The 56240-nt window shown below is 63.8% G+C and carries 52 protein-coding genes, 2 pseudogenes and 1 CRISPR repeat array (2 of these 55 running past the window's edge); of the genes and pseudogenes, 30 read left to right on the top strand and 24 right to left on the bottom strand.

Annotation, left to right across the window (positions count from 1 at the left end; translation table 11 throughout):
• The 3 genes from N7640_RS10835 to N7640_RS10825 form a co-directional block, all read left to right on the top strand.
• Positions 1-605, top strand: the 3' portion of a protein-coding gene (locus tag N7640_RS10835) for a hypothetical protein (protein ID WP_019396930.1). The gene continues 73 nt to the left of window position 1, outside the view; 605 of the gene's 678 nt are visible here — the last part of the coding sequence; its start codon lies off the left edge, out of view; it ends in the stop codon at positions 603-605.
• A gap of 107 nt (positions 606-712) precedes the next feature.
• On the top strand, positions 713-1330 hold the full coding sequence (gene pcp / locus N7640_RS10830) for a pyroglutamyl-peptidase I (RefSeq protein ID WP_019396929.1): 618 nt from the start codon (positions 713-715) through the stop codon (positions 1328-1330).
• A 56-nt stretch (positions 1331-1386) separates the two neighbouring features.
• Positions 1387-2397: an amidohydrolase family protein gene (locus N7640_RS10825; RefSeq protein ID WP_033864839.1), complete on the top strand. Its 1011-nt coding sequence runs from the start codon at positions 1387-1389 to the stop codon at positions 2395-2397.
• Positions 2398-2418: 21 nt separating this feature from the next.
• Here N7640_RS10825 and N7640_RS10820 read toward each other — a convergent pair whose 3' ends face one another.
• The 3 genes from N7640_RS10820 to N7640_RS10810 form a co-directional block, all read right to left on the bottom strand.
• A complete protein-coding gene (locus tag N7640_RS10820) occupies positions 2419-3723 on the bottom strand; it encodes an MFS transporter (RefSeq protein ID WP_279902747.1) in 1305 nt (434 codons plus the stop codon).
• Between the two features lie 141 nt (positions 3724-3864).
• Complete coding sequence (locus tag N7640_RS10815) at positions 3865-5256, bottom strand: heavy metal sensor histidine kinase (protein ID WP_019396926.1); 1392 nt, start codon at positions 5254-5256, stop codon at positions 3865-3867.
• Positions 5253-5927 carry a heavy metal response regulator transcription factor gene (locus tag N7640_RS10810; protein ID WP_019396925.1) on the bottom strand — a complete coding sequence of 225 codons (675 nt, stop codon included), beginning with the start codon at positions 5925-5927 and terminating at the stop codon, positions 5253-5255. The genes N7640_RS10815 and N7640_RS10810 overlap by 4 nt, the downstream gene beginning before the upstream one ends.
• Before the next feature lie 477 nt (positions 5928-6404).
• Here N7640_RS10810 and N7640_RS10805 point away from each other — a divergent pair, with 477 nt between their 5' ends.
• The 6 genes from N7640_RS10805 to N7640_RS10780 all read left to right on the top strand — a co-directional run bounded on the left by N7640_RS10805 (position 6405) and on the right by N7640_RS10780 (position 14303).
• Positions 6405-7520, top strand: coding sequence for an efflux RND transporter periplasmic adaptor subunit (locus N7640_RS10805; protein WP_019396924.1), 1116 nt, complete (start codon positions 6405-6407; stop codon positions 7518-7520).
• Positions 7520-10603 carry a CusA/CzcA family heavy metal efflux RND transporter gene (locus N7640_RS10800; RefSeq protein ID WP_019396923.1) on the top strand — a complete coding sequence of 1028 codons (3084 nt, stop codon included), beginning with the start codon at positions 7520-7522 and terminating at the stop codon, positions 10601-10603. The genes N7640_RS10805 and N7640_RS10800 overlap by 1 nt, the downstream gene beginning before the upstream one ends.
• On the top strand, positions 10596-10898 hold the full coding sequence (locus N7640_RS10795) for a DUF3240 family protein (RefSeq protein WP_019396922.1): 303 nt from the start codon (positions 10596-10598) through the stop codon (positions 10896-10898). The genes N7640_RS10800 and N7640_RS10795 overlap by 8 nt, the downstream gene beginning before the upstream one ends.
• Positions 10898-12133, top strand: coding sequence for a TolC family protein (locus tag N7640_RS10790; RefSeq protein ID WP_025986921.1), 1236 nt, complete (start codon positions 10898-10900; stop codon positions 12131-12133). Before N7640_RS10795 ends, N7640_RS10790 begins: the two co-directional genes overlap by 1 nt.
• Before the next feature lie 188 nt (positions 12134-12321).
• Positions 12322-13644, top strand: coding sequence for an OprD family porin (locus tag N7640_RS10785; protein ID WP_019396920.1), 1323 nt, complete (start codon positions 12322-12324; stop codon positions 13642-13644).
• Positions 13645-13967: 323 nt separating this feature from the next.
• Positions 13968-14303, top strand: coding sequence for a DUF2790 domain-containing protein (locus N7640_RS10780; RefSeq protein WP_019396919.1), 336 nt, complete (start codon positions 13968-13970; stop codon positions 14301-14303).
• 690 nt (positions 14304-14993) lie between these two features.
• Here the strand turns inward: N7640_RS10780 and N7640_RS10775 are convergent.
• Positions 14994-15353: pseudogene (locus N7640_RS10775) on the bottom strand (transposase); the annotation flags it as partial.
• Between the two features lie 600 nt (positions 15354-15953).
• On the opposite strand from N7640_RS10775, the gene drt2 reads away from it, so the two are divergent.
• Both drt2 and N7640_RS10765 read left to right on the top strand, forming a co-directional pair.
• Complete coding sequence (gene drt2, locus N7640_RS10770) at positions 15954-17237, top strand: antiviral reverse transcriptase Drt2 (protein WP_019396856.1); 1284 nt, start codon at positions 15954-15956, stop codon at positions 17235-17237.
• Between the two features lie 134 nt (positions 17238-17371).
• Complete coding sequence (locus tag N7640_RS10765) at positions 17372-17650, top strand: BPSL0761 family protein (protein WP_079264212.1); 279 nt, start codon at positions 17372-17374, stop codon at positions 17648-17650.
• A 142-nt stretch (positions 17651-17792) separates the two neighbouring features.
• Here the strand turns inward: N7640_RS10765 and N7640_RS10760 are convergent.
• Positions 17793-18176 (bottom strand): annotated as a pseudogene (locus tag N7640_RS10760) (DEAD/DEAH box helicase); the annotation flags it as partial.
• Between the two features lie 136 nt (positions 18177-18312).
• Here N7640_RS10760 and N7640_RS10755 point away from each other — a divergent pair.
• Both N7640_RS10755 and N7640_RS10750 read left to right on the top strand, forming a co-directional pair.
• On the top strand, positions 18313-18729 hold the full coding sequence (locus tag N7640_RS10755) for a polyribonucleotide nucleotidyltransferase (RefSeq protein WP_220811999.1): 417 nt from the start codon (positions 18313-18315) through the stop codon (positions 18727-18729).
• Between the two features lie 40 nt (positions 18730-18769).
• A complete protein-coding gene (locus N7640_RS10750) occupies positions 18770-19642 on the top strand; it encodes a cation diffusion facilitator family transporter (protein ID WP_279902748.1) in 873 nt (290 codons plus the stop codon).
• Positions 19643-19798: 156 nt separating this feature from the next.
• On the opposite strand, the gene azu is transcribed toward N7640_RS10750, so the two are convergent.
• A complete protein-coding gene (azu, locus tag N7640_RS10745) occupies positions 19799-20248 on the bottom strand; it encodes an azurin (protein ID WP_220811995.1) in 450 nt (149 codons plus the stop codon).
• 260 nt (positions 20249-20508) lie between these two features.
• Between azu and N7640_RS10740 the strand changes: the two genes are divergently transcribed.
• On the top strand, positions 20509-20928 hold the full coding sequence (locus tag N7640_RS10740) for an MAPEG family protein (protein ID WP_279902749.1): 420 nt from the start codon (positions 20509-20511) through the stop codon (positions 20926-20928).
• Here N7640_RS10740 and N7640_RS10735 read toward each other — a convergent pair.
• Entirely contained in the window at positions 20854-21609 is a 756-nt protein-coding gene (locus tag N7640_RS10735; RefSeq protein ID WP_279902750.1) for a GDSL-type esterase/lipase family protein, read from the bottom strand. The two genes, N7640_RS10740 and N7640_RS10735, sit on opposite strands and share 75 nt — an antisense overlap.
• Positions 21610-22435: 826 nt before the next feature.
• Between N7640_RS10735 and N7640_RS10730 the strand changes: the two genes are divergently transcribed.
• The 3 genes from N7640_RS10730 (at position 22436) to N7640_RS10720 (ending at position 23704) form a co-directional block, all read left to right on the top strand.
• Positions 22436-22915: an Lrp/AsnC family transcriptional regulator gene (locus N7640_RS10730; RefSeq protein WP_220811989.1), complete on the top strand. Its 480-nt coding sequence runs from the start codon at positions 22436-22438 to the stop codon at positions 22913-22915.
• 81 nt (positions 22916-22996) lie between these two features.
• Entirely contained in the window at positions 22997-23215 is a 219-nt protein-coding gene (locus N7640_RS10725) for a DUF2788 domain-containing protein (protein ID WP_279902751.1), read from the top strand.
• Between the two features lie 96 nt (positions 23216-23311).
• Positions 23312-23704 carry a globin gene (locus tag N7640_RS10720; RefSeq protein ID WP_220811986.1) on the top strand — a complete coding sequence of 131 codons (393 nt, stop codon included), beginning with the start codon at positions 23312-23314 and terminating at the stop codon, positions 23702-23704.
• On the opposite strand, the gene N7640_RS10715 is transcribed toward N7640_RS10720, so the two are convergent.
• Positions 23705-24274 carry a pseudouridine synthase gene (locus N7640_RS10715; protein ID WP_279902810.1) on the bottom strand — a complete coding sequence of 190 codons (570 nt, stop codon included), beginning with the start codon at positions 24272-24274 and terminating at the stop codon, positions 23705-23707.
• A gap of 175 nt (positions 24275-24449) precedes the next feature.
• Between N7640_RS10715 and N7640_RS10710 the strand changes: the two genes are divergently transcribed.
• Positions 24450-25475 (top strand): NAD(P)-dependent alcohol dehydrogenase, encoded by a 1026-nt coding sequence (locus tag N7640_RS10710; protein ID WP_279902752.1) that lies wholly within the window; start codon positions 24450-24452, stop codon positions 25473-25475.
• 32 nt (positions 25476-25507) lie between these two features.
• On the top strand, positions 25508-25957 hold the full coding sequence (locus N7640_RS10705; RefSeq protein WP_279902753.1) for a GNAT family N-acetyltransferase: 450 nt from the start codon (positions 25508-25510) through the stop codon (positions 25955-25957).
• Between the two features lie 61 nt (positions 25958-26018).
• On the opposite strand, the gene amn is transcribed toward N7640_RS10705, so the two are convergent.
• Positions 26019-27485 (bottom strand): AMP nucleosidase, encoded by a 1467-nt coding sequence (amn, locus tag N7640_RS10700; RefSeq protein ID WP_279902811.1) that lies wholly within the window; start codon positions 27483-27485, stop codon positions 26019-26021.
• Between the two features lie 131 nt (positions 27486-27616).
• On the opposite strand from amn, the gene N7640_RS10695 reads away from it, so the two are divergent.
• Positions 27617-28330, top strand: coding sequence for a hypothetical protein (locus N7640_RS10695; RefSeq protein ID WP_279902754.1), 714 nt, complete (start codon positions 27617-27619; stop codon positions 28328-28330).
• 149 nt (positions 28331-28479) lie between these two features.
• Positions 28480-29964: direct repeats of the CRISPR family, unit length 32 nt; unit sequence GTTTCAATCCACGCACCCCTGCGGGGTGCGAC.
• Positions 29965-30145: 181 nt separating this feature from the next.
• Here the strand turns inward: N7640_RS10695 and cas2 are convergent.
• The 12 genes from cas2 to N7640_RS10635 form a co-directional block, all read right to left on the bottom strand.
• Entirely contained in the window at positions 30146-30436 is a 291-nt protein-coding gene (gene cas2, locus N7640_RS10690; RefSeq protein ID WP_279902755.1) for a CRISPR-associated endonuclease Cas2, read from the bottom strand.
• A 10-nt stretch (positions 30437-30446) separates the two neighbouring features.
• Entirely contained in the window at positions 30447-31487 is a 1041-nt protein-coding gene (gene cas1c, locus N7640_RS10685; protein ID WP_279902756.1) for a type I-C CRISPR-associated endonuclease Cas1c, read from the bottom strand.
• A 3-nt stretch (positions 31488-31490) separates the two neighbouring features.
• Positions 31491-32120, bottom strand: a complete 630-nt coding sequence (cas4, locus tag N7640_RS10680) for a CRISPR-associated protein Cas4 (protein WP_279902757.1) — start codon at positions 32118-32120, stop codon at positions 31491-31493.
• A gap of 18 nt (positions 32121-32138) precedes the next feature.
• A complete protein-coding gene (gene cas7c / locus N7640_RS10675; RefSeq protein ID WP_279902758.1) occupies positions 32139-33008 on the bottom strand; it encodes a type I-C CRISPR-associated protein Cas7/Csd2 in 870 nt (289 codons plus the stop codon).
• Positions 33005-34783, bottom strand: coding sequence for a type I-C CRISPR-associated protein Cas8c/Csd1 (gene cas8c, locus N7640_RS10670; protein ID WP_279902759.1), 1779 nt, complete (start codon positions 34781-34783; stop codon positions 33005-33007). The genes cas7c and cas8c overlap by 4 nt, the downstream gene beginning before the upstream one ends.
• Positions 34780-35454: a type I-C CRISPR-associated protein Cas5c gene (cas5c, locus tag N7640_RS10665; RefSeq protein WP_279902760.1), complete on the bottom strand. Its 675-nt coding sequence runs from the start codon at positions 35452-35454 to the stop codon at positions 34780-34782. Before cas5c ends, cas8c begins: the two co-directional genes overlap by 4 nt.
• Positions 35455-35504: 50 nt before the next feature.
• Positions 35505-37739, bottom strand: coding sequence for a CRISPR-associated endonuclease Cas3'' (locus N7640_RS10660; RefSeq protein WP_279902761.1), 2235 nt, complete (start codon positions 37737-37739; stop codon positions 35505-35507).
• A gap of 94 nt (positions 37740-37833) precedes the next feature.
• On the bottom strand, positions 37834-38256 hold the full coding sequence (locus N7640_RS10655) for a type II toxin-antitoxin system VapC family toxin (protein ID WP_279902762.1): 423 nt from the start codon (positions 38254-38256) through the stop codon (positions 37834-37836).
• Positions 38256-38507 carry a type II toxin-antitoxin system Phd/YefM family antitoxin gene (locus N7640_RS10650; protein ID WP_279902763.1) on the bottom strand — a complete coding sequence of 84 codons (252 nt, stop codon included), beginning with the start codon at positions 38505-38507 and terminating at the stop codon, positions 38256-38258. The genes N7640_RS10655 and N7640_RS10650 overlap by 1 nt, the downstream gene beginning before the upstream one ends.
• An 81-nt stretch (positions 38508-38588) precedes the next feature.
• The gene (locus tag N7640_RS10645) at positions 38589-40238 is read right to left on the bottom strand and encodes an acyl-CoA dehydrogenase family protein (protein WP_279902764.1); all 1650 of its coding nucleotides are present in this window, start codon (positions 40236-40238) and stop codon (positions 38589-38591) included.
• Positions 40239-40240: 2 nt separating this feature from the next.
• Positions 40241-40876 (bottom strand): TetR/AcrR family transcriptional regulator, encoded by a 636-nt coding sequence (locus N7640_RS10640; RefSeq protein ID WP_279902765.1) that lies wholly within the window; start codon positions 40874-40876, stop codon positions 40241-40243.
• A gap of 104 nt (positions 40877-40980) precedes the next feature.
• A complete protein-coding gene (locus tag N7640_RS10635) occupies positions 40981-43365 on the bottom strand; it encodes a hybrid sensor histidine kinase/response regulator (protein ID WP_279902766.1) in 2385 nt (794 codons plus the stop codon).
• Between the two features lie 321 nt (positions 43366-43686).
• Here N7640_RS10635 and N7640_RS10630 point away from each other — a divergent pair, with 321 nt between their 5' ends.
• The 4 genes from N7640_RS10630 to N7640_RS10615 all read left to right on the top strand — a co-directional run bounded on the left by N7640_RS10630 (position 43687) and on the right by N7640_RS10615 (position 47171).
• Positions 43687-44484, top strand: coding sequence for a hydroxymethylpyrimidine/phosphomethylpyrimidine kinase (locus N7640_RS10630; RefSeq protein ID WP_279902767.1), 798 nt, complete (start codon positions 43687-43689; stop codon positions 44482-44484).
• Between the two features lie 22 nt (positions 44485-44506).
• The gene (thiE, locus tag N7640_RS10625) at positions 44507-45130 is read left to right on the top strand and encodes a thiamine phosphate synthase (RefSeq protein WP_279902812.1); all 624 of its coding nucleotides are present in this window, start codon (positions 44507-44509) and stop codon (positions 45128-45130) included.
• A 31-nt stretch (positions 45131-45161) separates the two neighbouring features.
• Positions 45162-46445, top strand: coding sequence for a glutamate-1-semialdehyde 2,1-aminomutase (gene hemL, locus N7640_RS10620; protein WP_279902768.1), 1284 nt, complete (start codon positions 45162-45164; stop codon positions 46443-46445).
• A gap of 120 nt (positions 46446-46565) precedes the next feature.
• Entirely contained in the window at positions 46566-47171 is a 606-nt protein-coding gene (locus N7640_RS10615) for a tetratricopeptide repeat protein (RefSeq protein WP_220811954.1), read from the top strand.
• Between the two features lie 24 nt (positions 47172-47195).
• Here the strand turns inward: N7640_RS10615 and N7640_RS10610 are convergent, their stop codons facing one another.
• A complete protein-coding gene (locus N7640_RS10610; RefSeq protein WP_220811952.1) occupies positions 47196-47519 on the bottom strand; it encodes a DUF1820 family protein in 324 nt (107 codons plus the stop codon).
• A gap of 129 nt (positions 47520-47648) precedes the next feature.
• Between N7640_RS10610 and miaB the strand changes: the two genes are divergently transcribed.
• From miaB to lnt, 5 genes are all read left to right on the top strand, one after another.
• Complete coding sequence (gene miaB / locus N7640_RS10605) at positions 47649-48968, top strand: tRNA (N6-isopentenyl adenosine(37)-C2)-methylthiotransferase MiaB (RefSeq protein WP_279902769.1); 1320 nt, start codon at positions 47649-47651, stop codon at positions 48966-48968.
• A 106-nt stretch (positions 48969-49074) separates the two neighbouring features.
• A complete protein-coding gene (locus tag N7640_RS10600; RefSeq protein ID WP_220811948.1) occupies positions 49075-50067 on the top strand; it encodes a PhoH family protein in 993 nt (330 codons plus the stop codon).
• Entirely contained in the window at positions 50060-50518 is a 459-nt protein-coding gene (gene ybeY, locus N7640_RS10595) for an rRNA maturation RNase YbeY (protein WP_220811946.1), read from the top strand. The genes N7640_RS10600 and ybeY overlap by 8 nt, the downstream gene beginning before the upstream one ends.
• A 19-nt stretch (positions 50519-50537) precedes the next feature.
• The gene (locus N7640_RS10590) at positions 50538-51374 is read left to right on the top strand and encodes an HlyC/CorC family transporter (protein ID WP_279902770.1); all 837 of its coding nucleotides are present in this window, start codon (positions 50538-50540) and stop codon (positions 51372-51374) included.
• Positions 51375-51600: 226 nt separating this feature from the next.
• Entirely contained in the window at positions 51601-53112 is a 1512-nt protein-coding gene (gene lnt, locus N7640_RS10585; protein WP_279902771.1) for an apolipoprotein N-acyltransferase, read from the top strand.
• Positions 53113-53220: 108 nt separating this feature from the next.
• Here lnt and N7640_RS10580 read toward each other — a convergent pair whose 3' ends face one another.
• Together N7640_RS10580 and N7640_RS10575 are read right to left on the bottom strand one after the other, a co-directional pair.
• A complete protein-coding gene (locus tag N7640_RS10580; protein WP_279902772.1) occupies positions 53221-53988 on the bottom strand; it encodes a YdcF family protein in 768 nt (255 codons plus the stop codon).
• A 24-nt stretch (positions 53989-54012) separates the two neighbouring features.
• On the bottom strand, positions 54013-54462 hold the full coding sequence (locus N7640_RS10575) for a hypothetical protein (protein ID WP_220811933.1): 450 nt from the start codon (positions 54460-54462) through the stop codon (positions 54013-54015).
• 180 nt (positions 54463-54642) lie between these two features.
• Between N7640_RS10575 and leuS the strand changes: the two genes are divergently transcribed.
• On the top strand, positions 54643-56240 hold the 5' portion of the coding sequence (gene leuS / locus N7640_RS10570) for a leucine--tRNA ligase (protein ID WP_279902773.1). The gene runs 1015 nt beyond the window's last position; only the first 1598 of its 2613 coding nucleotides appear in the window; its start codon is at positions 54643-54645; its stop codon lies beyond the right edge, outside the window.

Below are 56240 nucleotides of genomic sequence, written 5' to 3'. Positions count from 1 at the left end.
CAGCAGTCGTCGCTTGCGGACTGCTGGTTACAGTGGTCATGCCTTCGGAATATGCGATGGATCCTACTGGGGTGGGTCGCGCTCTTGGCCTGACGCAGATGGGCGAAGTGAAAATACAGCTGGCTGAAGAGGCGCTAGCGGATGAGGCTGCGGCTCAGGCGGCTGCTTCGGCACCTGCGGCAGCTGCGCCCTCTGCACCTGTAGCTCCGGCAGTAGCCCCAACCCCCGCCCCGGTTGCAGTAGCTCCCGCCCAACCAGCGGCGACTGAAAAGCCTGCTGGTCTGCAGCATGAGATGACCGTCACTCTGAGCCCAAACCAGGGCGCCGAGATCAAGTTGGAGATGAAGCAAGGCGCCAAAGTGAACTACCAGTGGAGTGTTAACGGTGGCGTTGTTAACTACGACACCCATGGCGATCCTTATAACGCTCCGCGCGACTTCTACCATGGCTACGGGAAAGGCCGCTCCACGCCGGAGGATTCTGGTGTGCTGGAGGCTGCCTTCGACGGCAAACATGGCTGGTTCTGGCGTAACCGCTCCAGTAAGCCTGTGACTGTCACCCTGCGCACCGAGGGCGACTACATCAGCATCAAGCGTGTGATCTAACGCTGTAACCCTTCCTCGCCCAGAGGAAGGGAAACCCTGTTGAAAGCAACCCGCCGGCCATTCTTCGGACTGGCCGGCGCGGTGTTGTTCTGCCCAAGGAAAGCTAAATGCCTAAGACCATCTTGTTAACAGGATTTGAGCCTTTCGGTGGAGAAAGACTCAATGCATCCTGGGAAGTCGTGCGGGGGCTTGATGGCCAGAAAATTGGCTTGGGGCACCGCGTTGTCAGTGCGTTGCTCCCATGTACGTTTACAGACTCTCTTCTCCGTTTGGATCAACTCCTGGCGCTGCATCAACCTGACATCATCGTGGCAGTCGGACAGGCAGGTGGTCGTGCTGTGGTCTCACTAGAGCGAGTGGCTATCAACCTGCAGGACGCCAGCATCCCGGACAATGCCGGGAGGCAACCAACAGATCAGTTGATACTGGAGGGCGGGCCAGCGGCGTATTTCACAACCTTGCCCGTGAAGGCCATAGCAACGAGGTTGCGCGTTTACGGAATTCCGGTGGAGATATCGCTTAGTGCCGGGGCCTATGTGTGCAACAGCCTGTTCTACAGCCTTATGCACGCAGTCAGCACTTTTCCTCGTTCTGTCAGGGCTGGTTTTGTGCATATCCCCTATCTGCCTGGGCAGGCAGCCAATAAAGCGAATGCACCGAGCATGGCCGAGTCTGTCGTCACTCAAGCCCTTCGCCTTGCTCTCTCGGTCACTGCTGCTAGTTAGCGGTAAAACTCAATTTGCCGAGGCTGATGCCAAGCAGAGGCTTTTTCATGTTCCCCATGTCGTTTCTGTTGGCTGCAGTTGTCTGCCTTGTGGGCACTAGCGCCCAGGCCAACAATTATCGCTACAGCGATACACATCTGCACTACGTAGATTTTTTCCAAGCAAGTGCCGGAATTCGGCCACTGCTTGAGGAGGCTGCGGCGGCAAACATCGACCACGCCATGTTGTCGGGGATTTCAGTCGCGAAGGAGTGGGACGAGGATGAGCCGAAGCGCCCCCGCTACTATGCGGGGGATGATGCTAGGGCTTACTGGTACAGCGCGACCGATACGCTTATCGCGCATGCCTACAAGCAGCTACCGCCGGAGCAGAAAAAGCGGTTCCACCCATTCATATCGGGATTCAATCCGAACGATATGAATGCTGATGCCCAGATCCGGCGCCTGCTAGAGCTCGATCCTGGTTTGTGGCAAGGGATTGGAGAGGTGTTTACCCGTCATGACTATCTGACGGCACTGATCTATGGGAAAGCTCCGCGGGCAAACAGCAAGGCGATGGCCAAGGTTTATCGGGTGGCTGCCGAGTTCGACCTACCTGTTCTACTCCACTCCAACATCACCTCTAAACGGGAGCGGTATCCACTGTACCTTGAAGAGTTTGAGGAGGCACTTCGTTCCAATCCGGATGTTCGCTTCATCTGGGCTCATGCAGGCACAAGCATGGAAATCTATCGAACCCAGGGCAAGATGAGCTTCCTTCTACCGACGCTTGAGCAGCTGTTAGAGAGCTATCCCAATCTCTATATTGATATGTCGTGGACCGTGCTGCACCCATACCTCGTGGATGAACAGGGAAGAGCAGATGCGGACTGGGTAGACCTAGTAGCTAGATATCCCGACCGCTTCATGGTGGGCTCTGATGTCGTGGGGACGTTCGGCAGCCTGAGCAAGTACATGTTCGGCTTCAATCCATTCTTGGATGCATTGCCGCACGATGTGGCCCACCAGGTAGCCCTATCAAACTTTATTTCCGTGTTGCCGGCCGCCCGAAAGAAGGAGCTGCAATAGGCTCGATGCCAGAGCTGGCCCTCAGCTTCTGGGCCAGTGCTGGTGCTCGTCATCAATGACAAACGCATGAGCATGGATCTTGCCGTCGGCAATGTGCGGGTGGTCCTCCGGCAGGTCACTATGACGATGCTCAACAATCTCCTGGTCATGCTCGGGGCGCCAAATTTTCAGGCTGATCATGAGTGCTGCTATGGCTAGCAGGCTTAACCCGACGAAGGATGCCGTTAGGCTTAGGTTCGCACCGAGCCAGCCGGCTAGGGGGTATGTGATCAGCCAACAGGCATGGGACAGGGCAAATTGTGCGGCGAACAATGCAGGGCGATCTTGGGCGGCAGAGGATCTCCGCAGAATCCGACCAGATGGTGTTTGGGCCAGTGAGTAACCCGTACCGAGGAAGAACCACAGCCCCAAAAGACCTTGGTAGCTCGGCAGGAAAATTCCCATAAAGAGTCCTGCAACTAGGATCCCTCCACCGACTTGCATGATCTTTCGATCATCGAGCTTGTCCAGCAACGTGGGTAAGGCCAGCGCCACAATCATTGAGCCAGCGCCAAAAGCCATCAGTGCTGTGGCTGTCGCCTCTTGGGGCAAGCCAAATCTCGATTGCACTAGTACTACCGTGTTGACGATAACCATGGCGCTGGCTGCTGCAATGGTGAGATTTAGTGCGAGGAGTCCGCGCAGTCGAGGTGTCGCAAGGAAGATGCGTATGCCCCTGGTGGTTCTCTCGTAAATACTTCGCTGGGGAACAGGTGGTGCAACTGGCAAGCTCACGGTGGCCACCATTGCGGCCGAAACCAAGAAGCCCACGACTGTACCGCCGAACAGGCTGTGAAAGCTGACGACAGTGAGCAACAAGGCCGCCAGCATAGGGCTGATGACGCTTTCCAGGTCGTAGGCCAGACGGGAAAGGGACAAGGCGCGGGTGTAATCGCGCTCATCTGGCAGGATGTCTGGAATGGTGGCCTGGAAGGTCGGGGTGAAGGCCGCTGATGCGGACTGCAGGACAAAGATCAGTACATAGACTTGCCAGATCTCAGTTACGAACGGGAGCAAAATCGCCACTGCTGCCCGAGCTAAGTCCAGCATCACTAGCGTTGCCTTCCTCGGTAGGCGCTCGGCAAAGGCAGCGGCAATCGGAGCCACGCCAATGTAGGCGGTCATTTTTATCGCCAGTGCGGTACCCAGCACTGCACCGGCCTGTGCGCCCGCAAGGTCAAAGGCGAGTAACCCAAGAGCTACGGTAGCTAGGCCAGTTCCAGCTAGAGCGATTACTTGGGCCAGAAACAGATGCCGATAGGGACGGTTGGCCAGGACTGAAAGCATATGTGTTCCCTATGGCTGATCGAGTTGTTGCAGTGCATACGTACTGCACTCGCGTCGACTCAGTCCTAGAGCCAACAATCGCTAACCGTCTGGCGCAATTTACTTGGCTCATGGCTCTCTTGGGACTGGTTATGCGGGCGCTCAAGCTGCCACTGCAGGAAACTCTAGGTAAAAGCGAGTGTAGCCATCGGCATCCACTTCGACCCTGGCGTTGCCCTGATGCAGGCTCATGATAGACCGCACAATGGCTAGCCCCAGGCCGGTGCCGCCCTCACTACGTGCTCTGCTCTTGTCGACTCTATAAAACCGCTCGAACAGATGCGGCAAGTGTTCGGCACCAATCCCATGTCCTGGGTTACCGACAGAGAGACGGACAAGGCCTCCCTTCTGATCGATCCTCATTTGGACACTGGCGCCGGAGGGGCAGTAGCGGATGGCATTGGAAAGAAGGTTGGAGATTGCACGCTGGATCATCAAGCGATTGCCTCGAACCAGTCCGGCCCCGCAATACTCCAGATGCACCCCTTTCTCTTCACCACTAAGGCTGAACAGGTCACCTACTCGCTGTAGCTCATCATCGAGCGCTACCGTGTCGAATTGCACTTGTGAAGCGGGGTGACTGACATGCGCGAGAAACAGCATATCGGAGACGATGCGGGTCACACGATCTAGCTCCTCAGAGCAAGACTCCAGCACTTCACGATACTCCTGCGGTGGGCGTTCGCGCGAAAGGGTCACTTGGACCTTGCCCATCAGGTTGGTGATGGGGGCTCGAAGCTCATGGGCCAGGTCATCGGAAAACTGGGAGAGTTGCTGTACCCCATTGTCCAGCCGGTGGAGCATGAAGTTGATACCGTTCGCTAACTCGCGCAGCTCTGCCGGGAGCTTTTCCATCGGTAGTCGGTGCTCGAGGTTGTCGGTGGACACCTTGGAAGCAACTCGCAGAAAGCTGGTTAGCGGGCGTAGGCCGCGGCGAACTGTCCACCAGGCAACAGTCATTGTTAGCAGCAGCAGGAATGGAGAGGCGATCAGTGCCCATTTCAGCAGTGCGTCCAAGAGGGCAGCATCCGCTGATTGATCGATAGTGAGATAGACGCCCACTTCGGTGCCATCCTTCAGGCGCATGAGCTGCGAGGCGCTGAGCATCGGACGGCCAAGCGGGTCGAGCCATTCGTGAAAGCCAAGCACCTTCTCTGCAGGGAACCTGTGCAACTCAAAGGTTATCGATTTCGACCCAAGGGTAAGCACGGGCTGAGTGCTCTGAGCCGAGTCGAAAATGCTGACATAGAGGTTGTTGTGCCCCATGGCCAAGTCGACGAGCACATGAGTCTTGGAGCTGATGTCACCGACATTGATCGCTGTGGCCAGGCTGTGAGCAATGCCCTCCATCTTTGTACTAGCACTCGATTGGGCAATGCGCTCCAGCCCCTGATGAAGCATCAAGGCGCCAACTGCAGCGATGAGCGCAACGAGGGCAACGCTCATCAGACCAACCTTCAGCCCAAGTCGGGTTGCGAGGCTGTCTGTCCTCATGAACGGTCCTCAAGTACATAGCCGACTCCACGTAGTGTGTGGATTAACTTCACATCGAATGGGTCATCGATCTTGGCGCGCAGTCGCCGAATGGAAACATCGATGACGTTCGTGTCGCAGTCGAAATTCATGTCCCAAACAAGGGAGATGATCTGCGAGCGGGTCAGTACTTCACCTGTGCGACTCATGAGCAGGTGGAGTAGTGCAAATTCCTTGGTCGTCAGGTCTATGCGGTGTGTGCCGCGATAGGCCCGATGGCGACCTGGATCCATTTCGAGATCAGCCACACGAAGCGTGGACGATTCGGCAAGTTCATCACCCCGACGCAGCAGCGAGCGCACACGGGCTAGGAGCTCAGGAAACTCGAATGGCTTGACCATGTAATCGTCGGCCCCGCCTTCCAGGCCTTTGACCTTGTCGTTAAGGCGACCCCGCCCGGTCAGCATCATGATGCGTACACGACTTGTTTTTCGGATGTGCTCAAGAACGCCCCAGCCATCCAGGTTGGGCAGGTTCACATCAAGAATGACGAGGCTATATGTGTTGTGACTGAAAAGATGAAGAGCGTCGATCCCATTTGCCGCTCGATCTACTACATAGCCGCTTTCCGTTAAACCCTGTTGAAGATATTCGGCAGTTTTGGGTTCGTCTTCTACAACCAGTACACGCATATTGATTTGCTCTAATAATGTAAGAATTTATTAACTTGAAGATTATTAGAATTATTCTCTGGTGATTTTTAAGTTTGCTGAAAATTGCTGCTGCTCAGCGCCCCCGATCCTGCATTAATTCTGTCGCCCCACAACTCTGCGTCAGTTTGCCGCACTTAAAGAGACTGCCCTGAGAAATGCTTTCTCATGAGGCGAATCTCTTGTCCTGCGGGGTGCCTGGCGATTCTAGCGCGAAAAATATGCTTGCGGGCAAACCCTACAGATTTGTAATTCAAGCGCCACGTTCCTGACAGTCATGGGTACTTAGAATTTTCAGTGTAGAGAAACTCTACGGCATTAATTTATCGCGTGATGGGAAGTATAGATGAGTGGAGATGCCATTCGTCTTGATCGGCGCTGCTGAATATCTCCCCATCTTCTTTCTCAAGAAATAGGTCGAAATCATGTCTTTGCATGGTGCTGCATGGGAGTTCTCCGATGAAAGTGAATAGACACTTGGGCTATGTGAAAAGTTTGTCGCTTGCCTGTGCTTGTCTCCTGTCCGGAACTGCTCTCGGTGCCGAGAAGTTCACTGTCTCCGAGGAGCAGATGCGGGCTCTCGGAATCAAGTTGATCCCTGTGCAGAACGCCATGGGCGAGGTGCGTAGCCGCTACCCGGGGCAGGTGGTGGTACCGCCGAAATCGGAACAGGTCATCAGCTCTCCTCTGGAAGGGCTGGTAACGCAGCTACTAGTTGGAGAATTTCAGGCAGTGAAGCGCGGTGAAGCGCTGGCACGTCTTTCAAGTCCAGCCATGAGTCAGCTTCAACTGCAGCTCCTGCAGGCTTCCGCTCGGGTAACCCTGGCACGCCAAGCAAACGTACGTGAGCAGTCGCTGTTTGAAGAGGGGATCATCCCTCAGCGTCGTGCCCAGGAGTCCCACGCGGTACTGAAAGAAGCTGAGGCCACATTTGCTCAGGCGAAGTCTGAGCTGTCCTTGGCGGGGATGTCGAAAGAGGCGATGGAGCTGGTGATCCGCACTGGTGTTCCTTCTGACTCAATCACGCTGACTGCTGCACAGGACGGCATTGTCAGCGCAATTTCAGTGCGGCCTGGCCAGCGTGTTGACGCGGCCACAGCAATTCTCAATGTCACCCAAGTCGATACCTTGTGGCTCGATGTGCAGATTCCTGCGGCGGCGAGCCTGAGCGTCAAGGTCGGCGCCCGTGTTGAAGTGGCCGATAAGCAGGTCACTGGTCGGGTGCTGAGCCTGAGCCCGACTATTACTGCGGACAACCAGTTCGTTGTACTGCGTGCCGAAATCGATGGCGCGGCAGCAGGCTTCCTGCGACCTGGCGAGTTGGTGACGGTAGAAATCCCTGTCGAATCTTCAGGGCAGTCCTGGTCGCTTCCGCTCACTGCAGTTGCACGCAATAAAGACGACTCGGTGATTTTTGTCCGCACTCCCGATGGATTTGTTGCGAAGCCGGTAAAGGTGCAGGCCAGCGCTGGCCAGTTGGTGAGGGTGGAGGGGGATCTCGCTCCCCAGGACCAGGTTGCCGTGAGTGGCGTTGTTGCGCTCAAAGGTGCCTGGCTTGAGGAGGACGGTGAGTGATGCTTAGTCGCCTCGTCCAATTTTCGTTATCGCAGCGGCTGTTCATGCTGCTGGCGACAATCCTTATCGCGGCTGCGGGTTGGTATGCCTACCGCGGACTGCCTATTGATGCATTTCCAGACGTCGCCAGCACCCAGGTGAAGGTGATCATGAAGGCGCCTGGGATGACTCCGGAGGAAGTGGAAAGCCGGATTGCAGTACCCATCGAGGTCGAGATGCTTGGCATCCCGGACACCAAAATCCTGCGCTCTGTCACTAAGTACGGCCTGGTTGATGTGACCATCGATTTCAAGGATGGGACCGACATCTATTGGGCCCGGCAGCAGGTGGCGGAGCGGTTAGGCAATCTGACCGATAGCCTGCCAGAGGGAATTTCCGGAGGCATGGCGCCCATCACTACTCCGTTGGGCGAGATGTTCATGTTCACGGTTGATGGTGAATCGATGTCACTGGTGGAGCGCCGCAGCCTGCTGGACTGGGTCATCCGCCCGGCACTACGCACGGTACCCGGCGTTGCCGACGTCAACTCACTAGGTGGGCAGGTGCGTACCTTCGAGATCATGCCTGACCCGATACGGATGGCCGCCAATGGCGTGAGCCTGGAGCAGTTGTCCGAGGCCGTGAACGGCAACAACCGCAACGACGGTGCCGGTCGTCTGGGAGAGGGTGATGAGGTCCTGCTGGTCCGCAGCGAGGGCAGTATTCGCACCCTGGATGATCTTCGTGCGGTAGTAGTGAGCGCCAATGGCTCCTCGCCTGTGCGAGTGGCCGACCTCGCCGAGGTGGAGATCGGGACTCTGACGCGCTACGGCGTGGTCACACAGGACGGCAATGGCGAGGCGGTACAGGGCCTGGTGCTCGGTCTTGCCGGCGCTAACGCGAAAGAGGTTGTTAAGGGGGTGCAGCAGAAGCTCAAGGAGCTTGAAGCAACCCTGCCAGAGGGGATCAAGATCACCAGCTTCTACGACCGCTCCTCCCTAGTGGAGAAAGCCGTTGGTGCCGTATCCAAGGCGCTACTAGAAGCTACCGTTCTGGTAATCGTGCTCCTAGCACTATTCCTCGGCAACATTCGTGCGGCGCTAACCGTAGCACTGGTACTGCCCCTTGCTGCCTTGATCACCTTCATCCTCATGCGCTTCTTTGGCATGTCCGCGAACCTCATGAGTCTCGGAGGGTTGGCTATTGCCATCGGCATGCTTGTAGATGCTGCGGTGGTGGTGGTGGAAAACATAGTGCAGCGCCTTGCCACCGACACCTCTGAAGGCAAGCTGCCACGTCTGCACATCATCTATCGAGCGGTGCGGGAAGTTGCGGTGCCGGTGACCTCCGGCATTCTGATCATCATCACTGTGTTCCTCCCGCTGCTGACTCTGCAGGGACTAGAGGGCAAGTTCTTCGTACCTGTTGCTCTGACTATCGTCTTCGCTTTGGCCGGCTCGCTGTTGCTGTCTCTAACAGTTATCCCAGTGCTTTCGTCTTACCTGCTACGCGAGGTGAAACACGAGGACCCGTGGCTGGCCCGCAAGCTTCTGGCGATTTACAGCCCCGCGCTCGACTGGGGCCTGCGCCAACAGAAGCTAATCGGTGTAATGGCGGTTTCGCTGTTGGTCGTTGCAGGGCTCGTTTACACCCAGGTTGGTAAGACCTTCATGCCGACCATGGACGAAGGTGACCTGATTGTTGGCATCGAAAAGTTGCCTTCGGTGAGCCTGGAGCAGACTGCTGAGTTGGATAAGAAGATCCACAAGGCGCTGATGGGGGCCATACCGGAAATTCGCGGCATCGTCGCGCGAGCTGGCTCGGATGAGATTGGCTTGGACCCTATGGGTCTCAACCAGACTGACACCTACCTGCTGCTCAAACCGACCGATGAATGGCGGATGGATACCAAGGAAGAGCTGATGGACGAGATCCGTAAGGTTCTCGATCCAATGCCTGGTATCGATTACAGCTTCACCCAGCCCATCGAGATGCGCGTGTCCGAGATGATCATCGGTGTACGTGGGGACCTAGCGGTTAAGGTCTATGGCCCGGAGCTGGGCAAGCTCAACGAGCTCGGTGCTCAGATCGAAGGTCTGTTGAAAACTGTGCCTGGCAACCAGGACGTGTACACCGTGCAGAACGACGGTGTGCAGTACCTGCGAGTAGAGATCGATCGGCTTCAGGCTGGCCGCTTCGGTCTGTCTGTCGAGGCCATTCAAGATGCACTGCGCGCCCAGATCGAAGGTCAACGCGCCGGCACAGTTATCGAAGGCAATCAGCGTACGCCTATCCTCATTCGTGCGGATGCATCGGTGCGTGCGTCGCCCGCCGAGTTTGATGCAGTACGCATCACCACGCCGGATGGTCGTACCGTACCGCTGCGCAGTGTCGCCAAGCTGGAGCGTGCCGAGGGGCCGGTGAAGATCGACCGTGAGATGGGCAGCCGCTACAGCGTTGTAATCGCCAACGTTGCAGGTCGTGACCTGGTGGGCTTCGTCGAGGAGGCGAAGGCGTTGGTGGGCAAGAATGTCGAGCTGCCAAATGGTTATCGCATTAGCTGGGGTGGCCAGTTCGAAAACCAGCAGCGTGCCGCCGCGCGCTTGACCGTGGTTATCCCGGTCGCCTTGGGGCTGATCTTCGTACTGCTTTTCTCCACCTTCGGCTCTGTGCGACAGGCACTGCTCATCCTAAGCAATATCCCGTTCGCTCTGGTGGGCGGCATCGTCGCGTTGTGGCTCACAGGGGAATATCTGTCGGTACCTGCGTCGGTTGGGTTCATTGCATTACTTGGTATCGCAGTGCTCAACGGCATCGTGTTGGTGAGTTACTTCAACCAGCTATACGGCGAAGGCATGGCCTTGCGAGATGTGGTTGTGCAGGGCGCGAAGCGCCGGCTGCGCCCAGTAATGATGACTGCATCCATCACAGCCTTCGGCCTAGTGCCGCTCCTGTTTGCTACGGGCCCCGGCTCTGAGATCCAGCGCCCCTTGGCCATCGTTGTTATCGGCGGGCTGATCACCGTAACAGCGCTGACGCTAATGCTGTTGCCAATCCTCTATCTCCGATTTGCTCACCCCCAGAGGGAGACTGCTGATGTCTAACATTTGGCTGACCTTGCTGTGTCCACCCAGCCTTGAAGAAAAGCTGATCGATCAACTTCTTGTGACCGCCGGTACTCAGGTCTTCACCAGCACGCCGGTTGCGGCGCATGGTCTTTCTACGTCTGCTCTGGACCCAGTTGAGCAGGTGATGGGAAGAGCTCGGGCTGTGCAGATACAGCTTGTAGTGGACCAGGACCACGTCATGCACTTACTGGATATCTTGCGAGAGCAGTTCCCTCGGACAGGGCTGCGATTCTGGACCGCCCAGATCAATCTCATCGGAGAGCTCGCGTGATGGAACGATTAGCTCTTCTTGTATTGCTAATGGGGGCCAGTGGTTCTGCAGCCTCGCAGGCACTGCCCATTCAGGAGGCATTGCCAACACCCATCGCAACGTCCCTACTTAATTCCGACCCTCGGGTCGCATCGGCCAGAGCGAGCATGGAGGCAATGATGCAAGAGGCAGGCATCATCCGGCGCTCGCCCTATGAGTTTGTTGTGGCTGCTACAGGACAGCAGCGCCGTGTGGATAGCGGGCCTAACTACAACGAGTGGAACGTAGGTGTAGAGCGCACTATCAGGCTGCCAGGCAAGGTGAGCGCGGATAACGACATCAGCAGTGCTGTGGTTGAGGAAGCCTATGCCGGTTACGGCGAGGCGAGGCACATGGCGGCTCAGGAGCTCATGGCGTTATGGCTGGACTGGCTCGCCGCCGAACATGCTCTGGATATCGCCAATAAGGGGCTGACGTCAGCAAAGGAGAGCCTGGCAGCAGTGGAGAAACGCAGCAGAGCTGGAGATGCCTCTAAGCTCGATGTGAGTCTCGCCCGTGCCGAGCAGGCGGAGCAACTACGGCAGGGTAACGATGCCAAGGTACTGGCAGCCTCCAACTGGGCACGCCTTTCCAACCGATTCCCAGGTATTGAACGCAACAAAATTGCGCTACCAGCACCGTCCAAGGAGCTGGGTGACCTTGCAAGCTGGCGTGAGCGGATTCTGCAGGAAAGTGATGAGCTACGGCGTGCAGAGGCGACGGCGCTCAAGTCCCAAGGACAGGCGAGTCGCGCAAGAGCCGACAAGATTCCTGATCCGACCTTGGGTGTCTTCACTACCTCGGAGCAAGGTAGCCGGGAGCGGATCTACGGCGTAAGCATCAGCATGCCGATTCCCAGTGGTACGCGTAGTGCACGATACAGCCAGGCGCTATCTCAAGAGGAGGCTGCTGCCCAGGACGTTGCTCTGGTTAAGCGGGAACTAGAGATGCGCATCGCGCATGATGTTGTGCAGGCCAATGGTGCCTATGACAGCTACATCATCGCGAAGGATGGTGCAGAGGCAATGGCACAGAACGAGGCGCAGATGCAGCGTGCCTATGAGCTTGGCGAGGCTGACCTGCAATCATTGCTGCTGGCTCGGCGTCAGGCGGTGACCGCTTCAACCAACGCGCTGGATGCGCACGTTGAAGCATTGCGGACCCATCTTTCGCTACTAATCGACGCGCACATGATCTGGAAACTAGACGAGTCCTGATCAACTGCAGTTCCTTGAAACATCGGCCGGGCATGTCCCGGTCGATCATCTTTCAAAATTGTAATTCTTCACTCATCTTGCAGAAAGCTCCGGGCAGTAAGGATAGGGAGCGGCCGTCAACACGCAGCGCAACAAGAAAACAGGCCGTCGCGTATCAACAAGAAACTGCCGATTAGAATGGAGCAAACATGAATTCAAAGACCAAGCTGTCGCTTGCCGTTCTCGCAGCACTGGCAGGTATCAGCCCTCTCGCGAATGCTGAAGAGCAGCGCGAGGGCTTCATCGAAGGCAGCAGCCTGAACATCCTTAACCGCAATTTCTACTTCAATCGAGATAACCGTAACGGCGAGAGCGGTGCCGGCGGTGCCGGATACTCTGAAACCTGGGCACACGGCATCATTGGCCAGTTTGAGTCTGGCTTCACTCGCGGGACTGTTGGAGTGGGCGTTGATGCATTTGCAATGCTCGGGCTCAAGCTGGACACCGGTGGTGGCCGAAATGGTGGTCGCAGCACATTCGATGTGCTTCCCGTCGATAGCAATGGCGAGGCACGTGATGAGTACTCCAAGGTCGGCGGCGCGCTGAAGGCACGAGCCTTCGATACGGTCCTTAAAGTCGGCGACGTGTTCCCAACTACTCCCGTCGTTCACTATGGCGACTCTCGCCTGCTACCTGAATCCTTCCGGGGTATTACCCTAGAGAACAGCAGCGTAAATGGACTCACTCTGCAGGGTGGTCGTCTCCACGCTATGAGTCAGCCGGTGTCCAGCGACATGCGTGACAAGTTCGCCACTTTCTATGCGGGTCCTGTTGACTCGCCATGGGTCGGCTACTTCGGGGGTGATTACAGCGTCAACGAAAACCTTCAAGTCAGTGCATACAGCGCCCGCTTGAAGGACGCATGGGATCAGTACTACTTCGGTGCTTCTCTGACCCAGCCCCTCACCGAAGACGTTTCCCTGATCACCGGCTTCAACTACTACAACGTTCAGGATGAAGGGAAGCAGCTGCTGGGCGAGCTGAACAACAACATCTGGAGCGCTAAGGTCGGCGTGCAGTTTGGTGCTCACACGGTCACCCTGTCGCACCAGCGCAACAACGGCGATGACGATTTCGACTATCTGCGCCAAGCGGACTCGATCTACCTCGACAACTCCATCCAGTACACCGACTTCAACTCGCCGAAAGAGCGTTCTTGGATGGTCCGCTACGACCTGAACATGCAGGCATACGGCATCCCTGGTCTCTCGTTCATGGCTCGTTACGGTAAAGGCACCGATGCTGATTACTCCAACGCCAACGACGTCTATATGCGTCGCGACGCGGATGGTAATCCGCTGGTCGATCAAAAGCGTTGGGAGCGGGACATCGAGGCCAAGTACGTGGTGCAGACAGGCTCGCTCAAGGACATGTCCTTCCGCATCCGACAAGCTAATACTCGAGCAACTCAATTTGAGTCAGATCTGGACGAGTTCCGCCTGATCGTCGAGCACCCCCTGAGCGTGCTTTAACGCTTATTTGTGAGCGCCTGATTCTCGGGCGCTCATAGTGTCAAATTTGTAATCTTTCAATCATCTTCCTGTTAGTCGCGGCAAGTTACATTAGGCCGTTGGCTAAGTGTTTTCGAACACGACTCTGATTAGCTCTTGGCGGAGTTCGGAGTCTTACCTAATTCACCTTTGAAGCCTAGTGCTCCTTTGGAAGAGGTGAATCCTGGGCGCTCAGAAATGAGCGCCTTTTTTTTGAGTTAATGTCGCAAATGTAATTTGCGAGCAATCTTCTGGTAAGTGCTGCAAGGCTAATATTGCGTAAATTCTGACGAGGAGGTGGCGCCATGAAATCTATTAAAGTACTTGCTGTTCTTTCTGCGCTGTTCGTATTTCAGAGCGCTAATGCGTACTCTGTAACTTTCCCAGAGAGCGCCAAAAAAGAGATTGAGGAGAAAAGCCTGAAGGCGGCTGAGAATTATGCTCAGAGCGTTGGGAAGGCGGCTCCCCAGCCGAGTGATTACAAGTACGGCATGAAGCTTGACGTGGCCAAGCTGATTTATGTTACGCCGACTGTTAAGTTTTGTGGAAACGTAAATAAGCTCATGACCTATGAGGACTCTCAGGGGGATTTGCACACCATTCGCTATATCTCGCAAGGCCAGTGTCGCAATCAAATGTAAATAAGCAAGAAGCTCTATCTTTCAGGTAGGGCTTTTTTGTTTGTGCGGGTGTAAGTATTGGCTGCTTCTGAGTTCTAACTGAAGGTCTTAAGTAGACAATGCTTTGAGTCGAAGGCTGGTTGGCATTCCCAAAAGTAGGACTAATAAAAAAGGCGCCTAGAGGGCGCCTTTGGCTTTAATGTAGATGTTTATTGCTTTGAGGTTTTGTCATCGAGCTTGATGGTCTTTGATTGAGCTTCGGCTTTATGTTTATTTTCCTGGGCTTTTTCTCGGCTCTCGCGGAATCGCTAAAATGCTTCAGAGGGGCGGTTAAAACCATCGCCGCCCTTCGCGAAGGCAGTTGCAGATGTCATTCCAATGACTACTGAAAGCATGATTATTCTGAGCTTCATATCTTCGACCTGTGTGCGCTGACGGATGAAAGCACTGCTTAGCAGTGCTCTAGTCAGGGTACGAATCGGCTGATAACGAGAGCATGAGGGCCAGATGACAATGCTGACATTAACTTTCTGCTTTTGGCCCAGACCGTGTAAAAACGCAGCAAGCGATGGCAATCAACTGCCGGGTGATTTTCTCAGCGTCCAGGAGGCCGCCGGAGACCCAATCAGGCGCATTCGGTGATTCTGGTTGCTATGGCACTTCCGGCTTCGGCGCGCCTGTTGAGAGGGGGCAAGACTCGTAAAACAGGCCTCAGGCCTTCATCGCTGCCATCAGGGCACCGCTGCCCAGCACGTTCAACACGCGTTTGAGATTGTAGGCGAGCACATGCAGGCTCATCTCGGTGCTCACCCGGTCGAGCGTTCTGGTGAGGAAATGGGTGGCACCCATCCAGCTCTTCAGCGTGCCGAACGGGTGCTCGACCGTCTGACGGCGGATTCGCATCATCTCGGGCCCTTGATCCAGACGACTCTGCATCGCTTCGAGCACTGCTTCATGCTCCCAGCGGCTCACTCGGCGTGGCTGTGGACTCGGTGTGCACTGCTCTTTCAGCGCACAACCCTGGCAATGCGAACTCCAGTAACGGTGCAGCTTCAGCCCTTTCTCGACACTAGGGATGATCTGAAGTTGTCACTGGCAGCTGAGGGTTGTGGCAGCCTGTCACGAGCGACTGGAGCCGATCCGAAGCTGACGGTGGCCACAGCCAGAAATGGCCGAAAGCGGGAACTATCCCACCCCTATGAAGTTTTGGCACCTACCAGATACTTGAAGGCAGAGCGCTTCCAACGTCAACGCTGTGGCATCTATTCCGTTGCACGGAGACTTCAGAGCACCTGACACCTAGCTGAAGGAGTGTCATGCCTCTCGAAAAGACGGGGGCTGTTCAGCTCAGATTTATGCTAGCCTGCAAGCGCTTCGGGTATAGACCCGAAGGTGCATCACAAGCTGTCAAGCCCCAAGGCGGCATCCCAGGTATAACAACCCAGGTTGACCAGCAATGCGGCCAGCAGCCCTCGGATACTTATCTTCATAGGTACTCCAAATGTGACGCTGACACTATACGTCGATCCTAGCAATCGCGGCGAAATCGGAACTGGGTGACTGAGACCGATTGGATAATGTGAGGAACATTTGGGTTTATCCGGCCAGGCGGCTTGAGGATTGCCGCCATCCTAAGCCTGGCCGGTTGGCTCGAAACAAGGATGTACGCTGATGCCAGAAAATTGGTACAAGTCTCGAGGCTATCTGCACTTTGATCGTCCGATAAACCAGGCAGCAGCGCTGGAGATCGTCTCAAGTCCTAAGGCTGTTGCTAAGCATGCCTTTTACCCGTTCATTCGCTATGTCGCGCAAACACAGAAAGTGTTCTTCGACAAAAGCATTTGGAAAGTGGTCAAAAAAGACCCTAAGCAGCGGCCTATCTCCTACGCCGCACACGTCGACAGCCATATTTATTCGTACTACTGCGACCTGCTGAACCAGGCCTACGAGGGACATCTGGCTAAGGTGCGGTGGGCCTCAGCAATCTTGGCATTCAGAGCCCTTGGCAAAAGCAATATCGATTTTGCTCGGGATGCGTTCCTGGATATCGCGGCGCGAAAGTCCTGCTGCGTCATAGCCATCGACATCAAAGGCTTCTTTGACAACCTAGACCATACGCACCTGAAAAATGCCTGGCAGGCGATTCTCGACACCAGCCATTTGCCCGACGACCACTACGCGGTTTTTCGATCCCTCACAAAGTATTCGTTCGTCTACAGGGATCAAGTCTACGAAGCGCTGGGCCTCTCCAAGAACAACCCCAAGCAAGGCCGCAAGCGAATTTGCGAGCCCCATGAATTCAGAGCCAAGGTTCGTGATGGCGGCCTGATCGAAACCAACAGGGACAAAAAGGGTATCCCCCAAGGCTCCCCTATCAGTGCCCTGCTGTCCAACGTGTACATGATGGGCTTCGATGAGCAGATCCACGCGTATGTCCAATCCTACGGTGGTTCCTACTACCGATACTGCGATGACGTACTGCTAATTGTGCCACTGGAGAAAGAGGCAGAGGCCAAAGCCCTAGTCGACCTACGCGTCAATGAGATAGGCCTGGAGATCCAGACTGCCAAGACGGAGGCCTGCAAATTCACTCGATCAGTCAAGGGGTTGAGATCCGACCGACCGCTGCAATATCTGGGCTTTATCTTTGATGGGGCCAACATTTACCTGCGTTCATCGTCACTAGCTCGCTATCAGGACCGTGTAAACAGAGGAATCTGGCTGGCAGGAAAACGCATGGACAAGGTCAACGCCAAGCGAATTGCCAGAGGGCAGTTGCCTCGCTCGATGTTCCTGAAGAAGCTGTATAAGCGGTACTCCTACCTGGGCCGAAGGAACTTCATTTCTTATGGCTACCGGGCAGCCAGAGCCATGAACGCCCCCTCGATCAAGAAGCAGCTCAAGCCACACTGGAACAGGCTCCGCCAGCGCATTTCTGATGCGCAAGGCGAATGACATTGATAGGCCACGCTTCCAGGGCTGTGCAATTATCCAGGGAAATCAAGCTTGATACCGTAAGTGTTCCCCTAGGGCGTGGAATATGTTGACGGGAAGCCGTCTCCCCCTGCGGACATTTCAGGAGCAATACCATGACGATGGCCCATGAACGCACCCGTAGCGTTGTTCAAACACGGGACTTCCTACAGGAGCTGGCTAGGGACACGAGCCTTCCTGAAAGCATACGGTACCAAGCAAAAAATCTACTACGGCATTACCCGACAGCAGAAGCCGTCTGGTTGGCTGGTCGAGTGGAAGAGCGATCCAAGCAGGAGCTTTCCCTATTGGCCGACAAGCATGGACCTCTACATCCGGTGTTAGTCAGCTGGCTGTTAAATGATCCGATGTTTTCTGATAAAGGAACTAGCTGAGTCAGACCAAATGGGGGCACTGGTACATTGCTTTACGTTGACCATGGTGAGCTTGTGAGGGCAAGCGGCGATCACCAGCCCATCAAACGTGATGAAGATCCTTTTTTTTGACAAGAATTAAGATTTTTCGTGCATTTAGTAATTCGTGGAATTCGTCGAAGATCACCAGGCCGACGCCCTCCAGCGCCGGGTCGTCCTGCAGGCGGCGGGCGAGGATGCCCTCGGTCACCACCTCGATGCGGGTGTCCGGGCCGACCTTGCTATCCAGGCGGATGCGGTAGCCCACCGTTTCGCCGACCGCCTCGCCCAGCTCGCTGGCCAGGCGCTCGGCGGCGGCACGGGCGGCCAGCCGGCGCGGTTCGAGCATGAGGATGCGCTGCCCGGCCAACCACGGTTCGTCGAGCAGGGCCAGCGGCACGCGAGTGGTCTTGCCGGCGCCGGGCGGCGCCTCCAGCACGGCTTCGTGGCGTTCGGCCAGGGCGGCGCGCAGCGCCGGCAGGGCTTCGTCGATGGGCAGGCGGGTCATGGTTTCTCCAGATTCGGCGGCGGATTATACGGAACGCCGGGCCGCGAACTCACGCGAGGCAAACGGAACGCCGCGTCAGGCATCCAACTGCAATGACGGCCTTGATATAGTGCCGCATCATTTTCTGGAGGTGCCCATGCACAAGCATTCCCGCATCATCGGCGGCGTCCTCGCCGCGACCCTGCTGACCCAGGTGGCCGCCTGCGGCACCCTGTTCTTCCCCGACCGCCGCGGACAGATCGAAGGCCGGGTCGACCCGCTGGTGGCCGGCCTGAACGCCGTCGGCATCCTGTTCTACGTCATCCCCGGCCTGATCGCCTTCGGCATCGACTTCGCCACTGGCGCCATCTACCTGCCCAACGACCAGTACTCGGTGGCCCCGGAAAAGCTCCGCGAAGCCATCGGCGAGGACGGCAAGGTCGACACCCACAAGCTCAAGGCCATCCTCCACCGCGAACTCGGCCGCGACCTGCCGCTGGACGATCCGCGCCTGATCCAGCACAGCGGCGGCGTCGAGCAGCTGGCCGCCTACGGTCTGCGCCCACAGGCCTGATGCCCCGCACCGCCGTGCGCCTGCCGGCCCGCGAACGGCCATGACCGTCTCGCCGCGGCATGCCCGCCTGCTGCGCCAGGCCACCGCGGCGGCGCTGGCCACGGCCCTGCTGCTGGCCGGCGCTAAGGCCGTGGCCTGGTGGCTGAGCGGCTCGGTCAGCCTGCTGGCCGGCCTCACCGACTCGCTGCTGGACGGCGCCGCCTCGCTGCTCAACCTGATCGCCGTCCACTATTCCCTGCGTCCCGCGGACGACGACCACCGCTACGGCCACGGCAAGGCGGAAGCGCTGGCCGGTCTGGCCCAGGCCATGTTCGTCGGCGCCAGCGCCGTGCTGGTGGCGCTGCAGGCCTGGGACCGGCTGCACCATCCCGAACCGCTCGGCGCCCCGGCGCTGGGCATCGCGGTGATGCTGCTGTCGCTGGCGCTGACCGTCGCCCTGCTGCTGTTCCAGCGCCACGTCGTGCGGGTAACCGGCTCTACGGCGATCCGCGCCGACTCGCTGCACTACCGCTCCGACCTGCTGCTCAACGGCGGCATCCTGCTCGCGCTGGTGCTGACCGCGTTCGGCTGGCAGCAGCTGGACGCGGTGTTCGGCCTGGGCATCGCCGCCTATATCCTGTGGAGCGCCATCAGCATCGTGCGCGAGGCGGTGGCCGTGCTGATGGACGAGGAGCTGACGCCGGACATCGCCGAGCGCATGCAGGCGCTGACCCGCGCCGTGCCGGGCGTGCTCGGCGTACACGACCTGCGCACCCGGGTGTCCGGCACCCGCTGGTTCGTCCAGCTGCACCTGGAGCTGCCCGGCGAGCTGTCGCTGCGCGAGGCGCACCAGCGCTGCGTGGAGGTGGCGAAGGTGATCCGCGCCGAATTCCCGCACGCCGAAGTCCTGGTCCACGCGGACCCGGTGACCTGACGACATCGAATGAACGGGCCCGGAATCGGCCCTAGGAGATTTCGTAGGGTGCGCCGCGCGCACCACTTGCCTCGGGGATCGGTGCGCACGGCGCACCCTACGAGGGAACCACGAAACCACGGGGAAGGCCCGGCGAGCGCCGGGCCGGAGGGTGTATCAGTCGACCAGCTTGAGTTCGCCCTTCATCAGGCCGATGTGGCCGGGGAAGGAGCAGAAGAACTCGTAGGGGGTGCCGGCTTCCAGCTTGGCGACATCGAAGCTGACGGTCGCGGTCTCGCCGCCGCCGATGAGCTTGGTGTGGGCGATCACGCGCTCGTCGCCGGCCTTAATGTAGTCGTTGTCGACGCCGGCGGCGATGCCGTCGGTGGCGATGGCCTGGGCATCGGCGGTCTTGCTCAGCACCCAGTTGTGGCCCATCACCTGCTTGGGCATGGTGCCGGTGTGCTTGAGGGTGACGGTGAAGGTCTTGCAGCTCTTGCTGACGTCGATCGACTTGGTCTCGAAGGTCATCTGGTCGGTGGAGTTGACTTCCACGGCGCACTCGGCGGCAAACGCCGGCAGGCTGGCCAGAGCGATTGCGGAAGCGACTACGAATTTACGCAACATCGACTTTCTCCTTGGGCAGGTATGCAAAATGTTCGGCCGCTCAAGACTGCCACCCGGGGCCCCCGCTTCCCATAGGTTGCGACAACCGGTCACAGGCGGACCGGCGGGCCACGAAAAGGCGTCCGCCCCTTGCAGGCACCGGCCCGGGAACGTACCCGGCGGCCCCGCGACAGCCGCGTGACAAAAGCGCGCAGGCAAAACTAGAGCATTTACTCTAGAAAATCTAGGCTGGCGCCCTACCACAACAACAAGGAAGCGCCATGAACCTCTCCGCCTCTGCCATCGCCCTGCTCGGCCTGATCGCCTGGGCCCTGCTGTTGCTGTTCCTGATCATCAACCAGCGTGGCCTGCTGGTGCTGAGCGGGCGCATGCGGGTGAACGCCTTCTCCCCCGACGGCAGCAACACTCCCGGCGGCTTCGCCCAGCGCCTGGTGCGGGCCCACGCCAACAGCCTGGAGAACCTGCCGCTGCAGATCGGCGTGCTGCTCTATGCGATGCACGCCGGGCAGACGGCGATCACCGATCCGCTGGCCCCGGTGCTTCTTGGCGCGCGCCTGTTCCAGTCGCTGATGCACCTGATCAGCACCGGCGCGCTGTTCGTCTGGCTACGCTTCGCCGGCCTGCTGGCGCAGATGCTGATCCTCGCCTGGTGGCTGCTGCGCCTGGCCGGGCTCGTCTGAGGGGCACAGGTGACGGCGCATGAGCGGCCCGATCAGGCGCTGCCAGGCGCCGTAGCCCTCGGCGGTCAGGTGCAGGCCGTCGCCGCGATAGCCGCGCGGCCCGATCACGGCCTGCACATCCAGGTAGCGCCAGCCGTGCTGCTGCGCCAGCTCACGCAGGCGGCGGTTGAGTTCGTCCACCTGCCGGTTGATGGCCTGGTGGTCCGCATGCAGCGGCGTGACCCGCAGGGTCGACTGCAGCACCGGCGCCACCCCGGCCCGTTCCAGGCCGGCCAGGATGGCGCGGTAGTTGGCCAGCAAGGTGGCGGGCGGCACGCCGTGGCGCAGGTCGTTGATGCCGATCATCAGCAGCGCCTGATCGGCGGCGGCGGCTTCCACCAGGGGCAGGTGGCGCAGCAGGTCGTCGCTGCGCGCGCCCGACACCCCCAGGTTCAGCGGCGCCCGGCAGCCCTCGCCGGCGCTCCAGCCGTGGCCGGCGGTGATCGAATCGCCCAGCAGCACCAGCGGCGCCTGCCGCGGGGCCTGCCCCAGGGCGATGAACGCGGCCTCCACCCGGGCCTCGCGGGTCTGCGGCGGTGGCGGCCGTTCGCCGGCCCGCAGCGCCATCCAGCAGGCGCCCGCGAGGGCGAAGGCCCACAGCAGCAGGCCGGCGCGGCGCCGAGTCTCGTCGTCGAAGTGCATGGGGCGATCTTGCCGCAACGGCAAGGAAAAAGGCCATGTCCCCGTTGCGTGTCGCAGACGCCACAGCCGCCCTGCGGAAACGGCCTGCCTGCAATATCATAGGAAGCCCGTTGGGTGACCCACCCGAGGCACCGCCGGTGGACTACGCCGGCAAGCGGCTGACTCACCCTGCGCGTTGCGCGGTCTCGCCCCGCTATCTGAACGCTGCAGTTGCCTGCCCCTGGATCCCCGCCTGCGCGGGGATGACGAGGTAGGGGTGGCGTTTCTGCCGGAGCCGTCATTCCCGCGCAGGCGGGAATCCAGAAGGGGCCAGGGCCTTACACCATCCAACCAGGGTCTGTACGAAAAGTTGTCGAGCGCAGGTCAGGCGAGGGCTAGGCGCCCCCACAAAAACAGGTGAGGAAGCGGACTGGGCCCGCATGCGAGTTTACGAGCTGTAAATGAGCATTCCGAACCCGTTTTTAACGAAGCATCACCGAGCGCAGGCACTTTTCGTACAGAGCCTAGGACATAGCCAAAGAAAAAGGGGAGGCCGAAGCCTCCCCTTTTTCTTGTCCGACGCTGGCAATCGTGTCGCCGCCTTCTTCGCCCGCCTGGTTGGGCGGTGCGGACCCGGGAGCCTGCACGATCCGGTAGGACCGCCGGCGCCGCGACACCTGATTGGGCGTTGCGGATGGACATAACGTCCGGGCCATGAAACTGAGGGAAAGCTTACCGGGCGGGAGGCGACACAGGATTGCGAATATTGCTGACCAACATGACGTTTGCGCAATTTCCAATCACTGATAGATTGATCAGCGCAATCCTTTGATGAAGAAGCCGATCAATGAACAAGCTGGACCGCTACGACCTGCGCATCCTCGCCGAACTTCAGCGCGACGCGCGCATCTCCAACCAGGAGCTGGCCGAACGCATCGGCCTCTCGCCCTCGCCCTGCTCGCGGCGGGTCAAGCAGCTGGAGGACGACGGCTACATCGCCCGCCAGGTGGCCCTGCTCGACCGCAAGAAGCTCGGCCTGTCGCTGACCGCCTTCGTCCTGATCGGCATGGACCGTCACACGCCCGAGCGCTTCGAGCACTTCCAGTCGGTGATCCGCCAGTGCCCCGAGGTGCTGGAATGCAGCCTGGTGACCGGGATGGACGCCGACTACCAGCTCAAGGTGGTGGTGCCGGACATGGACCACTACCAGAAATTCCTGCTCGGCCAGCTGACCCGCATCGAGGGCGTGACCAGCGTCCGCTCCAGCTTCGTGCTGGACCAGGTGCTCGCCAGCACCGAGCTGCCCCTGGAGCACCTGCGCGGCTGATTGCCGCAGTGGCGGTCGACCTGCGTCGCCCAGCGCGTATAATCGCGCCCCCGCAACGCTGCAGCCCCTCGCGAGGTCGCCATGGAAACCGAACAGTTCGAAGCCCTGATGATGTACGTCCTGGTCGGCGGCCTGATCGTATTCATGTTCTTCATCATCTGGGACCTGGCCAAGAAGTCCAAGGCCGGCCGCCTCGGCACCGCCATCCTGTTCCTCGGCCTCGGCCTGTGCCTGTTCGCCTTCCTGGCCAAGCCCGTGATCACCTACTTCATCGAGATGGCGCGCGGCATCCACGGCTGAGGTCGGGATTGAAATCCTGAGACATGGGTCAGGTTACAACGGGACTGCAAAGTCACTACAATCGCCCCGTCCTACGTGCCTTCCCTCAGAGAAAAAATGAACCTCACCAATCTGGTCATGCAGAGCTATGGGCGCTGCTGCGTCAGCCCCGCCTTCTTCGACGACTTCTACCGGCACTTCCTCGCCAGTTCGCCGCAGGTGCGCGACAAGTTCGCCAGCACCGACATGACGGCGCAGAAGACCCTGCTGCGCCAGGGCATCCTCAACCTGGTGATGTACGCCCGCGGCATGCCCGACACCAAGCTGCGCGCGCTCGGCGAGAGCCACTCGCGGGGACGCCTGGACATCCGCCCGGAGCTTTACGACCTGTGGCAGGAAGCGCTGCTGCGCACCATCGCCGAGCACGACGGCGAATACGGCGAGGAAATCCGCGCCGCCTGGCGCGATGTGCTGCAGAAGGGCATCAACGTGATCAAGTCGTACTACTGATCAATCCAGCCGGGCCTGCACTTCCCGCCACTGGCCGGGCTGCAGGCCGTCCAGGCCCCAGGGGCCGATGCGCACCCGCACCAGCCTGAGCGTCGGCAGCCCGACCGCGGCCGTCATGCGCCGCACCTGGCGGTTGCGCCCCTCGCGGATCACCAGTTCCAGCCAGGCGGTCGGCACGCTCTTGCGAAAGCGCACCGGCGGCTGGCGTTCCCACAGTTGCGGCGCCTCCAGCAGCCGCGCCTCGGCCGGCAGGGTCGGGCCGTCGTTGAGCTGCACGCCGTCGCGCAACTGGCGCAGCTGGGCCTCGTCCGGCTCGCCCTCCACCTGCACCCAGTAGGTCTTGGCCAGCTTGTGCTTCGGATCGGCGATGCGTGCCTGCAGGCGGCCGTCGTTGGTCAGCAGCAGCAGGCCCTCGCTGTCGCGGTCCAGGCGCCCGGCCGGGTAGACGCCGGGCATGTCGACGAAATCCTTGAGGGTGGCGCGACCCTGGTCGTCCTGGAACTGGGTGAGCACGTCGAACGGCTTGTTCAGCAGGATCAGCCGCGGCTCGGCCGGCGGCGCCTTGGCCACCCGGCGCGGCGCGGGACGGCGGGGAGCAGGAGAACGGGGTGGGCGCGACATGCGAAATCCGGCGGGCTGATCGGGCCGCCAGTTTAACCGAGCATCATCACCTGCGCTGATGATGCCCCGCTCGGCGCTCCGGCCGGCTACTCTGCATCCATCTCACCAGCGCATCGGGAACCTCATGAGCAACGAACTCGCCACCTTCACCGGCTGGGCCGCCACCGCGCCGGGCGCACCGCTGCAACGCCACAGCTACGACCCGGGCCCGCTGGGCGCCGAGGACGTGGAGGTGGCCGTGGAATACTGCGGCATCTGCCACTCCGACCAGTCGATGATCGACAACGAGTGGGGCAACGCCCGCTACCCCTTCATCCCCGGCCACGAGGTGGTCGGCACCGTCGTCCGGGTCGGCGAGCAGGCGCGCGGCCTCAAGCTCGGCCAGCGGGTCGGCATCGGCTGGTACAAGGGCAGCTGCATGCACTGCGGCTCCTGCATGGAAGGCTCGCACAACCTGTGCCGCACGGTGAAACCGACCATCGTCGGCAGCCACGGCGGCTTCGCCGACCGCCTGCGCGCGCACTGGGCCTGGGCCATCCCGCTGCCGGAAGGGCTCGACCCGGCGCTGGTCGGCCCGCTGTTCTGCGCCGGCTCCACGGTGTTCTCGCCGCTGCTGGAATTCGACGTGAAGCCCACCGACCGGGTCGGCGTGGTCGGCATCGGCGGCCTCGGCCACCTGGCACTGCGCTTCCTCAATGCCTGGGGCTGCGAGGTCACCGCCTTCACCTCGTCGCTGAGCAAACAGGACGAGGCCAGGCGCCTCGGCGCGCACAAGGTGGTGGCCTCCACCGACCGGGACGCGCTCAAGGCCATCGCCGGCAGCCTCGACTTCCTGCTGGTCACCGCCAGCGCCGACCTGGACTGGAACGCCCTGCTCGCCACCCTGCGCGGCAAGGGCCGGCTGCACTTCGTCGGCATCGTGCCGAGCGCCATTCCGACCCACGTGTTCAGCCTGATCCCGCAGCAGAAGAGCCTGTCGGGCTCCCCGGTGGGCTCGCCGGCGAGCATGGCGACCCTGCTCGAATTCTGCGCCCGCCACCAGATCCTGCCGCAGGTGGAGCACTTCCCCATGAGCGAGGTGAATGCCGCCCTGGACCATCTGCGCGCCGGCAAGGCGCGCTACCGCGTGGTACTGGACGCCAGCCAGTGACAACCGCCACGCGCCCCGGGCATGAAGCCGCGATGAACCGTCGCATCGAACCCGCCCGCCCCGCCGACCGCCCACGCCTCGTCGAGGTGTGGGAAGCGGCGGTGCGCGCCACCCATCACTTCCTGCCGGAAGAGGACCTGCAGTTCTACAAGCGCATGCTGCGCGAACAGTACTTCGACCTGGTCCGGCTGACCTGCCTGCGCGACGGCGACGGCATCGTGCAGGGCTTCTCCGGCACCGCCGAGGACCGCCTGGAGATGCTCTTCGTCCACCCGGACTGCCATGGCAGGGGCTTCGGCAAGGCGCTGCTGCGCGACGCCATCGCGCACCACGGCACGCGCCTGGTCGACGTCAACGAGCAGAACCCCGGCGCCGTGGCCTTCTACCTCGCCCAGGGCTTCGAGCGGATCGGCCGCTCGCCGCTGGACGGCGCCGACAAGCCCTTCCCCCTGCTGCACCTGCGTTTGCGTGCAGGGGCCTGACCCACGCGGGTTTCACCCGCCCTGCTTCGCGTAGGGCTGGTGCAACCCGCGCCGGGCGCGCTCAGCGGAACGGCGGCTCGTCGAAGCTGCGCAGCTTGCGCGAGTGCAGCGAGTCGAGCTGGCAGCGCAGCAGGTCGAGGGCGGCGATGCCGATCGACAGGTGCTGGCTGACCGCCCGCTGGTAGAAGCCGGTGGCCGAGCCAGGCAGCTTGATCTCGCTGTGCAGCGGCTTGTCCGACACGCACAGCAGGGTGCCGTAGGGCACCCGCAGGCGATAGCCCTGGGCGGCGATGGTGCCGCTCTCCATGTCCACCGCCACGGCCCGGGCCAGGTTGATCAGCGGCCGCTCGTGGGCCCAGTGCAGCTCCCAGTTGCGGTCGTCATAGGTCAACACGGTGCCGGTGCGCAGACGCCGCTTGAGCGTCTCGCCCTTGTCGCCGGTGACGGTGGCGGCCGCTTCCTGCAATGCCTGCTGCACTTCCGCCAGGGCGGGGATCGGGATGTGCGGCGGCAGCACCCGGTCCAGTATTCCGTCCCTGCGCATATAGGCATGGGCCAGCACGTAGTCGCCGATGGTCTGCGACTGCCGCAGGCCGCCGCAGTGGCCGATCATCAGCCAGCAGTGGGGACGCAGCACGGCCAGGTGATCGGTGATGTTCTTCGCGTTGGACGGACCGACGCCGATGTTCACCAGGGTGATGCCGTGGCCGTCGCTGGCGATCAGGTGGTAGGCCGGCATCTGGTAGCGGTGCCAGACCACCGCGTCGGCCACCGCCTGGGCGTCCTCCTCGGAGGTGCCGCGCTCGATGATCACGTTGCCCGGCAGCACCATGCGCACGAAGCGCGGGTTCTCGCGCAGCTGCTCCAGGCCGTGGCGGATGAACTGGTCGACGTAGCGGTGATAGTTGGTCAGCAGGATCCACGGCTGCACGTGGCGCCAGTCGCTGCCGGTGTAGTGCTGGATGCGCTTGAGCGAGAAGTCGGTGCGCGCCGCGTCGAACAGCGCCAGCGGCAGGTCGCTGCTGTCGCCCCAGCCATACAGGCCGTCAGCCACCGAGTCGGTAGCGGCGGACAGGTCGGTGCTGGGGAACACCCGCGCCAGTTCGGCAGCGGTCACCCCCGAGCCGGACAGTTCGTCGCCCTGGTCGACCACGTAGGGATAGGGGATGTTCTGCTGGCTGAGGCCGACCTCGACGGTCACCGAGAAGTCCTCCATCAGCGGCCGCAGCTGGTCCAGCAGGTAGCCGCGGAAGGCCTCCGGCTGGGTCACGGTGCCGCGGTAGGTGCCCGGCACCTGGACCTTGGCGTAGGCGCGCACGGTGCTCGGCACCTCGCCCTGCCAGTGGTAGGTCAGGCGCAGCTCCGGATAGCGGAACAGGGCACGCTCGGCCTCGCCGGGCAGCACGCGCTCCTTGAGGTATTGCCTGAGCGCCAGGCTCAGTGCGCCGGTGGCCTGGCGGTGCAGGTCGGCGAGACGGTCGACAGCCTCTTCGGCGGTGCTGGCGACGACGAAATCGGAATGAGGCATGGCAGTCACGAAACGGCTTCCTGGCGAATGACGCGCTCTATCTTGCGCCGATCCCCCCGCGCCTGCCAGCCGAAGGCGCAAGCGCAGCGACCGATCTAGGCTTAGCTCACACCCCCGCCAAGGAAACCGCCATGCGCCACGCCCTGCCGCTCCTGCTGGCGCTGCTCGCCAGCGACGCCCTGGCCGGCGAACTCGACGGCCACTACCGGGCCACCCTCGACGGCCAGCCGGCCGAGCTGATCCTGCGCAGCCAGGGCGAGCGGGTCGAGGGCGAGTACATCGAGAACGGAAGCCTCGGGTTCAGGCTCACCGGCCGCGTCGACGGCCAGGCCCTGCAGGCGCAGATCAGCGACCCGGCCTCCGGCCAGCCCCTGGCCAACATGAACGCCAACTACGCCGACGGCATGCTCGCCGCCAGCCTGGCCGCGCGCGATCCGCAGAGCGGCGCAACCCTGGTGCGCGAAGCCCTGTTCCAGCGGGTCGGGCCGCCTCCCCCACCAGCCGCTCCCGGCCAGGACCCGGCCCTGGTGGGCACCTGGGTCTACGAACAGATGATCAACAGCGGGGGCCTCGAATTCGCCTCGATGACCACGGTCACCACACTGCGCATCCGCGCCGACGGCAGCATCGAACAATGGCGCCGCGCCGTGGCCGGCGGTAGCGAATGGAGCTACGACCGCCCCGGCGAGCTGCAGTACAGCGGCCGCTGGCGCAGCGACGGCGGCCTGCTGCTGGTGCAGCTGAACGGTGCGGCCGACTACCAACCCGCGGCCCGCTACCACTTCAGCGCGCCCTATCTGGTCACCGAGAGCAATACGGGGCGGATGATCTGGCAGCGGCGGTGATGCCACCCTGGCAGACAGGCACTCCGAAGGCTGGCGGCAGCGGCCTCGGTCGGCGCGGGGTGACTGAGATTTTTCAATGGTGGTACTTGAATCCACATACCTGCGGGGTCCGACTCCCACACCATCAACATCCCGCCGACCCTCTACAAGTTTCAATCCACGCACCCTGCAGAGTGCGACTGGTGCTGTCAATCCAGCGCGCCAGCTGGAACCAGTTTCAATCCACATACCCCTACGGGGTGCGACTGGAGTCGATGTAGTACGTGCTCTCTGACCAGTGGTTTCAATTCACGCCCCCTGCGGGGTGCGACGCTACGGTATAGCCCAGGGTAGGCTCGATGACGTAGTTTCAATCCACGCACCCTTGCGGGGTGCGACCGAGCAGGCCGAACGAGTTGCCCGCCTCCACGATGTTTCAATCCACGCACCCCTGCGGGGTGCGACAACTGGTGCAGGGCCTCAGGCGTGCCCGCGGGGATGTTTCAATCCACGCACCCCTGCGGGGTGCGACCACTTGGCGAATTGATTGTTGATTCCCTGGTGGGGTTTCAATCCACGCACCCCTGCGGGGTGCGACAAGAACAAGCTGGAGAACTTCGCAAAGGTCAAGCTGTTTCAATCCACGCACCCCTGCGGGGTGCGACTCCCGTCGTATACCCTGCCGGATGACGTGGTGATGTTTCAATCCACGCACCCCTGCGGGGTGCGACCCAAGACCTTGGCGAAGCTGGCCAACCATTCAGCGTTTCAATCCACGCACCCCTGCGGGGTGCGACGCGGAGGGCTGCTGAGTGGCAGCGGCGGCACCGGTTTCAATCCACGCACCCCTGCGGGGTGCGACCAGGCCACTCGCGCGGCTCGCCGATCATGGTGGGGTTTCAATCCACGCACCCCTGCGGGGTGCGACAGCCGGCAGCGACCACGCGGTCTTTTAGCGTGTCGTTTCAATCCACGCACCCCTGCGGGGTGCGACTTCCAGCGGCACGGTCTCCAGCTCCACGGCCACGTTTCAATCCACGCCCCCCTGCGGGGTGCGACATCAGCCTGGTCGCCAACCCGACCACGATTGTGGCGTTTCAATCCACGCACCCCTGCGGGGTGCGACTTCCGGTACGGACCTGTACCAGCAAGGAAAGCAAAGTTTCAATCCACGCACCCCTGCGGGGTGCGACAGCTGGGCCCGATGGACGCTGGTGAAACCTCGCTGTTTCAATCCACGCACCCCTGCGGGGTGCGACAACTGATGGGCTACAACTTCTCCGCCCAGAAGGCGTTTCAATCCACGCACCCCTGCGGGGTGCGACGCCCATGTGGCGCGAGAGAGAAGTTGAGATGGCGTTTCAATCCACGCACCCCTGCGGGGTGCGACTCGTCGGGATGCAGACCGGGGAGCGCGCCAGCACCGTTTCAATCCACGCACCCCTGCGGGGTGCGACATTTCCACCGTATCGATATCGAGACTGGAGCCGAGTTTCAATCCACGCACCCCTGCGGGGTGCGACGCTGGCCGAGTACCGCGTGCAGCTACCTGATACCGTTTCAATCCACGCACCCCTGCGGGGTGCGACGCGATGCCAAGCACCTGGGCGATGAGCGCTGCCCGTTTCAATCCACGCACCCCTGCGGGGTGCGACCTTCCCCTTATAACTCGTTGTTCAATAAGCGCAAAATCCTTCGCTCCGGCGAAAGGGATCGATTTTGGCAAAACACAAGCGCCGACCTTCCCCGCACTTAGGAGAGATTCAGATAAATCAGGATGTTAGGGAATTGCGAACCGCCCGGGATTTAGCCGGCCACTTCAGGTTCGCGGCGGCGCTATAGAATCAGCGGGCCATTGAGGTCGAGCACAGCCTTGGCGCCAACGTGCTCCACACGATGCTGCCAGTTCTTGCCCAGGTAGTAGAAGCGCAGACTGTCCTGTTCCGGGTCGATCAGGTTGCACAGCCGGTGCTTGAGGAACGCCCATTGCGCGGCATCCACTGCGATCTCGAATACCGAGTACTGCACTCGCTGACCATAGTCGCGACAGGCCTTGGCCAGGCGGCGCAGGCGCTTGTCGCCCGCAGCATCCTGGGTGCTGACGTCATAGCTGACCAGAACCATCATGTCGCATACCTCACTTCCACAGAAATGGCGGATAAGCCTCCAGGTCGCCGCGCAAGTGGCGAGCGAGCAGTTGCGCCTGGATATAGGGGAACAGACCCAGCGTTACCTTCTCCCCCAGAAAGCTGTGTTGTATTTCCTCACGCTTGCGTTCCTGGTAGGCCGTCAGCAGCGTCTTGCGCGCCTCGTCCTTGAGTAGCACGGCGCCATTGTCCAACCTGCGAAAGTCGCGTTCGCCCAATTGCTTGCGGTTGATCAGGGACAGCGCCAGGCGATCCGCCAGCACGGGACGGAACTCCTCGACCAGATCCAGCGCCAGGCTGGGTCGGCCGGGACGGTCGCGGTGCAGGAAGCCGACAGCCGGATCCAGCCCCACGGTCTCCAGCGCCGAACGGCAGTCGTGAGTCAGCAAGGTGTAGAGAAAGGACAGCAGTGCATTGACCGCGTCCAGAGGCGGCCGGCGACTGCGCCCGGCGAAACGCAGTGCCGGGTTGTCGATACGGATCAGATGATCGAACACGCCGAAATAGGCCTGGGCGGCCTCCCCCTCCAACCCTCTGAGCAGTTCCAGCCCAGGCGCCTCGAGCAACCTGCCGGCAATTCGCCGCAAGCGTTTGTGGCTATGTGCCAGGGCCGCTCGCGCCTTTTCAGGCAAGGCCTCGCCATGGTCGCGCAGAGCCCGCCCCAACACCGCCCGCTGGTTGTGCACCTTGCCCAACAGCAGATTGCGCACCAGCGCCGCACATCCAGGCGGGTCATCGCTGCGTCGATACTGCTCGCGGCGTAGCAGGACATTGCCGGACACCGGCCCTTCTACTCGGGCCAGAAACTTGCCGTTGGGCGACAGGTAGCAGACGCTGATGCCCTGCTCCGCACAGTATCCCAGCAGCGGCGGCGATACCAGCACACGTCCGATGCACACCAGGCTTTCGAGCATATGGGCCGGCAGGCGCCCACGGATTTCACCCTCCACCTCCATGACCACATTGGCGCCATCCTTCCTCAGCCAGGCACCCTCGGTGGTGACGTACAGGGTATTGAGCTGTCGCCGCATCTCTCACTCCTCCTTGAATTGCAGGCGTAGCCAACTTTCGACGCTAGCGCTGCGTTCGAGCAACCTGGGCTGGCACAGGTCGATCAGCGAACAGGAGTCGCAACGCTTGGCCTGGTACTCGGCCAAGGGCGTGCTTCCTGCGGCCAACAGCTCGCGCGTCGCCTGGATGACCTGCAGGGTCAGCCGGCGTAGTTCATCGTCGAAGGGGACGACCTTGCGCCGCCGGGTCTTCCCATAGAACAGCGCGCCCTCCGCCAGCGGCTTGCCGAGCATCGCCTCCAGGCACAGGGCCTGGGCGCAGAGCTGCACCTCGTCGGCGCGATGGGCCTTGGGCCGACCGCGCTTGTATTCCACCGGGTAGGCGCGTTCGCCCTCGTCAGTAACACGGAACTCGACCATATCGGCCACGCCCGTGATGCCCAGTTCCAGGTTGAGCAGGGGCATGGCGGTAACGCTACGCACACCATGCCGTTGCTCCACCAGGGGCTGGTCGGCGCGCTGGTGAAGCAACCGGCCTTCGGCGGTCTGACGGTTCTCCGCCCACAGCCGCTCGACATGGATCAGCGCGCACTGGCGCGGGCAGTAGAGGTAGTGCTGCAGGGCGGACAGGGGGATGAGATCGTCGTCTTCCATGGCCGCCCGCTCCCGTGGCTAGAAGTGCTCGCGCACGCTGACACCCTGGGGCAGGGCTTCGGCATCGATGCTGACGCGGTAATCCTGGAAACCGCGCGCCGGCGTATCCGCCGTCCCTTCCACCCGCTCGACCTTGACGCTGTCGAACAGCACATGAGCCGGGGCATTGCCCATGGCGTGCTCGTGCTTGAAGACGATCAGCTTGCGCGCAGCCATCTCGCCACGCGCCGCCGAGCGGTCGTGCTCGAACATATTGCCCAGCGCGCGCCACAACAACTCCAGATCGTCCTCGGAGAAACCGGTGCGCTCGGCCAGCTTGGCGGAAATGAAACCGTGGGCGCGGTACAGGCCGTAGGGCACGATATGCTTGCGGCCCATGGTGCGTTCCTTCTCCAGATCCCTTTCGTTGGTCACCGCCATGCGGGTGATGGACACCTCCAGCGGCAGTACCGGGTCGATGGAGGTGGCGAACCCCAGCTGGATCGGCCCCCGCACCTGGCCAGCATTGACCTCGGTGGTCATCACCGCGCCGAAGGCGCGCACATCGAAGAAGTTCTTGCACATCCAGGCGGTCAGCTCGCGCGCCTTGGCTTCGTCCTTGGGCAGTTTCTTCGCCTCCGACTCGATGCCGAGCGCCTCGTAGGCCTGCTTGTGCTGGTTATTCAGCACGGATTTTTCCTGCATGTAGATGGCATGGCCGGGAGCGCCTTCCTGTTCCAGGCTGACGTAGTTGCGGATCTTGCGCTTGAGGCAAACGTCGGTGACCAGCCCCTGGTTGGTTTCCGGGTCGAGGCGCGGCATGTTGCCAGCATCCGGGTCGCCGTTGGGATTGCCGTTGCTGACATCGAACAGGTAGACGAATTCGTAGCGATTGGCGATGGCGGTCATTCTTCTGCTCCTTGCTCGGCAGGCTCGGTGGAATGGGTGTCGCGGGTGAAACGCTGTTGGTAGTAGCCGATGGCGAAGCGGCCCTGGTCTTCCAGGCGCAGGCTACGCGGGAACTGGCTCGGCATAGCGCCGATGATTTCGCCGATATCACGTTCCAGGTTCACCGCCAGTCCAGGCTTGTCCTTGCGCAACTTGGCCAGGTGGTTCTGGGTGTTGCGCAGCAGCATCGGGAAGACCGTGGCCGGGGTGGCGGAAGCGGCGCCATAGTAGCGATCGCGGATGGTGGCATTGACCTTGTCGCCCAGGGCAGCGCGCTGGATGCTTTCCAGTACGGCGAACAGCCGCCCCAGGCGATAACCGGGGTTGCTGGCGTCCTTGTCGAGACTCATGGGTAGCTCCTCTTGGTGGGTCTTGCCGCTCAAGCGCACCTCGCGGGCGAGCACGGCCTTGCACAGCGCAACGCGCATGCCAGAGACGTCGCCGTCGGCCCGCATGCGCATGATCAGGGTCGCCAGCAGGCTGCGCGGATAGCGGCTGCCGGTGAGGATGGCGCGGGTCATTTCACCGGCCAGTTGCGGGGGTACGTCTTCGTCCTTCTTCTTGCCACTGCGATCAGGCGCAGTCTGCAGAAGGAGATACTTGACCGATGGCGCACGCCGCCACGGCAAGGGCTGGATGTGCAAGTCTCGAAAATGCTCGCTCAGACGCTTGGCGAACGTATCCAGGCTGCCCGTTTCCCAGAAGCGAATGGACAGCCGCGAGGCATTGGGTGCCAGCCCCAGCACGAACATGCGGGTGCCCTCCTCGAGTTGCGGATCGAGTGCTTGCAAGGGCCTGCCCTGGGCCACGGTATCCAGCACGCCACGCAGCTTTTCCGCTTCCTGGCCATCGTCGGCGGGTGGCTCCAGCAAGCTCCAAAAGGTCGCCTCGGCGGCAACCGCCTGCGCGGGAGTGGCGGCCTGTGCCCAGAACACCACACTGGCATCGCCGATCTGCAGGCGCTGGCGGTTGTGCTCGTCGCGCCGCAACAAATGGTTGAGCACCGTGGTGTAGGCGAAGGCGGCCTGTTCGGAGACCGGCGCATTCTCGCCCTGACTCTTGCCGTAGGAGGAAAAGGCATCGAGGTTGAAAGAGACGATGGAGGCTCCCGAACTCTGTGCGCCATTGACGCCCTTGACTGCCGGATGCAGGCGCGCCAGCGGCTGGCGCTGGCCGCTGACCAGGCACAGCCCCTCGCGGCTGTCGCCATCGGCCAGCAGCCGGGCACGCACCGCCTGCGCCGCAGAGGTCTCGTGCAAGTAGCGTTGCTGGCCGTCCAGGCGGAACACCAGGTTGCTGTCGAGCATGTCTTCGCTGAACAACGGCGGCTGGAACTGCTCCGGCTGCCAACGTTCGAAGAACCTGAGCAAGGCCTGCAGGGCGGGGTCGCTTTCCCCGGCCAGTATCTGCCGGTGCAGCACCTTGAAGGCTTCGTGCTCCTGCAAGGTACGCTCGCCGCCCTTGGCGCTCACGCCTAGCACATAGCTGGTCTTGTCCCAGAGCACATTGGACTTGATGCCCGAGGTGCGCTTCTCCGGCTGCGGCACGCTCAGGCTCCTGGGCTGCGGCTTCTTGCCGGAGAGCGAGCGAATATCCTGCACGTCCAGCAGCTCCCCTTGCGCGGACAACAGCAGGGCGTAGCTGATCTTCTCCTGGCTGTAGCCGAAGGGCGAGATACCCTCCTCATCCCGCTCCAGCAGGTGCTGGTAATAATCGTTGAGGGCCGAGAGGATCATGCCTTGACCTCCGCCGCCCTGAACGCCGGCACCTCGATCAGCCCGTCGCGCATCAGGGCACGGAAGAAATGCGGGGTCATGCCATCGGCGAAGTCGATGTCATGCAGCATCCAGCCCAGATCGCGCTCGCCGCACAGGGAAGTATCGGCTGCCGGCTCCGCACCGCCCTCCTCCAGCAACCGGAAGCTGGCCGGGAACTCGCGCACACCCAGGCAGGGCGCATGGAAACACTGCCCCTTGCGCGCGCGGCGATTGAAGATATCCAGGTGCTTGCCCACCGTATCGTCGGCGCCGGCCCGGTCGGTCAACTCGAAGTGCGCCTCGATGACGTAGGCGACATCGCGCAGCAGGGTAGTGGCGCGCTGCTGACGATCCTCCTCGACCAGACTCACCAGGCCATCGATACGCCCGGCCTTCATCGCCTTGCCGACGCTGGCGGCGGACAGCTTGCCACCGACCTCGTTGCGCCGGATGGATTCGAAGCGGATCGGCCGGAGCACCTGGATGCGATCCACCACCCAGCGAATCGCCGGTTTCCAGTGGATAGCCTCGAGAATGCCGCGTGCGGCCGACGGGGTGATCACGTCGTAGGAGACTCGTTCCACCTTCATTTCCGGTCGGGTGAAACAGGCGCGCTCGCCCCAGACCATCAAGCGAATTCCGTAGGCCATCGGCCCTCCTTTTCACATCATCCAAGCCGAGTCGCTGCTACACGCCTCGACTACCAACATAGCCGCTCACTACTGACAAAGGCCGGATTATCCCAGTGCAGCCCAAACTGCTGGTGATACAGATCAGGGTTGACCAGCGCCATAAACTGCTCGCCATAGCGCTCGCCGGCCACCGGCTGGATCGCACCGGCCTCCAGCAGCGCCTGATAGGCCTGGCGCGGCAACTGCACCAGGTAGGGTTGCAGGCGACGGGCGATGGCGGCGCAGCCATCGGCGAATGCCAGCTCGCGCAGGGCGGCTCTGGCCTCGTCATCGAAAGGGATGATCACCGGCAGTTGCAGGCTGTCGATCATGCGGAACTTGCTGGCCAGGGTCTCGTACGGCAGGCCGTCGAGCCGGCCTTTCTCGATCAGCCCGAGCAGGTTGCCGGCGTCCAGCTCAGCCGCGCCTTTCTGCCAGTAGAGCAGGCGGAAATAGCGCTCGATGGCCGCCATGGACAGGCAATCGTCCGGATGCAGGCGCATCACTTCGCGAGCAGCCTGGGCAAACTGCTTGAGTTCTTCGGGCGGCGCCCAGTCGGGATTGGCCGTGGCAAACACCAGTACCTCGCTCTCGGCCAGTGGCCGCCGGCCTTCGCGGTTGCAGCGCCCCGCGGCCTGGGCGATGGAGTCCAGCCCGGCCTCGGCACGCAGTACCACGGGGAAGTCCACGTCCACCCCGGCCTCGATCAGCGAAGTGGCCACCAGGCGACAGGGCTCGCCTGCCTGCAGCAGTTGGCGAACCTCGGCCAGCACCTGGCTACGGTGCCTGGCGCACATCAGGGTGGTGAGATGGCGGGCGCCGGGCAACCCGGCAAGCGACTCGTAGAGCGCCCGGGCATGTCGCCTGTTATTGACGATGCACAACACCTGCTCGCGACGGGCGATCTGTTCGGTCAGGGCCGCATCATCGAGCACGCCCAGTGACCGCACCCGCACCCGTTCCAAGTCCCGGAACAACCGCTGCGGCTCGGGCGCCAGCTCACGCACGCCCTGCAATCCGCCGACGAAATCCGGCGCCTGCAGGGCCGGCTGGGTGGCGGTGCAGAGCACGGGGCTGCAACAGTAGTTGAGCGCCAGCTCGTCGATAGCGGCGACGCAGGGCCGCAGCAGCTTGAGCGGCAGGGTCTGCGCCTCGTCCAGAATCACCACGCTGCCGGCGATGTTGTGCAACTTGCGACACTTGGACGGCCGGTCTGCGAACAGACTCTCGAAGAATTGCACGGCCGTGGTCACCACGATCGGCGCATCCCAGTTTTCCATCGCCAGGCTCAGCTTGCGCTTCGCTTCCAGGCTCTTGCCCCGGTCGTCGACGAACGCACTGTGATGCTCCAGCACCGCCTGCTCGCCGAACTCGCCCAGGGCTCGGCGGAACACGGCCGCGTTCTGCTCGACGATACTGGTGAAGGGGATCACGTAGATGATCCGACGCAGACCGTGGGCCAGCGCGTGATCCAGGGCGAAAGCCAGGGAGGCCAGGGTCTTGCCGCCGCCCGTGGGCACCGTCAGGGCAAACAGCCCGGGTTGCTCACTCGCCTTGCCACGCACACCGGCCAGTATCTCCCCGCGCAGGCGATTGACCGGCGTATCGCCCTTGAATGCCGCCAGATGCCGGTCGAGAGCCTCTCGCAGCTCGACCAGGGACGGCCGTGACTGCTCACGCAGGGATTGTCGTCCCTCGATACGCTCGTAGAAGGCTTCGGTATCCAGGTAGTCCGCATCGACCAGGCAGGAGAACAGCATCCGCCCGAGAAAGGCCAGCTGAAAGAAACCGCGCTCCGGGCGCGGCTTGAGCGGTGGCGGCTGCAGGCGCTCGGGCAGTTCGATTTCCGCCTGCCAGGCCTCCAGCAGCCTTGGCAGATCGAGCCCCTTGAGACGATCGCCGAGGGCCGTGCGCTCGCCAGCCTCGCGACCATTGGCCAGGCCCGCATGGTGGCCGGCGATGCCATAGGCCAGCAACTGGCCGAGCGCCCCGTAACGCTCCACCGCCAGCATGGCCCCGCGGGTGGCATGATCGACGCGGATGGCATCGCCCGCGATGCGCCGCTGGAACTCCTCGGTGTACTTGCCCAGGTCGTGCAACAGGCCGGCCAGCGCGGCCAGCTCGCTACCACCGAAAATAGCCGCCTTCTCTCCCGCCAGGTGGGCGACGGCCTGCAGGTGCTCGGCCAGTGGCTGCCAGTCGCTGCAATCCTCTCGCGCAGTGGAATGCGCGAAGAAGCGGCTGCTAGGGTCTTCCTTCGACATGGACAAGCATCCTGCTTCAACTGCAAGGTGGGTCAAGAATACAAGCAGAGTCAGGTTAGTCGCATAACGCCATCACGCCCAACCATCATCCCCGTCACGCGAACTCCCAAGGATTGAGCAACGCCACCCCGGTCGGTACGAAATCCGTGGTATTGCGCGTAGCCACCGTCATGCCATGCACCAGCGCCGTTGCAGCAATCAGGGCATCGCGCTCGGCGCGCGGATCGGGGACATGCAAGCGGGCGCAGCGCTGCGCCACGGCGCTGTCGACCGGCAGGATGCGCCCGGCAAAACCCGGCAGCACATGGCCATCGAGCCAGGCGCGGAGCATGGCGCCCTGCTGCGGGTCGCGGCGCTCCACCAGCAGTACGCCGGTTTCCAGCTCCAGCACGGTGATCGCGGAAATGAACAGTTGCCCGGGCAGCAGGCGCTGCGCCCAGGCCACCAGACGCGGGTCGGCCTTGCCGCTTTTCGCCTTGCGCAGCTCTGACACCACATTGGTGTCGAGCACGAACATCAGGACAGGTCCACCGGACGCGCCAGCCCCTGCGCACGCGGCGCCTCGAACTCGATGTCCTCGACGCCCGGCATGGCCAACAGGTCGACGATGCTGCCGGGGCCGCCGGTCAGGCGCTGGTACTCCTCGATGCTGAGCAGCACATGCGCCGGCCGACCACGGTCGGTGATGAACACCGGCCCTTGGTTGGCGGCGCGCTTGGCGCCGCTGGCATCCTGATTGAATTCACGGCTGGTGAGTATGGTTTGCATGGCACGCACCACTATGTAGACACGTGCCTACATAGTACTCCTAAAATTCACTCAGACAAGCCCAGACAGCGGCCCACGGCGTCAGGCCAGGTGCGGCGTCGAACGCGCCACCAACGCCTCCACATCCACCCCACGCGGCAGGGTGCCGTAGACCCGGCCGCGTCCGGCCAGGCGGCTGGCGATGAAGGCGTCGCTCACCACGCTGTTGCCGGCCTCCAGCAGCAGCTTGGCCTGCAGAGCCACGGCCACGTCCTCGGTGAGTTGGCGGGCGCGGAACTGGATGTCGGCGGTGTCGGCGAAGTCGTTCCTGAGCTGCTGGATATGCGCCTTCAGGCGCGCGTCACCGTGGCCATCGCCCAGCTCGACGAACAGCGCGTCGAGCACGCCCGGCTCCTTGGACAGGGCACGCAGCACGTCCAGGCACTGCACGTTACCCGAGCCTTCCCAGATCGAGTTGACCGGCGCCTCGCGGTACAGCCGCGGCATGATGGTTTCCTCGACGTAGCCGGCGCCGCCCATGCATTCGCTGGCCTCGTAGACCATCTCCGGGGCGCGCTTGCAGATCCAGTACTTGCCCACGGCGGTGACCAGGCGGGCGAACTTGTCCTCCTGCTCGTCGTGCTGGTGGTCGAGGGCGCGCCCCATGCGCATGCACAGGGCCAGGGCGGCCTCGCTCTCCAGGGCCAGGTCGGCCAGCACGTTCTGCATCAGCGGCTGATCGGCCAGCAGCTTGCCGCCGACCTTGCGGTGGGCGCAGTGGTGCGCGGCCTGGGTCAGCGCCTGGCGCATCAGGCTGCTGGAGCCGACCATGCAGTCGAAGCGGGTCATGGACACCATCTCGATGATGGTCGGCACGCCCCTGCCCTCTTCGCCGAGCATCCAGGCGAAGGCACCGCGGTATTCCACTTCGCTGGAGGCGTTGGCCCAGTTGCCCAGCTTGTTCTTCAGGCGCTGCACGTAGAACTGGTTGCGCGTGCCGTCCGGGCGGTGGCGCGGCAGCAGGAAGCAGGACAGGCCCTTGTCGGTGTAGGCCAGGGTCAGGAAGGCGTCGCACATGGGCGCCGAGCAGAACCACTTGTGGCCGACCAGTTCGTAGGCCTCGCCCGGGCCGCCGACGCCCACCGGGTAGGCGCGGGTAGTGTTGGCGCGCACGTCGGTGCCGCCCTGCTTCTCGGTCATCGCCATGCCGATGGTGACGCCGGCCTTCTGCTCCATCGGCACGTTGCGCGGGTCGTACTGGGTGGCGAGGACCTTCGGCAGCCACTGCTCGGCGACATTCGGCTGCAGCCTGAGCGCCGGCACGGCAGCGAAGGTCATGGTCAGCGGGCAGCCGCTGGCGGCCTCGGCCTGGCTGTGCAGGTAGGTGAGGCCGGCGCGGGCGACGTGGGCACCGGCGCGCGGGTCTACCCAGGGCAGCGACGGCAGGCCGTGCTCGACGGCGGTGCGCATCAGCTCGTGGTAGGCCGGGTGGAATTCCACCAGGTCGATGCGGTTGCCGTAGCGGTCGTGGCTCTTGAACTCCGGCTTGTGCTCGTTGGCCAGGAAGCCGGCCTGCATCAGCGGGCCGCCGGCCAGGGCGCCGTAGGTGTCCAGGCGGTCCTCCGCCCAGCCGCCGCCGTAGCGGCGAATCCACTCCTGCAGCGGCAGGTCGGTGCGGTACAGGTTGGCGCCGTCCAGCGACGGCACCTGATTGAACACTTCGTGGGTTTCGGCGAGTGACTGCAGGGACATGCTCAGGACTCCGGGGCGCCGACGGCGCGCAGGCAGAAGGTGATCAGGGCTTGGCTGACGGTGGCCAGGTCCGCCGACGGCAGGCCGGCGTCGCGGGCCGCGCGGGCCGGTGGGGACAGCGGGCCGACCAGGGCCTCGGCGATGGCGCCCACCAGGCAGGCGGCCACCAGGTTCACTTGGGTGACGCGGAATTCGCCGGTGCGCACGCCCTCCTCCAGCAGGTCGACGAACAGCTCGGCGTAGGATTCGCGGAACAGCAGGCGCTGCTCGTCGACTTCCGGCTCCACCGGCTCGGCGATCAGCGCGAAGGCCAGGCGCCGACTGTGCCAGGCGCGGGCGGCGAACTGCTCCAGGCCCGCGGCCAGGCGTTTGGACGCGCTGCCGGGGCCACGGAGGATTTCGGCAAGCACGTCGACCTCGACGCGGCAGGCGTTGCTGAAGACTTCCGCCGCCAGCTCGCCCTTGCCGCTGAAGTGGCGGTACAGGCTGCCGGTGGCGATGCCCGCGTCCTCGGCCAGGGCCTGCATGGTGAGGCTGGCGAAGCCGCCCTCGGCGACCCGGGCATGGGCGCAGACGAGGATGCGTTCGCGCAGCTCCTGGGCGCGATCGAGGCGGGCGGTGGTGGTGCGATAGGCCATGAGCTGAATCCGTGTTCATGAATTCAGCTCAGTGAATCACGATTCACTTCTTGATGAAAACGACGATTCGGCCAAATCATGGCCAGATCATTGTGGCTATCGGTTCAAGGCGCCCGGCACAGCACCCAGTCGTGCAGCAGGGCCTGGAGTTCGAGGAATTTCACCGGCTTGACCAGGTAATCGCTCATGCCCGCCGCCAGGCAGCGCTCGTGGTCGCCGCTGTGGCTGTGGGCGGTGATGGCCAGCACCGGAATTTCGCCGCAGCCGGGCAGGTTGCGCAGGGCGCGACAGGTGGCGAAGCCGTCCATCACCGGCATCTGGCAGTCCAGCAGCACCGCGTCGACCGGCTCGCCACGCACCACGCCGAGGGCCTCGGCGCCGTTGTCGGCGGTGCGCACCCGGTAGCCGAGCTTGAGCAGCATGCCGCGGGTCACCAGTTGGTTGATCGAGTTGTCCTCGACCACCAGCACGGTGCATTGCTCGGGCCGGCGCTGCGGCGGACCGGCGGCGCGCCGGGAGGCGGCCACGATGTCCGGCAGGCGCTGGGCTGGCAGGTCCAGCGGAACGGCGATGGTGAAGACACTGCCCTGCCCCGGCTGCGACTGGTGCCGGAGGTCGCCGCCGAGCAGGTCGACCAGCTGGCGGCAGATCGCCAGGCCGATGCCCAGCCCGCCGTACTGCCGGGTGGTGGAGCCGTCCAGCTGGTGGAAGCGCTGGTACAGGCCGGCCTCGTCCGAGGCGACGAAACCGATGCCGGTGTCGCGCACCTCGATGCGCAGCGGCACGTTGTCGGCCAGCGGCCCGGCCGCGCCGATGCGCAGGGCGACCTGGCCCTGGTGGGTGAACTTGATGGCGTTGTCCAGCAGGTAGCCCACGGCCTGGCTCAGCCTGGCCGAATCGCCTTCCAGGGTGTCGGGGAGGTTGTCGTCCACCTCGACCACGAAGGCCAGCCCCCGCTCCTCCGCCCTGCCGGCGTACTGCACGCGCAGGCCGTCGACCAGGCCGCGCAGGCTGAACGGCTCCCGCCGCAGGTGGAGCTTGCCGGCCTGCAGCTCGGTGAGTGCAAGGATGTCGTCGACCATGCGCATCATGTCGCGCGCCGAACTGGAGGCGGTGCGCTGGTACTGCTCCAGCTCCACGTCGAGCCGCACCGTCTGCATCAGCTCCAGCGAGCCGATCACGCCGTTCATCGGCGTGCGCAGCTCGTGGGTGACGGTGGCGAGGAACTCGTCCTTGACCCGGTTGCTGTCGGCCAGTTCGCGGTTGAGCGACTCCAGTTCGCGCCCGGCCTCCTGGAGGATGCGCGTGCGCTCCTCCTTCATCGCGTTGATGCGGTCCGCCAGGGCCAGGGACAGCAGCCCCACCTCCAGCGCCGAACCGAACTGGCTGGCGTACATGGTGAAGAAGGTATAGGGCAGGAAGCCCAGCACCATCAGGGTGTTGATCACCCCGCCGGCGAGGAAGGCCGTCCAGGCGATGATGAAGTAGCGCGCCACGCGCATGCCGCGCAGCCAGGCCAGCACGCCGGCGCTGAAGATCACCACGGTGAAGGCCAGCGCCAGCGAGGTGGCCAGGCGCAGGGCGACGGCGTAGCTGCTGGTCAGCGCCAGCACCATCACCAGCGCGCCGACCGCCATCAGCAGACACAGCAGGCGGTCGACCCACGGGCTGTGCGCCCGGGTCTGCAGGAAGCTGCGGGCGAACTGGCAGCCGAACAGCGCCGCCGCGCCGATCAGGAACGGCGTGACCGCGTTGGCCCACCAGGGGTTGTCCGGCCAGAAGTACTGCACGCCGGCGCCGTTGACCGACACCTGGTACAGGCCGAACGAGGCGATGTAGAGGATATAGTAGAGGTAGCTGGTGTCGCGGACGGCGAGGAAGATGAACAGGTTGTAGATCAGCATCGCCAGCAGCACGCCGTAGATGATGCCGAGGGTGTAGATCCGCGCCGGCTGCGCCTCGATGAAAGCGTCCGGCGACCACAGCCCCAGCGGCAGCTGCATCGAGCCCTGGCTCTGCGCGCGCAGGTACACGCGCTGGGTCTGCCCGGGAATCAGTTCGAGGTTGAATAGGTAGTTGTTCTGCTTGATCTGCCGGCTGGAGAAGGGCTGAGCGTCCCCGGTGCGCGCGATCAACCGGTAGCCGCCGACACCGTCGGGCAGGTAGACCTCGAGATGATCGAGCGGCGGATAGGCCAGCTCCAGCAGCCATGCCTTGGGACCGGAGGCCGCGGTCGGCGCGTAGGTCAGGTCGACCCGCAGCCAGAACACCGAGCGCGAGTAGCCAGCGTTGAGCACCGGCCCCGGGTTGTCGCGGAAGCCGGCGTCCAGGGCCGCCGAGCCGACATCTTCGATGCTCGCGTCGCCGCGCACGTCCTCGAACACCTGCATGTCCGAGCCCAGCGCCAGGTAGCGGGTGCGCTCGTCGAACTCGACGGCATGCGCCAGCCAGGTCCAGGCGAACAGGATGAGAAAAATGCAGACACGCATGCAGCCCCGCATGGGTCTCGCGTGGCCGCCCGGAGCCCTCTTCTCCCGGGAGCCTGTTCACGATCCTGCGAGCGGGTGGCGAAATGGCTGGGGAAGCAGCGTTTACGTGGTGTAAACGAACATTCCGAAGCCGTTTTCAACGCCACTCAGCCGAAACGCAGCTGATCGTGAGCAGGCTCTTGGCGCGGCGCGCGTAACCCTTCTAATTGGTATGGGCGGCACTCTATCACAGGGCCCCGGGGAAAAATCCGCCGCCCCGGAGCAAGATGTCGCGCCCCGCCGATTGGGCCACCTCGCCGCCAGGTGGTAAGCTCGCCGGCCATGAACAGACACAACTCCCGTCCCGTCGTCCTCTGCCTGTCCGGCCACGACCCTTCCGGTGGTGCCGGCCTGCAGGCGGACATCGAAGCCCTGCTCGCCCAGGGTTGCCACGCCGCTCCGGCGGTCACCGCGCTGACCGTGCAGGACACCGTCAACGTCTCCGACTTCCGCGTGCTCGACCGCGACTGGGTGCTGGCCCAGGCCCGCGCCATCATCGCCGACCTGCCGGTGGCCGCCGTCAAGCTGGGCATGCTCGGCTCGGTGGATATGGTCGACACCGTGGTCGAGATCATGCAGTCGCTGCCCGGCGTGCCGCTGGTCTGCGACCCGGTGCTGCGCGCCGGCGGCGGCGGCTCGCTGGGCAAGGACGACGTCGGCTACGCCATGCGCGAGCGCCTGCTGCCGATCGCCGCGGCGGCCACGCCGAACCTGCCGGAGGCGCGCATCCTCGCAGAGCTGCCCGAGGGCACCGCGGACGAGTGCGCCGAAAAGCTCTCCCCCTATTGCCGGAACCTGCTGATCACCGGCGGCCACGGCGAAGAGGCCGAAGTGCACAACCGCCTCTACGTGCGTGGCGGCGAACGCCACACCTTCACCTGCGCACGCCTGCCGGGCAGCTACCACGGCTCCGGCTGCACCCTGGCCAGCACCCTGGCCGGCCGCCTGGCCCTGGGCGAGGAAACGGTCAGCGCCGTGCGCTCGGCCCTCGACTACACCTGGCGCACCCTGCGCGACGCCGAGCAGCCGGGGCACGGCCAGTTCGTGCCGCGCCGCCTGCCGCTGGACTTCTGCCAGTGAGGCGCCGTTCGTGAGCCGGCCACTGCGCGGCCTCTACGCCATCACCGACAGCCAGCTGCTGGCCGACGGCCGGCTGCTGCCCTACGTGGAAGCGGCGCTGAAAGGTGGCGCGCGCCTGCTGCAGTACCGCGACAAATCCGGCGACGCCGCCCGTCGCCTGCGCGAGGCCGAGGCCCTGGCCGAGCTGTGCGCACGTCACGGCGCCGACCTGATCATCAACGACGACGCCGAACTGGCCGCCCGCCTCGGCGTCGGCCTGCACCTGGGCCAGGAGGACGGCTCCCTGGCCGCCGCCCGCGCCCTGCTCGGCCCGCGCGCGGTCATCGGCGGCACCTGCCACGCCAGCCTGGAGCTGGCCGCGACGGCGGTCGCCGAGGGCGCCAGCTACATCGCCTTCGGCCGCTTCTTCACGTCGCAGACCAAGCCCGGCGCGCCAAGCGCCACCCCCGAGCTGCTGGAACAGGCCCGCGCCCGCTTCGCCCTGCCGATCACCGCCATCGGCGGCGTGAGCCTGGACAACGGCGCCGACCTGATCCGCCGTGGCGCCGACCTGCTGGCGGTGATCCACGCCCTGTTCTCCGCGCCCTCCGCCGCCGAGGTGGAGGCCCGCGCCCGCGCCTTCGGCGCGCTGTTCGCCACATCCTGATTCGCTATCGCTGATTCGAGAGAGACCTGCCATGTCCCGTTCGGAAACCCTGTTCGCCAACGCCCAGAAACACATCCCCGGCGGCGTCAATTCGCCGGTGCGCGCCTTCCGCAGCGTCGGCGGCACCCCGCTGTTCTTCAAGCACGCCGAAGGCGCCTACGTGATCGACGAGGACGACAAGCGCTACGTCGACTACGTCGGCTCCTGGGGCCCGATGATCCTCGGCCACGGCCACCCCGAGGTGCTCGACGCAGTGCGCAAGCAGCTGGAGCACGGCCTGTCCTACGGCGCGCCGACCGCGCTGGAAGTGGAAATGGCCGACCTGGTCTGCTCCATCGTGCCGTCCATGGAACTGGTGCGCATGGTCAGCTCCGGCACCGAGGCGACCATGAGCGCCATCCGCCTGGCCCGGGGCTATACCGGGCGCGATGCCATCATCAAGTTCGAGGGCTGCTACCACGGCCACTCCGACAGCCTGCTGGTCAAGGCCGGTTCCGGCCTGCTGACCCAAGGCGTGCCCAGCTCGGCCGGGGTGCCGGCGGACTTCGCCAAGCACACCCTGACCCTGCCCTACAACGACCTGGCCGCCGTCGAGCAGACCCTGGCCGAGGTCGGCAAGACCGTCGCCTGCATCATTGTCGAGCCGGTGGCCGGCAACATGAACTGCGTGCCGCCGGCGCCCGGTTTCCTCCAGGGTCTGCGCGAGCAGTGCGACAAGCACGGCGTGGTGCTGATCTTCGACGAGGTGATGACCGGCTTCCGCGTCGCCCTCGGCGGCGCCCAGGCCCACTACGGCGTCACCCCGGACCTGTCGACCTTCGGCAAGATCGTCGGTGGCGGCATGCCGGTCGGCTGCTTCGGCGGCAAGCGCGCGATCATGGAATGCGTTGCCCCGCTCGGCCCGGTCTACCAGGCCGGCACCTTGTCGGGCAACCCGCTGGCGATGGCGGCCGGCCTGACCACCCTCAAGCTGATCAGCCGCCCGGGCTTCCACGCCGAGCTGACCGACTTCACCAGCCGCATGCTGGCCGGCTTGCAGGAGCGCGCCGATGCCGCCGGCGTACCCTTCGTCACCACCCAGGCCGGCGCCATGTTCGGCCTGTACTTCAGCGGCGCCGACGACATCATCACCTTCGGCGACGTGATGGGTAGCGATGCCGAGCGCTTCAAGCGATTCTTCCACCTGATGCTGGAAGGCGGCGTGTACCTGGCCCCGAGCGCCTTCGAGGCCGGCTTCACCTCCATCGCCCATGGCGACCGGGAACTGGAAATCACCTTCGCCGCCGCGGAGCGGGCCTTCGCCAGGCTCGCCTGAGGCGGCGGCCGAATCCGGCAAAGGCTTTGTAACGACGCTCCGGCTTATACATAATGTGACGGCCGGCGCGTTTCGCCGGCAGGGCACGAGGCCCGACCGTTCCGCGAGGCGTTCCGATTCATGACATGCACCGGCCGCAAGCTCTTCATGGGCTGCCTGCTGCTCGTTTCCCCACTGCTGGCCCAGGCGGGCGACAACTCGCTGCTGGTGCCGGCCATGGGCCCCTGCTCGCTGAACACCGCCCCCGAAGACCTGCCCCAGGCCGTGGAAGCCTGCCAGGAGGTCGCCCGCCAGGGCGACGCCCAGGCCCAGTACGAACTCGGCGAACTCTACTACGAAGGCCAGCGCGTGCCGCGCGACCTGCCCCAGGCCATGCACTGGTTCGAGCAGTCCTCGCTGCAGGGCAACGCCCAGGCCCAGCTGCGCCTGGGCACCATGTTCTTCCGTGGCGAGGGCGTGCAGGCCAACAACGTGCAGGCCTATATCGTGCTGAAGATGGCGGCAGTGAACGGCTCCGACGAAGCCATGGACAGCGCCGACCAGGTGGCCGAGCGCATGGGCAGGGAAGAACTGCAGGCCGCCAGCCAGGTGCTGGGGCAGATCTTCCGCAGCTACCTGCTGGAGCTGCAGAACCTCGACAACAGGGACCCCTCGGGCTTCAACCCAACACCCGGCTCGCCGGGCACCGGCATCAGCCCGCAGGTGCCGGCCTTCGCGCCCAACTGAGGCCAGTCCGCGCGGCGGCGTGCGCTACTTCTCGGGGATCGGCATGGGGAACGGCATCACGTTGCCGCCGCCCCTGGCCTCGCTGATCTTCGGCGTGCCCAGCCGCTCCACCTCGTCGATGCGCACGATGGAGTGCATCGGCACGAAGCTGCGCACCACGCCCTCGAACTGGGCCTTGAGCTTCTCCTCGCTGGGGTCGACCACCACCTGGGTGCGCTCGCCGAAGACGAACTCCTCCACCTCCAGGAAGCCCCACAGGTCGCTCTGGTAGATCTGCTTGGCGTACATCTCGTACACCTGGCCCTGGTTCAGGAAGATCACCTTGTAGATGGGTTCGCGCTTGCTCATAGAAGGAGGATAGAGGACCGCTGGAAATCGGGGGCGCGAATCTTACCAGCGTGCGGACAGGCAACGCTAGGAAGCTCGTCGGTCGCCCCCTATAATGCGCGGTCCATTCGAACCACCCGATGCACGCTGATGGCCAAGAAGCTTTATATCGAGACCCACGGTTGCCAGATGAACGAGTACGACAGCTCGCGCATGGTCGACCTGCTGGGCGAACACCAGGCTCTTGAAGTCACGGAAAACCCGGCGGAAGCCGACGTGATCCTGCTCAATACCTGCTCGATCCGCGAAAAAGCCCAGGAAAAGGTGTTCTCCAAACTGGGCATGTGGCGCGAGCTGAAGCTGGAGAATCCGAACCTGGTGATCGGCGTCGGTGGCTGCGTGGCCAGCCAGGAGGGCGCCGCCATCCGCGATCGCGCGCCCTACGTCGACGTGGTGTTCGGCCCGCAGACCCTGCACCGCCTGCCGGAGATGATCGACGCCGCGCGCAGCACCAAGAAGGCCCAGGTCGACATCAGCTTCCCCGAGATCGAGAAGTTCGACCGCCTGCCCGAGCCACGCGTCGACGGCCCCAGCGCCTTCGTCTCGGTGATGGAAGGCTGCAGCAAGTACTGCACCTTCTGCGTGGTGCCCTACACCCGCGGCGAGGAAGTCAGCCGCCCGCTCGGCGACGTGCTGCTGGAAATCACCCAGCTCGCGGAGAAGGGCGTCAAGGAAGTCACCCTGCTCGGCCAGAACGTCAACGGCTACCGCCACGACGGCAGCGACTTCGCCGACCTGCTCTACGCGGTGGCGACCATCGACGGCATCGAGCGCATCCGCTACACCACCAGCCACCCGCTGGAGTTCTCCGACGCGATCATCCAGGCCCACGCCGATATCCCGCAGCTGGTCAAATTCCTCCACCTGCCCGTGCAGTCCGGCTCGGACCGCGTGCTGGCGGCGATGAAGCGCAACCACACCGCGCTGGAATACAAGTCGCGCATCCGCCGGCTTAAGGCCGCGGTGCCGGACATCTGCATCAGCTCGGACTTCATCGTCGGTTTCCCCGGCGAGACCGAGAAGGACTTCGAGCAGACCATGAAGCTGATCGAGGACGTCGGCTTCGACTTCTCCTTCTCCTTCATCTACAGCTCGCGTCCCGGCACCCCGGCCGCCGACCTGGTGGACGACACCCCGGACGAGGTGAAGAAGCGGCGCCTGCAGATATTGCAGAGCCGCATCCACCAGCAGGGCTACGAGATCAGCCACAAGATGACCGGCAGCATCCAGCGCATCCTGGTCAGCGACTATTCGAAGAAGGACCCGGGCATGCTCCAGGGCCGCACCGAGAACAACCGCATCGTCAACTTCCGCTCGGACAACCCGGCGCTGATCGGCCAGTTCGTCGACGTGCACATCGACGGCGCCCTGCCCCACTCCCTGCGCGGCAGCCTCATCCAACTCAACTGATCGACCAATGGCCAATGCCAACCCCGCCGCCCGAACTTTCACCCCGGAGCGCGCGGGGTTATCCTTCGCCAACCACCCCCAGCCGAATGGCGGCCAACAGACCACATTGAACGCACCCATAGAACCGCATCGCTTCATCCTCGAACCCTTCGAAGCTCATCGCTTCGCCAATCTCTGCGGGCAATTCGACGAGCACCTGCGCCTGATCGAGCAACGCCTGTCCATCGAGATTCGCAACCGTGGCAACCAGTTCGAACTGGTCGGCCCGAGCAAGCACACCCAGTCCGCCGAGAACCTGCTGCGCCGCCTGTACCGCGAGACCAAGAGTGCCGAGCTGTCGCCGGAGATGGTCCACCTGTACCTGCAGGAGTCCGGTCTGGAGGCGCTGGACAGCGGCAAGGCCGACGCCGGTGTGGCCCTGCGCACCAAGAAGGGCGTGATCAAGCCGCGCGGCGCCAACCAGCAGCGCTACGTCAAGTCGATCCTCGACAACGACATCAACTTCGGCATCGGCCCGGCCGGCACCGGCAAGACCTACCTGGCGGTCGCCTGCGCCGTGGACGCCCTGGAGCGCGAGCAGGTGCGACGCATCCTGCTGGTGCGCCCGGCGGTCGAGGCGGGCGAGAAGCTCGGCTTCCTGCCCGGCGATCTGGCGCAGAAGATCGACCCCTACCTGCGCCCGCTGTACGACGCGCTGTACGAGATGCTCGGCTTCGAGACGGTGGCCAAGCTGATCGAGAAGCAGGTGATCGAGATCGCCCCGCTGGCCTACATGCGCGGGCGCACCCTTAACAACAGCTTCATCATCCTCGACGAGAGTCAGAACACCACCCTCGAGCAGATGAAGATGTTCCTCACCCGTATCGGCTTCGGCTCCACTGCCGTGATCACCGGCGACATCACCCAGGTCGACCTGCCACGCGGCACCAAGTCCGGCCTCAGCCACGTGATGGAAGTGCTGAAGGACGTACCGGGCATCAGCTTCACCCACTTCAAGCCCAAGGACGTGGTGCGCCACCCGCTGGTGCAGCGCATCGTCGAGGCCTACGAGCGCTTCGAGGAGCGCCAGCCGGCCAGGGACAACCCGCGCGATGCTTGAACTGGACCTGCAGAACGCCTCCAGCGCCACCGACCTGCCCAGCGAAGCGCAGCTGCGCCGCTGGTGCGAGCTGGCGCTGCGCCAGCGCACGGCCGACTCCGAGCTGACCATCCGCCTGGTCGACGAACTGGAAGGCCGCGAGCTGAACCACACCTGGCGGCACAAGGACTACGCCACCAACGTGCTGTCCTTCCCCGCCGAGGTGCCGGAAGGCATCCTCGACATCCCGCTGCTCGGCGACCTGGTGATCTGCGTGCCGGTGGTCGAGCGCGAAGCCCGCGAACAGGGCAAGACCGCCGAGGCCCACTGGGCCCACCTGGTCATCCACGGCTGCCTGCACCTGCTCGGCTACGACCACCTCGAAGACGAGGAAGCCGAGGAGATGGAGGCGCTGGAACGAGAATTGCTGGCCGAACTGGGTCACCCCGACCCGTACGCCGAACAAGAATAGGAAGACACCGAGACTCATCATGAGCGAAGACCGATCGAGCAACGAGCAGAAGTCATGGTTCAACAAGCTGACCCAGGCTTTTGCTCATGAGCCGAGAAACCGCCAGGAACTGCTGGAAGTCCTGCGCGAAGCCCACCAGAACAAGCTGCTCGACAGCGAGGCCCTGACCATCGTCGAAGGCGCCATCCAGGTCGCCGACCTGCAAGTGCGCGACATCATGGTGCCGCGCTCGCAGATGGTCAGCATCAAGGCCTGCAACACGCCGGCCGAGTTCCTGCCCGCCATCGTCGACTCCGCCCACTCGCGCTACCCGGTGATCGGCGAGAGCCTCGACGAGGTGATCGGCATCCTCCTGGCCAAGGACCTGCTGCCGCTGATCCTGGACCGGGACAAGCCGTTCAACATCAAGGACCTGCTGCGCCCCGCCACCTTCGTGCCGGAGTCCAAGCGCCTCAACGTGCTGCTGCGCGAGTTCCGCGCCAACCACAACCACATGGCCGTGGTCATCGACGAATACGGCGGCGTGGCCGGCCTGGTGACCATCGAGGACGTGCTGGAGCAGATCGTCGGCGACATCGAGGACGAGCACGACGTCGAGGAGGACAGCTACATCAAGCCGCTGCCGTCCGGCGACTTCCTGGTCAAGGCCCTGACCCCGATCGACGCCTTCAACGAGGCCTTCGACAGCGAATTCTCCGACAGCGAGTTCGACACCGTCGGCGGCCTGGTGATGAACGCCTTCGGCCACCTACCCAAGCGCAACGAGGTGACCGAGATCGGCGAATTCCGCTTCCGCGTGCTCAACGCCGACAGCCGCCGGGTCCACCTGCTGCGCCTGACCCCGCTGGAGCGCTAGAGGGCGCAGGGCCCCTCCTCCTGTGGGAGCGGCCCTTCTGTGGGAGCGGCCTTGGCCGCGAATGGGGCCATAGAAGGCTTCGCGGACAAGTCCGCTCCCACAGGGCACCTGCGAAGATTCGCGGCCAACCGGAAGCCGCCCGGCCGCTCCCACACAGCCTCCCGCTTCCGGCCCTCCCGCCCTTCCAGTACCCTTGCCCGCCTGATTTCCCGATCAAGGACGCACGATGCGCTGGATCACTCAACCCGGCTGGCCGGGCAACCTGCTGGCCATCGCCGGCGGCGCCTGCACCACCCTGGCCCTGGCTCCCCTCGACATCTGGCCGCTGGCCATCGTCGCCATCGCCCTGTTCTACCTCGGCATGCGCGGGCTGTCGCCGCGCCAGGCCCTGCTGCGCGGCTGGCTCTACGGGCTCGGCCTGTTCCTCAGCGGCACCAGTTGGGTCTACGTCAGCATCCACGACTATGGCGCCGCCTCGCCGGCCCTGGCCGGCTTCCTGACCTTCGGCTTCTGCGCCGGACTCGCCCTGCTGTTCGCCCTGACCGGCTGGCTCTGGGTCCGCTGGCTGCGCCGCGACGACTCGCCGATCGCCGACGCCCTGGCCTTCGCCGCCCTGTGGCTGGCCCAGGAAGCGTTCCGCGGCTGGTTCCTCACCGGCTTCCCCTGGCTCTACGTCGGCTACAGCCAGATGCACGGCCCGCTGGCCGGCCTGGCGCCCATCGGCGGGGTCTGGCTGCTGTCCCTGGTGCTGGCGCTGAGCGCGGCGCTGCTGGTCAACCTGGCACGCCTGCGCCACGACAAGGTGCGGCTCGCCGCCGGTGTGGCCCTGCTGCTGGCGCCGTGGCTCGCCGGCCTAGGGCTCTCCGGCCATGCCTGGACCGCAGCCAGTGGCGAACCACTGAAGGTCGCCGCGCTGCAGGGCAACGTGGAGCAGAACCTCAAGTGGGACCCGGCGCAGCTGGACGCCCAGCTGGCCCTGTACCGCGACATGACCCTGAGCAGCCGGCCGGCCGACCTGATCGTCTGGCCGGAGACCGCCGTGCCGGTACTCAAGGAATTCGCCGAGGGCTACCTGAGCGTGATGGGCCGGGTCGCCGCCGACCGCGACGCCGCGCTGATCACCGGCGTGCCGGTGCGGCAGGCCAACGAGCGTGGCGAGAAGCGCTACTACAACGCGATCACCGTCACCGGCTGGGGCGAAGGCACCTACCTGAAGCAGCGCCTGGTGCCGTTCGGCGAATACGTGCCGCTGCAGGACATGCTGCGTGGCCTGATCGCCTTCTTCGACCTGCCCATGTCCGACTTCGCCCGCGGCCCGACCGACCAGCCGCCGCTGCAGGCCAAGGGCCTGCGCATCGCGCCGTTCATCTGCTACGAGGTGGTCTACCCGGAGTTCGCCGCCGATCTGGCCGCGCGCAGCGACCTGCTGCTGACGGTGAGCAACGACACCTGGTTCGGCACCTCCATCGGCCCCCTGCAGCACCTGCAGATGGCGCAGATGCGCGCCCTGGAATCGGGCCGCTGGATGATCCGCGCCACCAACAACGGGGTCACCGCGCTGATCGACCCGCAGGGCCGCATCACGGCGCAGATTCCGCAGTTCCAGCAGGCCGTCCTGTATGGCGAGGTGCAGTCGATGCAGGGGCTGACGCCCTACCTGCGCTGGCGCGCCTGGCCGCTGGTGGTGCTGTGCGTCGGGCTGCTGGGTTGGGCCTTGTGGGCACGTCGCCAGAGCTGATGTAGCGACGGTGCGCGCGGCGCACCCTACGTAGGAGCGAGCCCGCTCGCGAACATCGGCAGCCGCCAAGGCGTTCGCGAGCAAAGCTCGCTCCTACCGCGCCGACTCTCAGCGATAGAGCAGCGGATAGACCCGCATCCCGATCGCCTCGTTGAGCAGCCGGGTGTTCTGCCACAGCGCCTTGCCCTCCGGCAGCCAGCCGCTCAGCGGGCGCTCGCTGGGCACGCCGAGGAAGCCCAGCGGTGCCGCCACCACCTCCAGCCCGGCGCGCTCGAAGCACCAGCGCGAACGCGGCATGTGCGCCGCCTGGGTCACCAGCACCACGCGACTCACACCTTGCGCCTTGAGCATCTCCGCGCTGAATTGCGCGTTCTCCCAGGTGGTGCGGCTGCGCGCCTCCTGCCAGCGGGTCGGCACGCCGAAATCGCGCTGCAGCACCTCGGCCATCATCGCCGCCTCGCTGGGCGGCTGGCCGTAGTGCAGGCCGCCGCTGATCAGGATCGGCAGCTGCGAGGCCCGGTGCAGGCGCGCCGCGTAGCGCAGGCGCTCGATGGCGGTGACGCTGGGCTGGTCGCCGCCCCAGGCCGGGTCGGCCTCCTCGCGTCCCGAGCCGAGCACCACGATGGCCTCGGCGCGCTGCCCCAGCTGCGACCATTCGGCCTCGGCCAGCGCCGGCTCGCGCTCGATCAGCCGGGCCGACCACTCCACCACCACCGGCAGGCTGAGCAGCCACAGCCCACCCAGGCCGCCGGCCAGGCACAGCGTCGCCAGGCGCGGCCGCCCCAGCCAGGCCCACAGCAGCCAGGACAGCAGGATCAGCAGCAACAGGCCGCCAGGCGGAAGGATCAGTTGCTTGAGGATGAAGCGCAGTTCCATGGACACCTCCAGTGGCCATGGAGACTACCGAGGTTGACCCGCCCGGAACAGCCTGGAGCCGCAGGCGCTACAGGGCAGCACGCCCTCGCCGCGCTGGATCTGGGCCACCGCCCCGCACAGGGCGCAGCACAGCTGCTGGCGTTTCTTCAGCACCGGCTTGCCACGCGGCAGCGGCTTGCCCAGCACGCGCTTGGGCAGCCTGGCGACCGGCTTCGCGGCGTTCGCTGGCAACTGCTCGATCACCGCCAGCTCCTCGGCGGCGGCGTGCCAGCCGCGCAGCCAGTTGAGGTCGCGGTCCAGGTAGGCGCGGATCAGTTCCAGCTCCGCCGGGGTCAGGCCGCGCAGCTCCAGTTCGTCCGGCGGCGTCTCGTGCAGGCGAGTCGCGGTGTCCGCTTCCTCCAGGGCCAGCGCCAGGCGCTGCAGCAGCCGCTCGTAGAGCCCGCCCCCGACATCCGCACCCCGCGACTCTGCCATCCACCACCTCGACCGGGCGCTACCTGCGCGCCTCTCTCTGGCAAGCTTAGCGCCGGCCGCTCCGCAGGCCGGGCGCCGCGACAAACGGCGGCGCGGCACAATCAGGGTTTCCCTGAATCAGGGGGGGTCATGTATGCTACGGCGTTTCTCGCAAGCCCTCATTTTCAGCGCCGAAAGCCCATGCACGAACAGTATTCGCCCCGTGAAATCGAAGCCGCCGCCCAAGCCCAGTGGGACGCGCAGAAATCCTTTGTCGTGACCGAACAGCCGGGCAAGGACACCTTCTACTGCCTGTCCATGTTCCCCTACCCGAGCGGCAAGCTGCACATGGGCCACGTGCGCAACTACACCATCGGCGACGTGATCGCGCGCTACCAGCGCATGCAGGGCAGGAACGTGCTGCAACCGATGGGCTGGGACGCCTTCGGCATGCCGGCCGAGAACGCGGCGATGAAGAACAACGTCGCCCCGGCCAAGTGGACCTACGAGAACATCGCCTACATGAAGGCCCAGCTGAAATCGCTGGGCCTGGCCATCGACTGGACCCGCGAAGTCACCACCTGCAAGCCGGACTACTACCGCTGGGAACAGTGGCTGTTCACCCGCCTGTTCGAGAAGGGCGTGATCTACCGCAAGAACGGCACCGTGAACTGGGACCCGGTCGACCAGACCGTGCTCGCCAACGAGCAGGTCATCGACGGCCGCGGCTGGCGCTCCGGCGCGCTGGTCGAGAAGCGTGAAATCCCGATGTACTACTTCCGCATCACCGCCTACGCGGAAGAGCTGCTGAGCAGCCTCGACGAGCTGGATGGCTGGCCCGAGCAGGTCAAGACCATGCAGCGCAACTGGATCGGCAAGAGCTTCGGCGCCGACATCGAGTTCGACTACGACGTCGCCAGCATCGGCATCGAGGGCCGCCTGAAGGTCTACTCGACCCGCCCCGACACCCTGATGGGCGCCACCTACGTGGCGGTGGCCGCCGAGCACCCGCTGGCCCAGCGCGCCGCCGAGAACAACGCCGAACTGCAGGCCTTCATCGCCGAATGCAAGGCCGGCTCCGTGGCCGAGGCCGACATGGCGACCATGGAGAAGAAGGGCGTGGCCACCGGCCAGTTCGTCGTCCATCCGCTGACCGGCGACAAGCTGCCGGTGTTCGTCGCCAACTACGTGCTGTGGGGCTACGGCGAAGGCGCCGTGATGGCCGTGCCGGCCCACGACGAGCGCGACTTCGAGTTCGCCAGCAAGTATGGCCTGCCGATCAAGCAGGTCTACGCCGCCGCGGACCAGGAATACTCCAGCGCCGAATGGCAGGCCTGGTACGGCGACAAGGAGGGCCTGACCACCCTCAACTCCGGCAAGTACGACGGCAAGGACTTCACCGCCGCCTTCGACGCCATCGTCGCCGACCTGGAGGCCAGCGGCCACGGCGCGCGCAAGACCCAGTTCCGCCTGCGCGACTGGGGCATCAGCCGCCAGCGCTACTGGGGCTGCCCGATCCCGATCATCCACTGCCCGAGCTGCGGCGACGTGCCGGTGCCGGAAGACCAGTTGCCGGTGGTGCTGCCGGAAGACGTGGTGCCGGACGGCGCCGGCTCGCCGCTGGCCAGGATGCCCGAGTTCTACACCTGCACCTGCCCGAAATGCGGCGCCGCGGCCAAGCGCGAGACCGACACCATGGACACTTTCGTGGAGTCCTCCTGGTACTTCGCCCGCTACGCCAGCCCGAACTACGAAGGCGGCATGGTCGACCCGCAGGCCGCCAACCACTGGCTGCCGGT

The sequence above is a fragment of the Pseudomonas sp. GD04015 genome (genome assembly GCF_029837675.1).
GTDB classification, from domain to species: domain Bacteria; phylum Pseudomonadota; class Gammaproteobacteria; order Pseudomonadales; family Pseudomonadaceae; genus Aquipseudomonas; species Aquipseudomonas paralcaligenes.
Note: the sequence above shows the minus strand (reverse complement) of the source record. Positions and strands in the feature narration are given on the sequence as shown.

Bases quoted from the DNA above. Each gene is read 5' to 3' on its own strand.
- cas8c (WP_279902759.1), bottom strand. From the start codon at position 34,783: ATGATCCTCTCGGCCCTCAACGATTATTACCAGCACCTGCTGGAGCGG.
- pcp (WP_019396929.1), top strand. From the start codon at position 713: ATGCCTAAGACCATCTTGTTAACAGGATTTGAGCCTTTCGGTGGAGAA.
- N7640_RS10815 (WP_019396926.1), bottom strand. From the start codon at position 5,256: ATGAGGACAGACAGCCTCGCAACCCGACTTGGGCTGAAGGTTGGTCTG.
- N7640_RS10705 (WP_279902753.1), top strand. From the start codon at position 25,508: ATGAACCGTCGCATCGAACCCGCCCGCCCCGCCGACCGCCCACGCCTC.
- N7640_RS10735 (WP_279902750.1), bottom strand. From the start codon at position 21,609: ATGCACTTCGACGACGAGACTCGGCGCCGCGCCGGCCTGCTGCTGTGG.
- N7640_RS10710 (WP_279902752.1), top strand. From the start codon at position 24,450: ATGAGCAACGAACTCGCCACCTTCACCGGCTGGGCCGCCACCGCGCCG.
- N7640_RS10630 (WP_279902767.1), top strand. From the start codon at position 43,687: ATGAACAGACACAACTCCCGTCCCGTCGTCCTCTGCCTGTCCGGCCAC.
- N7640_RS10740 (WP_279902749.1), top strand. From the start codon at position 20,509: ATGAACCTCTCCGCCTCTGCCATCGCCCTGCTCGGCCTGATCGCCTGG.
- hemL (WP_279902768.1), top strand. From the start codon at position 45,162: ATGTCCCGTTCGGAAACCCTGTTCGCCAACGCCCAGAAACACATCCCC.
- N7640_RS10610 (WP_220811952.1), bottom strand. From the start codon at position 47,519: ATGAGCAAGCGCGAACCCATCTACAAGGTGATCTTCCTGAACCAGGGC.
- N7640_RS10765 (WP_079264212.1), top strand. From the start codon at position 17,372: ATGACGATGGCCCATGAACGCACCCGTAGCGTTGTTCAAACACGGGAC.
- N7640_RS10780 (WP_019396919.1), top strand. From the start codon at position 13,968: ATGAAATCTATTAAAGTACTTGCTGTTCTTTCTGCGCTGTTCGTATTT.
- N7640_RS10640 (WP_279902765.1), bottom strand. From the start codon at position 40,876: ATGGCCTATCGCACCACCACCGCCCGCCTCGATCGCGCCCAGGAGCTG.
- N7640_RS10650 (WP_279902763.1), bottom strand. From the start codon at position 38,507: ATGCAAACCATACTCACCAGCCGTGAATTCAATCAGGATGCCAGCGGC.
- cas2 (WP_279902755.1), bottom strand. From the start codon at position 30,436: ATGATGGTTCTGGTCAGCTATGACGTCAGCACCCAGGATGCTGCGGGC.
- N7640_RS10785 (WP_019396920.1), top strand. From the start codon at position 12,322: ATGAATTCAAAGACCAAGCTGTCGCTTGCCGTTCTCGCAGCACTGGCA.
- N7640_RS10725 (WP_279902751.1), top strand. From the start codon at position 22,997: ATGGAAACCGAACAGTTCGAAGCCCTGATGATGTACGTCCTGGTCGGC.
- N7640_RS10805 (WP_019396924.1), top strand. From the start codon at position 6,405: ATGAAAGTGAATAGACACTTGGGCTATGTGAAAAGTTTGTCGCTTGCC.
- N7640_RS10655 (WP_279902762.1), bottom strand. From the start codon at position 38,256: ATGTTCGTGCTCGACACCAATGTGGTGTCAGAGCTGCGCAAGGCGAAA.
- N7640_RS10580 (WP_279902772.1), bottom strand. From the start codon at position 53,988: ATGGAACTGCGCTTCATCCTCAAGCAACTGATCCTTCCGCCTGGCGGC.
- ybeY (WP_220811946.1), top strand. From the start codon at position 50,060: ATGCTTGAACTGGACCTGCAGAACGCCTCCAGCGCCACCGACCTGCCC.
- N7640_RS10575 (WP_220811933.1), bottom strand. From the start codon at position 54,462: ATGGCAGAGTCGCGGGGTGCGGATGTCGGGGGCGGGCTCTACGAGCGG.
- N7640_RS10795 (WP_019396922.1), top strand. From the start codon at position 10,596: ATGTCTAACATTTGGCTGACCTTGCTGTGTCCACCCAGCCTTGAAGAA.
- N7640_RS10635 (WP_279902766.1), bottom strand. From the start codon at position 43,365: ATGCGTGTCTGCATTTTTCTCATCCTGTTCGCCTGGACCTGGCTGGCG.
- N7640_RS10820 (WP_279902747.1), bottom strand. From the start codon at position 3,723: ATGCTTTCAGTCCTGGCCAACCGTCCCTATCGGCATCTGTTTCTGGCC.
- cas7c (WP_279902758.1), bottom strand. From the start codon at position 33,008: ATGACCGCCATCGCCAATCGCTACGAATTCGTCTACCTGTTCGATGTC.
- amn (WP_279902811.1), bottom strand. From the start codon at position 27,485: ATGCCTCATTCCGATTTCGTCGTCGCCAGCACCGCCGAAGAGGCTGTC.
- lnt (WP_279902771.1), top strand. From the start codon at position 51,601: ATGCGCTGGATCACTCAACCCGGCTGGCCGGGCAACCTGCTGGCCATC.
- N7640_RS10720 (WP_220811986.1), top strand. From the start codon at position 23,312: ATGAACCTCACCAATCTGGTCATGCAGAGCTATGGGCGCTGCTGCGTC.
- N7640_RS10730 (WP_220811989.1), top strand. From the start codon at position 22,436: ATGAACAAGCTGGACCGCTACGACCTGCGCATCCTCGCCGAACTTCAG.
- drt2 (WP_019396856.1), top strand. From the start codon at position 15,954: ATGCCAGAAAATTGGTACAAGTCTCGAGGCTATCTGCACTTTGATCGT.
- N7640_RS10810 (WP_019396925.1), bottom strand. From the start codon at position 5,927: ATGCGTGTACTGGTTGTAGAAGACGAACCCAAAACTGCCGAATATCTT.
- N7640_RS10790 (WP_025986921.1), top strand. From the start codon at position 10,898: ATGGAACGATTAGCTCTTCTTGTATTGCTAATGGGGGCCAGTGGTTCT.
- N7640_RS10615 (WP_220811954.1), top strand. From the start codon at position 46,566: ATGACATGCACCGGCCGCAAGCTCTTCATGGGCTGCCTGCTGCTCGTT.
- N7640_RS10695 (WP_279902754.1), top strand. From the start codon at position 27,617: ATGCGCCACGCCCTGCCGCTCCTGCTGGCGCTGCTCGCCAGCGACGCC.
- N7640_RS10590 (WP_279902770.1), top strand. From the start codon at position 50,538: ATGAGCGAAGACCGATCGAGCAACGAGCAGAAGTCATGGTTCAACAAG.
- cas4 (WP_279902757.1), bottom strand. From the start codon at position 32,120: ATGGAAGACGACGATCTCATCCCCCTGTCCGCCCTGCAGCACTACCTC.
- cas1c (WP_279902756.1), bottom strand. From the start codon at position 31,487: ATGCGGCGACAGCTCAATACCCTGTACGTCACCACCGAGGGTGCCTGG.
- cas5c (WP_279902760.1), bottom strand. From the start codon at position 35,454: ATGGCCTACGGAATTCGCTTGATGGTCTGGGGCGAGCGCGCCTGTTTC.
- N7640_RS10755 (WP_220811999.1), top strand. From the start codon at position 18,313: ATGCACAAGCATTCCCGCATCATCGGCGGCGTCCTCGCCGCGACCCTG.
- N7640_RS10800 (WP_019396923.1), top strand. From the start codon at position 7,520: ATGCTTAGTCGCCTCGTCCAATTTTCGTTATCGCAGCGGCTGTTCATG.
- N7640_RS10645 (WP_279902764.1), bottom strand. From the start codon at position 40,238: ATGTCCCTGCAGTCACTCGCCGAAACCCACGAAGTGTTCAATCAGGTG.
- azu (WP_220811995.1), bottom strand. From the start codon at position 20,248: ATGTTGCGTAAATTCGTAGTCGCTTCCGCAATCGCTCTGGCCAGCCTG.
- N7640_RS10660 (WP_279902761.1), bottom strand. From the start codon at position 37,739: ATGTCGAAGGAAGACCCTAGCAGCCGCTTCTTCGCGCATTCCACTGCG.
- N7640_RS10750 (WP_279902748.1), top strand. From the start codon at position 18,770: ATGACCGTCTCGCCGCGGCATGCCCGCCTGCTGCGCCAGGCCACCGCG.
- N7640_RS10825 (WP_033864839.1), top strand. From the start codon at position 1,387: ATGTCGTTTCTGTTGGCTGCAGTTGTCTGCCTTGTGGGCACTAGCGCC.
- miaB (WP_279902769.1), top strand. From the start codon at position 47,649: ATGGCCAAGAAGCTTTATATCGAGACCCACGGTTGCCAGATGAACGAG.